This is a genomic window from Mycobacterium syngnathidarum, assembly GCF_001942625.1.
In the GTDB taxonomy this organism is placed as follows: domain Bacteria; phylum Actinomycetota; class Actinomycetes; order Mycobacteriales; family Mycobacteriaceae; genus Mycobacterium; species Mycobacterium syngnathidarum.
Map to the genome: position 1 here is coordinate 1 of NZ_MLCL01000077.1, position 57,671 is coordinate 57,671.

The 57,671-nt window shown below is 65.3% G+C and carries 49 protein-coding genes (1 of these 49 running past the window's edge); 30 read left to right on the forward strand and 19 right to left on the reverse strand.

Going from position 1 to position 57,671, the window contains the following annotated elements; genetic code table 11:
• Positions 1-213: 213 nt before the first annotated feature.
• From BKG60_RS21065 to pks2, 3 genes are all read right to left on the reverse strand, one after another.
• Positions 214-879 (reverse strand): methyltransferase family protein, encoded by a 666-nt coding sequence (locus BKG60_RS21065; protein ID WP_070946183.1) that lies wholly within the window; start codon positions 877-879, stop codon positions 214-216.
• An 80-nt stretch (positions 880-959) separates the two neighbouring features.
• The gene (locus BKG60_RS21070) at positions 960-1,769 is read right to left on the reverse strand and encodes a GAP family protein (RefSeq protein ID WP_070946184.1); all 810 of its coding nucleotides are present in this window, start codon (positions 1,767-1,769) and stop codon (positions 960-962) included.
• Positions 1,770-2,216: 447 nt separating this feature from the next.
• Positions 2,217-8,474: a sulfolipid-1 biosynthesis phthioceranic/hydroxyphthioceranic acid synthase gene (gene pks2, locus BKG60_RS21075; RefSeq protein ID WP_070946231.1), complete on the reverse strand. Its 6,258-nt coding sequence runs from the start codon at positions 8,472-8,474 to the stop codon at positions 2,217-2,219.
• Between the two features lie 475 nt (positions 8,475-8,949).
• Here pks2 and BKG60_RS21080 point away from each other — a divergent pair, with 475 nt between their 5' ends.
• The 6 genes from BKG60_RS21080 to BKG60_RS21105 all read left to right on the forward strand — a co-directional run bounded on the left by BKG60_RS21080 (position 8,950) and on the right by BKG60_RS21105 (position 18,503).
• Complete coding sequence (locus BKG60_RS21080; RefSeq protein ID WP_070946185.1) at positions 8,950-10,686, forward strand: AMP-binding protein; 1,737 nt, start codon at positions 8,950-8,952, stop codon at positions 10,684-10,686.
• Positions 10,687-10,706: 20 nt separating this feature from the next.
• Positions 10,707-11,555 (forward strand): alpha/beta fold hydrolase, encoded by an 849-nt coding sequence (locus BKG60_RS21085; protein WP_083284210.1) that lies wholly within the window; start codon positions 10,707-10,709, stop codon positions 11,553-11,555.
• A 315-nt stretch (positions 11,556-11,870) separates the two neighbouring features.
• On the forward strand, positions 11,871-12,281 hold the full coding sequence (locus BKG60_RS21090; RefSeq protein WP_110765024.1) for an MmpS family transport accessory protein: 411 nt from the start codon (positions 11,871-11,873) through the stop codon (positions 12,279-12,281).
• On the forward strand, positions 12,278-15,160 hold the full coding sequence (locus BKG60_RS21095; protein WP_070946186.1) for an MMPL/RND family transporter: 2,883 nt from the start codon (positions 12,278-12,280) through the stop codon (positions 15,158-15,160). Before BKG60_RS21090 ends, BKG60_RS21095 begins: the two co-directional genes overlap by 4 nt.
• Positions 15,157-18,030: an MMPL/RND family transporter gene (locus tag BKG60_RS21100; RefSeq protein WP_239252274.1), complete on the forward strand. Its 2,874-nt coding sequence runs from the start codon at positions 15,157-15,159 to the stop codon at positions 18,028-18,030. Before BKG60_RS21095 ends, BKG60_RS21100 begins: the two co-directional genes overlap by 4 nt.
• Before the next feature lie 146 nt (positions 18,031-18,176).
• Entirely contained in the window at positions 18,177-18,503 is a 327-nt protein-coding gene (locus BKG60_RS21105) for a hemophore-related protein (protein ID WP_070946187.1), read from the forward strand.
• Between the two features lie 6 nt (positions 18,504-18,509).
• Here BKG60_RS21105 and BKG60_RS21110 read toward each other — a convergent pair whose 3' ends face one another.
• Positions 18,510-19,412: an IclR family transcriptional regulator gene (locus BKG60_RS21110; RefSeq protein ID WP_070946188.1), complete on the reverse strand. Its 903-nt coding sequence runs from the start codon at positions 19,410-19,412 to the stop codon at positions 18,510-18,512.
• Between the two features lie 102 nt (positions 19,413-19,514).
• Here BKG60_RS21110 and BKG60_RS21115 point away from each other — a divergent pair, with 102 nt between their 5' ends.
• The 3 genes from BKG60_RS21115 to BKG60_RS21125 all read left to right on the forward strand — a co-directional run bounded on the left by BKG60_RS21115 (position 19,515) and on the right by BKG60_RS21125 (position 22,649).
• The gene (locus tag BKG60_RS21115; RefSeq protein ID WP_070946189.1) at positions 19,515-20,642 is read left to right on the forward strand and encodes a hypothetical protein; all 1,128 of its coding nucleotides are present in this window, start codon (positions 19,515-19,517) and stop codon (positions 20,640-20,642) included.
• A 2-nt stretch (positions 20,643-20,644) separates the two neighbouring features.
• A complete protein-coding gene (locus tag BKG60_RS21120; RefSeq protein WP_070946190.1) occupies positions 20,645-21,427 on the forward strand; it encodes an SDR family oxidoreductase in 783 nt (260 codons plus the stop codon).
• Positions 21,428-21,497: 70 nt separating this feature from the next.
• Positions 21,498-22,649, forward strand: coding sequence for a sulfotransferase family protein (locus BKG60_RS21125; RefSeq protein ID WP_070946191.1), 1,152 nt, complete (start codon positions 21,498-21,500; stop codon positions 22,647-22,649).
• A 93-nt stretch (positions 22,650-22,742) separates the two neighbouring features.
• Here the strand turns inward: BKG60_RS21125 and BKG60_RS21130 are convergent, their stop codons facing one another.
• The 3 genes from BKG60_RS21130 to BKG60_RS21140 form a co-directional block, all read right to left on the reverse strand.
• Positions 22,743-23,219: a hypothetical protein gene (locus BKG60_RS21130; RefSeq protein ID WP_070946192.1), complete on the reverse strand. Its 477-nt coding sequence runs from the start codon at positions 23,217-23,219 to the stop codon at positions 22,743-22,745.
• Entirely contained in the window at positions 23,219-24,382 is a 1,164-nt protein-coding gene (locus BKG60_RS21135; RefSeq protein ID WP_070946193.1) for a 3-ketosteroid-9-alpha-monooxygenase, oxygenase component, read from the reverse strand. The genes BKG60_RS21130 and BKG60_RS21135 overlap by 1 nt, the downstream gene beginning before the upstream one ends.
• A gap of 107 nt (positions 24,383-24,489) precedes the next feature.
• On the reverse strand, positions 24,490-25,125 hold the full coding sequence (locus BKG60_RS21140) for a hypothetical protein (RefSeq protein WP_070186742.1): 636 nt from the start codon (positions 25,123-25,125) through the stop codon (positions 24,490-24,492).
• Positions 25,126-25,186: 61 nt separating this feature from the next.
• Between BKG60_RS21140 and BKG60_RS21145 the strand changes: the two genes are divergently transcribed.
• Positions 25,187-25,711: a gamma carbonic anhydrase family protein gene (locus tag BKG60_RS21145; protein WP_070186755.1), complete on the forward strand. Its 525-nt coding sequence runs from the start codon at positions 25,187-25,189 to the stop codon at positions 25,709-25,711.
• Here BKG60_RS21145 and BKG60_RS21150 read toward each other — a convergent pair.
• Genes BKG60_RS21150 through BKG60_RS21170 form a run of 5 tightly spaced genes read right to left on the reverse strand, consistent with a single transcriptional unit; the run spans position 25,708 to position 30,257 of the window.
• Positions 25,708-26,127 (reverse strand): nuclear transport factor 2 family protein, encoded by a 420-nt coding sequence (locus BKG60_RS21150; protein WP_070946194.1) that lies wholly within the window; start codon positions 26,125-26,127, stop codon positions 25,708-25,710. The two genes, BKG60_RS21145 and BKG60_RS21150, sit on opposite strands and share 4 nt — an antisense overlap.
• Before the next feature lies 1 nt (position 26,128).
• The gene (locus BKG60_RS21155; protein WP_070946195.1) at positions 26,129-27,007 is read right to left on the reverse strand and encodes a TIGR03619 family F420-dependent LLM class oxidoreductase; all 879 of its coding nucleotides are present in this window, start codon (positions 27,005-27,007) and stop codon (positions 26,129-26,131) included.
• 8 nt (positions 27,008-27,015) lie between these two features.
• Entirely contained in the window at positions 27,016-28,191 is a 1,176-nt protein-coding gene (locus BKG60_RS21160; protein ID WP_070946196.1) for a thiolase domain-containing protein, read from the reverse strand.
• Positions 28,191-29,255 (reverse strand): thiolase domain-containing protein, encoded by a 1,065-nt coding sequence (locus BKG60_RS21165; protein ID WP_070946197.1) that lies wholly within the window; start codon positions 29,253-29,255, stop codon positions 28,191-28,193. Before BKG60_RS21165 ends, BKG60_RS21160 begins: the two co-directional genes overlap by 1 nt.
• 9 nt (positions 29,256-29,264) lie before the next feature.
• Entirely contained in the window at positions 29,265-30,257 is a 993-nt protein-coding gene (locus BKG60_RS21170) for a Zn-ribbon domain-containing OB-fold protein (RefSeq protein ID WP_070946198.1), read from the reverse strand.
• 58 nt (positions 30,258-30,315) lie between these two features.
• Between BKG60_RS21170 and BKG60_RS21175 the strand changes: the two genes are divergently transcribed.
• The 4 genes from BKG60_RS21175 to BKG60_RS21190 all read left to right on the forward strand — a co-directional run bounded on the left by BKG60_RS21175 (position 30,316) and on the right by BKG60_RS21190 (position 33,840).
• A complete protein-coding gene (locus tag BKG60_RS21175) occupies positions 30,316-31,347 on the forward strand; it encodes an LLM class F420-dependent oxidoreductase (protein WP_070946199.1) in 1,032 nt (343 codons plus the stop codon).
• 118 nt (positions 31,348-31,465) lie between these two features.
• A complete protein-coding gene (locus BKG60_RS21180) occupies positions 31,466-32,146 on the forward strand; it encodes an acetoacetate decarboxylase family protein (protein WP_070946233.1) in 681 nt (226 codons plus the stop codon).
• Positions 32,143-33,354 carry a cytochrome P450 gene (locus BKG60_RS21185; RefSeq protein ID WP_070946200.1) on the forward strand — a complete coding sequence of 404 codons (1,212 nt, stop codon included), beginning with the start codon at positions 32,143-32,145 and terminating at the stop codon, positions 33,352-33,354. Before BKG60_RS21180 ends, BKG60_RS21185 begins: the two co-directional genes overlap by 4 nt.
• A gap of 174 nt (positions 33,355-33,528) precedes the next feature.
• Positions 33,529-33,840, forward strand: coding sequence for a hypothetical protein (locus BKG60_RS21190; RefSeq protein WP_239252265.1), 312 nt, complete (start codon positions 33,529-33,531; stop codon positions 33,838-33,840).
• A gap of 66 nt (positions 33,841-33,906) precedes the next feature.
• Here BKG60_RS21190 and BKG60_RS21195 read toward each other — a convergent pair whose 3' ends face one another.
• On the reverse strand, positions 33,907-34,707 hold the full coding sequence (locus BKG60_RS21195; protein ID WP_070184937.1) for a crotonase/enoyl-CoA hydratase family protein: 801 nt from the start codon (positions 34,705-34,707) through the stop codon (positions 33,907-33,909).
• A gap of 33 nt (positions 34,708-34,740) precedes the next feature.
• On the opposite strand from BKG60_RS21195, the gene BKG60_RS21200 reads away from it, so the two are divergent.
• From BKG60_RS21200 to BKG60_RS21210, 3 genes are read left to right on the forward strand one after another with little or no spacing between them, the layout of a single operon-like run.
• On the forward strand, positions 34,741-36,426 hold the full coding sequence (locus BKG60_RS21200) for an acyl-CoA synthetase (protein WP_207549603.1): 1,686 nt from the start codon (positions 34,741-34,743) through the stop codon (positions 36,424-36,426).
• Positions 36,426-37,547 (forward strand): NAD(P)H-dependent flavin oxidoreductase, encoded by a 1,122-nt coding sequence (locus BKG60_RS21205; protein ID WP_070946202.1) that lies wholly within the window; start codon positions 36,426-36,428, stop codon positions 37,545-37,547. The genes BKG60_RS21200 and BKG60_RS21205 overlap by 1 nt, the downstream gene beginning before the upstream one ends.
• Before the next feature lie 47 nt (positions 37,548-37,594).
• A complete protein-coding gene (locus BKG60_RS21210) occupies positions 37,595-38,434 on the forward strand; it encodes a class I SAM-dependent methyltransferase (protein WP_070946234.1) in 840 nt (279 codons plus the stop codon).
• Between the two features lie 10 nt (positions 38,435-38,444).
• On the opposite strand, the gene BKG60_RS21215 is transcribed toward BKG60_RS21210, so the two are convergent.
• Positions 38,445-40,004 (reverse strand): succinic semialdehyde dehydrogenase, encoded by a 1,560-nt coding sequence (locus tag BKG60_RS21215; RefSeq protein WP_070946203.1) that lies wholly within the window; start codon positions 40,002-40,004, stop codon positions 38,445-38,447.
• Between the two features lie 128 nt (positions 40,005-40,132).
• Between BKG60_RS21215 and BKG60_RS21220 the strand changes: the two genes are divergently transcribed.
• Complete coding sequence (locus BKG60_RS21220; RefSeq protein ID WP_070184942.1) at positions 40,133-40,528, forward strand: VOC family protein; 396 nt, start codon at positions 40,133-40,135, stop codon at positions 40,526-40,528.
• Here BKG60_RS21220 and BKG60_RS21225 read toward each other — a convergent pair.
• Positions 40,465-41,199, reverse strand: a complete 735-nt coding sequence (locus BKG60_RS21225; protein WP_083339365.1) for a helix-turn-helix domain-containing protein — start codon at positions 41,197-41,199, stop codon at positions 40,465-40,467. The genes BKG60_RS21220 and BKG60_RS21225 overlap by 64 nt on opposite strands.
• A gap of 42 nt (positions 41,200-41,241) precedes the next feature.
• Here BKG60_RS21225 and BKG60_RS21230 point away from each other — a divergent pair, with 42 nt between their 5' ends.
• Entirely contained in the window at positions 41,242-41,796 is a 555-nt protein-coding gene (locus tag BKG60_RS21230) for a helix-turn-helix domain-containing protein (RefSeq protein WP_070946204.1), read from the forward strand.
• Here BKG60_RS21230 and BKG60_RS21235 read toward each other — a convergent pair.
• From BKG60_RS21235 to BKG60_RS21250, 4 genes are all read right to left on the reverse strand, one after another.
• Positions 41,782-42,756: an NAD-dependent epimerase/dehydratase family protein gene (locus tag BKG60_RS21235; RefSeq protein ID WP_070946205.1), complete on the reverse strand. Its 975-nt coding sequence runs from the start codon at positions 42,754-42,756 to the stop codon at positions 41,782-41,784. The two genes, BKG60_RS21230 and BKG60_RS21235, sit on opposite strands and share 15 nt — an antisense overlap.
• Before the next feature lie 150 nt (positions 42,757-42,906).
• Positions 42,907-44,445, reverse strand: coding sequence for a long-chain-fatty-acid--CoA ligase FadD17 (fadD17, locus tag BKG60_RS21240; RefSeq protein WP_070946206.1), 1,539 nt, complete (start codon positions 44,443-44,445; stop codon positions 42,907-42,909).
• 2 nt (positions 44,446-44,447) lie between these two features.
• Positions 44,448-45,545, reverse strand: a complete 1,098-nt coding sequence (locus tag BKG60_RS21245) for an acyl-CoA dehydrogenase family protein (protein WP_070185295.1) — start codon at positions 45,543-45,545, stop codon at positions 44,448-44,450.
• A 12-nt stretch (positions 45,546-45,557) separates the two neighbouring features.
• Positions 45,558-46,736 carry an acyl-CoA dehydrogenase family protein gene (locus BKG60_RS21250; RefSeq protein ID WP_070946207.1) on the reverse strand — a complete coding sequence of 393 codons (1,179 nt, stop codon included), beginning with the start codon at positions 46,734-46,736 and terminating at the stop codon, positions 45,558-45,560.
• Positions 46,737-46,901: 165 nt separating this feature from the next.
• Here BKG60_RS21250 and BKG60_RS21255 point away from each other — a divergent pair, with 165 nt between their 5' ends.
• The 11 genes from BKG60_RS21255 to BKG60_RS21305 form a co-directional block, all read left to right on the forward strand.
• The gene (locus BKG60_RS21255; RefSeq protein ID WP_070185302.1) at positions 46,902-47,093 is read left to right on the forward strand and encodes a ferredoxin; all 192 of its coding nucleotides are present in this window, start codon (positions 46,902-46,904) and stop codon (positions 47,091-47,093) included.
• 15 nt (positions 47,094-47,108) lie between these two features.
• Positions 47,109-48,026: a 3-oxoacyl-ACP reductase gene (locus BKG60_RS21260; RefSeq protein WP_070946208.1), complete on the forward strand. Its 918-nt coding sequence runs from the start codon at positions 47,109-47,111 to the stop codon at positions 48,024-48,026.
• 271 nt (positions 48,027-48,297) lie between these two features.
• Positions 48,298-49,062, forward strand: coding sequence for an MlaE family ABC transporter permease (locus BKG60_RS21265; protein WP_003879810.1), 765 nt, complete (start codon positions 48,298-48,300; stop codon positions 49,060-49,062).
• Positions 49,059-49,901 (forward strand): ABC transporter permease, encoded by an 843-nt coding sequence (locus BKG60_RS21270; RefSeq protein WP_070946209.1) that lies wholly within the window; start codon positions 49,059-49,061, stop codon positions 49,899-49,901. Before BKG60_RS21265 ends, BKG60_RS21270 begins: the two co-directional genes overlap by 4 nt.
• Before the next feature lie 15 nt (positions 49,902-49,916).
• On the forward strand, positions 49,917-51,122 hold the full coding sequence (locus tag BKG60_RS21275; RefSeq protein WP_070946210.1) for an MCE family protein: 1,206 nt from the start codon (positions 49,917-49,919) through the stop codon (positions 51,120-51,122).
• A complete protein-coding gene (locus BKG60_RS21280; RefSeq protein WP_064848686.1) occupies positions 51,122-52,165 on the forward strand; it encodes an MCE family protein in 1,044 nt (347 codons plus the stop codon). Before BKG60_RS21275 ends, BKG60_RS21280 begins: the two co-directional genes overlap by 1 nt.
• The gene (locus BKG60_RS21285; RefSeq protein ID WP_064848685.1) at positions 52,158-53,216 is read left to right on the forward strand and encodes an MCE family protein; all 1,059 of its coding nucleotides are present in this window, start codon (positions 52,158-52,160) and stop codon (positions 53,214-53,216) included. Before BKG60_RS21280 ends, BKG60_RS21285 begins: the two co-directional genes overlap by 8 nt.
• Positions 53,213-54,598 carry a virulence factor Mce family protein gene (locus tag BKG60_RS21290; protein WP_064848684.1) on the forward strand — a complete coding sequence of 462 codons (1,386 nt, stop codon included), beginning with the start codon at positions 53,213-53,215 and terminating at the stop codon, positions 54,596-54,598. Before BKG60_RS21285 ends, BKG60_RS21290 begins: the two co-directional genes overlap by 4 nt.
• Entirely contained in the window at positions 54,595-55,791 is a 1,197-nt protein-coding gene (locus tag BKG60_RS21295) for an MCE family protein (RefSeq protein WP_278185136.1), read from the forward strand. The genes BKG60_RS21290 and BKG60_RS21295 overlap by 4 nt, the downstream gene beginning before the upstream one ends.
• Complete coding sequence (locus BKG60_RS21300; protein WP_070946212.1) at positions 55,791-57,476, forward strand: MCE family protein; 1,686 nt, start codon at positions 55,791-55,793, stop codon at positions 57,474-57,476. The genes BKG60_RS21295 and BKG60_RS21300 overlap by 1 nt, the downstream gene beginning before the upstream one ends.
• A protein-coding gene (locus BKG60_RS21305; RefSeq protein ID WP_070946213.1) for a mammalian cell entry protein crosses the window boundary here: on the forward strand, positions 57,476-57,671 show its start. It continues 503 nt past the right edge of the window; only the first 196 of its 699 coding nucleotides appear in the window; its start codon is at positions 57,476-57,478; its stop codon lies beyond the right edge, outside the window. Before BKG60_RS21300 ends, BKG60_RS21305 begins: the two co-directional genes overlap by 1 nt.

Consider the following 57,671-nt stretch of genomic DNA (forward strand, 5'->3'; position numbering starts at 1 on the left):
GCCGCGCGCTCACTTCTGCATAGTTGGCGCCCCTACGTTTCCGGTGAGATCACCGTGCTACCGGTGGGCTGCACCCACTTCGAAATGTTCCTACCCCAAGCACTGAACACATACGCACAACAACTCACCTCCGCGTTGAAACCTTGACGCACCATTTGTGGTAGCTGCGTCCCAACGTGTCAGAGTTACGGTGCCACAGCATCTTTCACGTTGTCACCAGATGAGCGGGACCATGCGGTAGCGAACCTTCTGTGTGTATTCGCGGTACCCGGCCAACTCTTCCTGGAGTAGCCGTTCTTCGTCGTGGATGCGGAGGACGAGCACCACCAGGCACGGAATGGCGAAAAGTAACCCCCAGTACGACCCGAGCGCCAGGGGAATCCCGGCCAACAGAAATATGTCGCTGGTGTACATCGGATGCCTGACCCGCCCGTACAGCCCGGTGGAAACAAGTTCTTGCCCATCTTCGACGCGGATCGTCACCGCCGCATGGTTGTTCTGCGCGAGGACCAGCGTGAGGCCGCCGATTCCGACCGCCACGAGAACATCGCCGATCACGGAGACCCACGTTGGAACTGTGGACCAGGCGAAGCGATGGTCGAGTGCGCTGACCCCAATCATCGCCGCCCACAGCAAGAGTAGCGCTGTGGCAAGGATCTTCTGCGGCTTTCGGCTCTCGGCTGCCGGCATGCGGCGTTGGAGGACAGCACGATTCGTACGCAGAAAGTATGCGCCGGCCACCCATCCCGAGATGACGACAACGGCGAGAAACACCCACGCTTGCCAGTAGTTCAACGTGCCCGCCGGAACGAATATCAACAATCCGACGACCACGATGCCCAGTGTGCCGCTGGCCAGGATGCTCACCAAAGATTTCATGGCACCTCGATGCTGCGCATTGATTTACCCAGCTAGCAGCGTACATCCGCGTTAGCCGGACCGTCAGCGTTTGTGATACTTCAGAGGCCGCCGAAACCCCGGAGTACCAAGGAGGCGCCAACCACCGCGCAGATGGCCGCCGCGAACGCCTGCCGATGCGCGCTGGCCCATTCGTGCAATGTGCGCAGCGCTGCTTGGGTTCTCGCTGGTGCGATGACGTTACTGATCAGGATGAACTCCTCCACCGCAAGTACGCCGAAGACGAACACGATCAATGCGACCAACTGGACTTCGAATGATGCACCTGAAGCGATGACGATGGCCAGGGCGAACAGAATTCCGTCGAGCGGTGGGACCACGATGATTCCGATGACGAACGGTATCCAGGGGGATCCGTTCTGCCACGCTTCACGGATCCGTCCGAGCAACCGGCGTGATTTCGGATCGTCGTCGGAATCTGCCGAGGTGGAGTACAGCAGCCTGGTGATGGCCGGCGGAGCCCCGGAATCATCCACGAGTGTCGAGGTGGTGCCGCCGCCGGCAGCCGGCGTCTGACGACTACCAGCGGCGACGGGTTTCCGTAGCACGTTGCGGGCCACCATGAATGCGGCGATCGCCAGCAGCGCGATGCCGATTCCGATCGTGATGCGCTGCGTGAGCGGGTCTGCGGTGGGGTGGGCAAATCGCTTCGCGAACGCGGACGAAGCCGGCGTGGAGTGGAGCACGATCAGCGGAATGACGAGGCTGGCGAGCCCGATCAGCACTGCGCCCGCCCAATAGGCCAACAGATTCTGCACGGGACGTGGGCGCGAGAGCACCAGGAGGATGATTCCGAGTCGCACGGGATTGATCGTCGTCAAGAGTGCCAGTACTACCAACGAGCCCCACATGAGCGGAATACTACCTTGTGTGTTATTTGCTGTAGGGGTTCTTGAAACTTGATCGTGAGTACTTTGGCGCGCACCCGGGCATGCGAATCCACGAACTGGCTCACGTCATGATCGGCGGCGCTGAACAGCGTGCCGCATCGCGGACCAGCCTCGAGATTTGGCGCAAATGTACTGTTGTTCCCCCGCTATGTCGGCATCGGATCGTTCGGATTTGTTGTCGAGTAACTAGTTTCGCGCCAGCTGTGTCGTTTGGCGCTGAGATGCGGTTGAGGAATCCGGGCAGACGCCGGGCCGGCCAGAAGCTGCGAGTACTGGGCTGACCGAGGGAAACGATGGTCCGTCGCGAGGTTCGGGTACCCGCCCGGCCGATCTGCGGAAAACCTGGGGCCAATTCTCCTGATCAATTTGCTGCGGATGGTCCGATCCGACTCCCTGCCGTCGGCCATGTCAGGAAGCTCCTGCGGGCAGTAGCTTCTCGCACAGCAGATCTGCCAAGCCGTGCACCGTCGTGATTCCGGTTGCCGAGATTCGTATTCCGGTCTCGTTCTCGATGCGGGTCCGTAGTTCGAGTGCGCCCAGTGAATCCATGCCGTATTCGGACAGGGGGCGGTCAGGATCGACACTGCGGCGCAGGATCACGCTGATCTGATCCGAGATCACATGCCGCAGCTTGGCCGCCCATTCCTCGGGTGGTAGATCGTCAAGTTCAGCCCGCAGCTTGCTTGTGCCTGTGCTGCATTGGCCGATCGATCGGAATGCCTCAGCGAAGGGGCTGCGCTCGGCGAATACGGACAGCCACGGCGCTCCCGTGATCGGCGCGTATCCGGTGTAGGCCCGGTCGTGACGCAGCAGTGCTTCGAACGCATACGCACCTTCGTCGGGCGCGATGGCGATTCCGGCGCTTTCGGCCAGATCGGTTCCGCGGCCGATCTGCCCCCATGCACCCCAAGCGATGGCAGTACCCGGTAGCCCCTTGGACCTGCGCCACAGGCTGAAGGCATCCAGCCAACTGTTGGCCGCGGCGTAGGCCCCCTGCCCGGGGGAACCGACGAGCGCTGCCGCCGACGAGAACGAACAGAACCAGTCCAGAGGCTGGTCGGCGGTAGCGGTATGCAGATTCCAGGCACCGTAAACCTTTGGTGCCCAGTCCCGCTCGATGAGCTCGTCAGTGATGTTGGTCAGCGCGGCATCCTCGATCACTCCCGCTGCGTGCAGCACCCCCCGCACCGGGAGCCCGCCGGCGGTGGCCACCGCCACCAAGCGTTCGGCGGTGTTCGGATCGGCGATGTCGCCGCACTCGACGACAATGTCGACACCGGTCGCACGGATGCGGTCGACGATCTTCGATACCGTCTCGCTCGGCTGCGAGCGGGAGGACAGTACGATGCGCCCACACCCGTTGGCCGCCATTCTCTCGGCCATGAACAAGCCGAGGCCACCGAGACCACCGGTCACGATGTACGCGCCGTCCGGCCGGTATACCCGGACCTGTGACGGTGGAACCACAAGCCGGCTGGAGCCGGTGTGCGGGATGTCGAGCACGAGCTTGCCGGTGTGCTGGGCACTGCTCATCAGCCGGATGGCGTTTGCCGCGTCGGCAAGCGGGTACCGGGTGAACTCGGGCATCGGCAGGTCGCCTTCGGCGCTCAGCAGGTACACCGTGGACAGCAGCTCCCGGAGTCGGCCCGGATGGCTGACCGACATCAGCGCCAGGTCGACGGCGTAGAACGAGAGATTGCGCCGGAAGGGGAACAGACCCAACCGGGAATCACCGTAGATGTCGCGCTTGCCGATCTCCACGAATCGCCCCCCGAAGGCCAGCAATTCGAGGCCTGCACGCTGGGCAGCGCCGGTGACCGAGTTCAGCACGATGTCCACGCCGTATCCCTGGGTGTCCTGACGTATCCGATCGGCGAACTCCAGGGTCCGGGAATCGTAAACATGCTCTACACCCATGTCCCGCAACAATTGCCGGCGCTGCTCGCTGCCGGCCGTCGCGAAGATCTCCGCGCCGGCAGCGCGGGCGATGGCCATCGCCGCCTGGCCGACGCCGCCGGTCGCCGAGTGGATCAGCACCTTGTCGCCCGCCTTGATACGGGCCATGTCGTTGAGTCCGTAGTACGCGGTTGCGGTCGCGATGGTCAGCGCAGCCGCCTCGGCATCGGACAACCCGGCCGGCAAGGTGGTGGCCAGCCGCGCGTCGCAGGTGACGAACGTCCCCCAGCAGCCCTCGGCGCACAGACCGCCCACATGGTCACCGACCTGGTGGTCGGTGACGTCGGGTCCGACCGCGGTCACCACACCGGCGAAGTCGATGCCGAGCTGGGGAAGCCGGCCGTCGAAGGCAGGGTAGCGGCCGAAGGCGACCAGCACATCGGCGAAGTTGATGCTGGAGGCGGTGACCGCGACCTCGATCTGTCCCGGACCCGGCGGAACATGTTCACAGGCCACGAGTTCCATCGACTCCAGGTCCCCGGGGGTGCGGATCTGCAGCCGCATCCGGTCGCGCTCGTGATGGGCGATGGTGGTCTGCCGCTCCTCGGGACGCAGTGGGGCCAGGCACAGCCGGGCGGTGTACCACCGCCCGTTGCGCCACGCGGTCTCGTCTTCCTCGGATCCGCTGAGCAGCTGTGCGCCCAACTGCTCCACGTCGACCGTCTGGTCCACATCGATCTGCGTGGCGGCCAGATGCGGGTGTTCGGTGCCGATGACCCGGATCAGGCCGCGTAGTTCGGCTTGATCCAGATTGGCCACATCGCCGGCCAGCACAGTCTGCGCATTTCGTGTCACGACGTACAGGCGGGGCAGTTCGCCGCCTATCTCTGGCAATTCGCGGGTCATGTGGACCAGATGACGAACGTATTCACGACCCAGCAACGGCGACTGCTCGGCGTGTTCACCGTCATTCGGCGCGGTGACGATGACCACCCCGGTGAATCGCCCGGCCCGCAGATGACGGCCGAGCTGCTCACACGTGAGTGAGTCGTCGGCCTGGTTCGGCCAACTCATGCTGGTGCACAGCGCACCGCGGTCTTTGAGGATGTCGCACAGCTTGTCGGCAACCACGTCCGGGCCGGCGGCGGCGCTGATCACCAGCCATGAACCGGCATCGGCGTACTCCACCTCTGGCAGTTCCCGCTGACGCCATTCGACGGTGAGCAGTCTCTCGCTGAGAACCTGGTCGTCGTGGGCACCGGCGGATGCGCCGGTGCCCAGGCGCAATCCCTGCACACTCAGCAGCACAGCGCCGTCCTGGTCGAGAACGTCGATGTCGGCCTCGACGCCCGTGACGTCGACGGCAGTCAATCGGGTATAGCAGTAGTGCGCGTTGCGGGCCGGACCGTACGTGCGCAACCGCCGGACCCCCAGCGGCAAGCCGAGCACGTCTCCGCCGAGCGCCTGGACATCGGGATGAGCTTCGACCGATTGGAAACAGGCGTCCAGCAACGCTGGATGCACCCCGTAGGCGTCCTGTTGTGAGCGGATCGAACGGGGGAGTGTCACCTCGGCGAGCACCGTGCGCGCCTCCGCCTCACCGGTATGAACGGTGACGAGGCCGGTGAACGCCGGACCGTACTGAATGCCGTGCTGGCCCACGCGATTACGCACCTCGGCGCCGTCGTCGGGGCAGGGATGGGCGGTCAGGATCGCAGAGATGTCGTAGCTGGGCGGAATCTCGTCTGCCGCGGCCCGCAGGATGGCTGTCGCGTGGCGCACCGGCTGACCGTCCTCGTCGGTTTCCACGGTGAAGTCGGCAACGCCGGGAGCCGACACCGTTGCAGAGGCGCCCACCACCGTCTGTTCGTCCAGCAGCAGTGCCCGCTCGAACCGGATGTCGCGGACTTCGCAGACGTCGCCCAGCACGGTCGCGGCGGCAGCCAGCGCCATCTCGCAGTAGGCAGCGCCCGGAAGCACGGCAACCGAGCGAACTTGGTGATCGGCAAGCCACGGCTGGGCGACGGTGCCGACATCGGACTGCCACACATAGCGTTCCGGTTCCTCGTGCAGTCGGACGTTGGCTCCCAACAGCGGATGAACCGAGATGGTGCAACCGCCATGGGTCGGGGCTTCGTTACCACCGCCACTGAGCCAGAGCCTGCGATGCGTCCAGGTCGGCAGCGGGGCGTCGACCAACTCACCTCGGGGGTTCAATACCGAGAAGTCGACCGCGGCACCGGCGCTGTGAAGGTCGACCAGGAGCCCGCGCAGCCCGTTCGGCATCGATTGTTGACGGCGCATCGCCGCCAGCGCGGCCATCGGCGTCTCGCGGCCGGCGGCTGTTTGTTCGAGAGCCCTGGTCAGCAGTGGATGCGGCGAAAGTTCGGCGAAGACCCGGTGACCGTCTTCCAGCGCGGCTTGCACCGCGCTGGCGAAGCGCACCATCTTGCGCATGTTGGTGACCCAGTACTGGGCATCGCAGACCGGCTGTTCCCGCGGGTCGAACAGGGTCGCCGAATAGAACGGGATCTCCGGAGGCATGGGTTTGAGATCTTTGAGCGCCTCGGCGAGATCGCTGACGATCGGTTCCACCTGTGGTGAATGGAAGGCCACGTCGACGGGGACTTCGCGGGCCATGATCCCACGTTGTTCCCAGTCCGCCACCAGGTCTCGCACCGTCTGCGTGGTGCCGGCGACGACGGTGGACTTCGGCGAAGCCACCACGGCCACCACCACGTCGTTGATGCCGCGGCCCGTCAATTCCGAAAGTACTTGTTTGGCCGGCAGTTCCACGGCCGCGGTGGCGCCCTTGCCGGCGATCCGGGACATCAGCCGGGACCGGCGGCAGATGAGTCGCAGCCCGTCTTCCATCGTGAGTGCTCCGGCGACGACGGCTGCCGCGCCCTCTCCCAGGGAGTGTCCGATGACCGCACCGGGGTGGACCCCGTGTGCTCTCATGGTGGCGGCCATCGCGACCTGCATGGTGAACAAGGTCGGCTGTAGCCGGTCCTGGCCGGTCACGGTTTCCGGTGACGACATGGCCTCGGTCACAGAGAATCCCGACTCTGCCGCGATGATCGGTTCGGCCTCTGCCACGGTGGCGGCGAACACGGGTTCGGTCGCCAACAGATCGGCGCCCATTCCGGCCCATTGCGAGCCCTGACCGGAGAACACCCAGACCGGCCCTCGGTCGTCTCGCCCCACCGCGGCTTGATAGGGGGCGTCACCGTCGGCGACTTCGCGCAAGGCGGCAACAAGTTCCGGTCGGCTGCCGGCACTTACCGCAGTGCGTACCGGGCGGTGTACACGGCGGCAGGCCAACGTATAGGCCAGATCCGTCAGGGCTACATCGTCGTGCGCTTCCACCCAGTCGGCGAGCCGGCCCGCAGTGCGCCGCAACGCGTCGGCCGAGGTGGATGACAACAGGAAGAGAAAGGACGCAGGTGACTCGGCCGTCTCGGTTTCCCGGCCCCCGACCGGCGCCTGCTCCACGATCGCGTGAACATTCGTACCCGACAGGCCGTAGGAGGAGACCGCTGCGCGCCGAGGATGGTGCCCGTTGCTGCACCACGGTGTGGTCTCCTGCGGCACAAAAAGCTTGGTCGGAATCGCGGCGAGCTTGTCGGGCAGACGGGTGAAGTGCAGGTTCTGCGGAACCTCACCATGCTGTACGGCGAGGACCGCTTTCATCAGTCCGACAGCACCCGAGGCTGCCTGGGCATGCCCGAGGTTGGTCTTGACCGACGCCAGTGCACAAGGGCCGTCGACGCCGTAAACCTTGGCCAGACTGGCATATTCGATGGGATCGCCGACCGGCGTTCCGGTGCCGTGTGCCTCGACCATTCCGACGGTGCCGGGATCGACGCCGGCCGCGCTCAACGCTGCCTGATACACCGCGGTCTGCGCCGCATCCGACGGGGTTGCGATGTTCACGGTGTGGCCGTCCTGGTTGGCGGCCGTGCCACGTATCACGGCCAGGATCCGGTCACCGTCCCGCACGGCGTCGGACAACCGCTTGAGCAGGACCACGACGCAGCCCTCACCACTCACGAAGCCGTCGGCCGCGACATCGAACGCGTGGCAGTGTCCGGTCGCCGACAGCATGCCCTCGGCCGAACCCGAAGCGAACTTGCGCGGATCCAAAGCCAGGGTGGCGCCGCCCGCCAGGGCGAAATCGCTCTCGCCCTCGTGCAAGCTGCGACATGCCAGGTGAACTGCCGTCAGGCCGGAGGAGCACGCCGTGTCGACGGTGAGCGCAGGGCCGTGCACCCCGAGTGCGTAAGCGATCCGGCCGGAGGCCAGGCTGAAGTTGTTGCCGCTGAAGCCATATGCCGCCTCCAGCGCCTGAGCGTCGGCCGCCAGCATCTGGTAGTCGGCGTGCGTCATTCCGACGAACACCCCGGTCGACGAGTCGGCCAGCGCATCTCGGGTGAGGCCCGCGTGCTCCATCGCCTCCCAGGCGGTCTCCAGCAACAGCCGTTGCTGCGGATCGAGTGCGGCGCTTTCACGTTCGTTGATGCCGAAGAACTCGGCGTCGAAGCCCGCGACGTCGTCCAGGAAGGCACCCCACTTCGACACCGATCGGCCGGGAACCCCTGGCTCCGGGTCGTAGTATTCGTCGGCGTCCCAACGGTCGGGCGGAACCTCGGTGACCAGGTCGTCACCGCGAATCAAGGCTTCCCACAGGCGCTCGGGGGAGTCGATGCCACCCGGCAGGCGGCAGGACATCCCGATGATGGCGACCGGGGTGACCTGTGCGGCGGGCATGTGTGCCGCGCCGATCCCGGTATCCGATTCCGGAAGCGCTCCGCCCACGATTTCAGATGCATTCAATTGCAACTCCTCCCGGCAAGCCTTTCCGCGGTTCATCCGCGATGAGGCCGAATGCCTGCATTCGTACGCCGAGCCGCAGAATTTGATCGCTGGTAGCGAGGGTCCATTAGCCGCTCAACGCCCGTCGCGGGCGCTCACAAACGTAACAGTATGTTCGCTGCGCAAAGTTGTCTCGCGATCGGATCAATCCACAGCTGAGATGCAGGCGATTTCAACTACTTCGGGGCATATCGCCTGATCAACCCATAACGGTCAAGATCAGAGGCATTTCGCCGCTTTCGGGGCAACATTTAGCCTACTTTGACAGATGAGTGCGGAATGACGTGCATGTGATTCATAAGGCGACTCAAATTTAGTTTGCTGGCTGATCCGGATATGTCGGTGCGCTTACCGCGATACTCTGACTGGCGTGGGCGAGGCATCAATTTTGACGTTGCTGCAGGAGCGTGCGGGTCTGCAGGGCGACGACACGGCGATGACGTTTGTTGACTATGAACGTAATTTGGACGGCTCGGCCGAGAGCCTGACGTACTCGCAGCTGTATCGGCATGCGTGCAACCTGGCGCGGGAGATCGGCCGATCCGGTTCACCCGGTGACCGCGCCCTCATCCTGGCGCCACAGGGACTGGACTACATCGTCGCGTTCTTCGGTGCGCTACAGGCGGGCCGGATCGCGGTTCCGTTGGCGGTTCCCATGGGCGGTGTCAGCGACGAGCGGGTCAGCTCGGTGCTTCAAGATGCGGAGCCGACGGTCATCCTCACTACCTCGGCGGTCGCCGGTGTGGTTGCCGACTACCTCACGGCAAACGACCTGAAGGCCCCGACGATCGTCGAGGTCGACACGCTGGATCTCGATGCTCCTGCCGGGACCGGTTCGCATAGCGAAAATCCCACGGATACCGCGTATTTGCAGTACACATCTGGGTCGACCCGGCAGCCGGCCGGGGTGATGATGTCGCACCGAAACCTGTTGGCCAACTTCGAACAGCTGATGTCCGGCTACTTCGCCGAGTTCGGAAACGTGGTCCCGGAGGGCTCGACCATCGTCTCGTGGCTGCCCTTCTATCACGACATGGGTCTGTATCTGGGCGTCTGTGGGCCGGTGCTCTCGGGTGTCCCAGCTGTGCTGACGAGCCCCGTGGCATTTCTTCAGCGTCCGGCGCGGTGGATGCAGATGCTGGCGACCAATGGCCGTACCTACACGGCTGCACCGAATTTCGCGTTCGAGTTGGCGGTGCGCAAGACGTCCGACGAGGACATGGCCGGGCTCGACCTCTCGGATGTGCTCGTGATCATCACCGGCAGCGAGCGAGTGCACCCGGCAACGCTGGAACGTTTTACCCAGCGGTTTGCCAGGTTCAACCTGGATCCAGCCGTGATACGACCGTCCTACGGGATGGCTGAAGCCACGGTGTACATCGCGACCCGGGAATCGGGTGAACCGCCGGCGATCGTGCGATTCGAATCCGAACCGTTGACTGCCGGTGCCGCCCAGCGCTGTGAGAACGGAACGGGCACGCCGCTGGTCAGTTACGGCATCCCGGTCTCACCCACGATCAGGATCGTCGACTCCGAGACTCACGCCGAGTGCCCGCCGGGAACCATAGGGGAGATCTGGGTGCACGGTGCCAACGTGGCCAGCGGCTATTGGAACAGGGTCCGCGAGACCGAGTCGACGTTCGGTGCGCGCATCGTTTCACCGTCGGCCGGAACGCCGGAGGGGCCGTGGCTGCGCACCGGGGACTCGGGATTCATGTTCGACGGCGAGTTGTATGTCATCGGACGCATCAAAGATTTGCTGATCGTGTACGGGCGCAACCATTCTCCCGACGACATCGAGGCAACGATCCAGGAGATCAGCCGGAGCCGATGTGCGGCCATCGCGGTCCCGGACGGTCATACCGAGAAACTCGTCGTCATCATCGAGTACAGGAAACGGCCCGAGTCTGCCGAGCAGCCCGTGGACCAACTCTCGGCGGTGAAACGTGAAGTGACGTCGGCGATCTTCAACACGCACAGTCTCGGGGTCGCGGATCTGGTTTTGGTGCCGCCCGGTTCGATCCCGATCACCACGAGTGGCAAGGTCCGGCGCGCTGCCTGTGTCGATCAATACCGGCAGGGCGAATTCGCCCGCTTGGACGCATGACCGCATTCGGGGATCGGAAGGTGAACCTGGCTTACGACGACCGCGGCGACGGCGAACCGGTGTTGTTCATCGCCGGTCAGGGAGGTCTCGGGCGGACTTGGGATCTTTTTCAGGTGCCCGCGTTTCGTGCCGCCGGCTATCGTGTGATCACCTTCGACAACAGGGGCGTGGGAGCCACGTCGGACGCCGAAGGGTTCACGTCGGCAACGATGGTGGCCGACACGGTCGAACTGATCGAGCGGCTCGACATATCTCCAGTCCGGGTGGTGGCGGTTTCGATGGGCTCGTACATCGCACAGGAACTGATGCTGTCGCGCCCCGAACTGGTGAGCCAGGCCGCGTTGATGGCCACCCGCGCCCGCCACGACCGTGCCCGAGAGTTCTTCGGTATCGCCGAACGGGACCTGGCCGAGGCAGGTGTGCGACTGCCTGCCACCTATGACGCGAAACTTCGTCTGCTTGAGAACTTTTCGCCGAGGACGTTGAACGACGAGGACACCGTTCGGGACTGGATAGACATGTTCACCAGATGGCCGGCGAAGGTGACACCGGGTATCCGTGCCCAGTACGGCGTCGCGCCGCAGAGTGACCGGAGGCCCTCATACCGGGCCATCACCACCGACGTGCTCGTCATCGGCTTCGCCGACGACCTCGTGATGCCGCCGCACCTCGGAGCGGAGGTGGCAGATGCCTTGCCCCACGGGCGATATCTCGAGATTCCCGATACCGGCCACCTTGGTTTCCTGGAACGGCCGGAAGTGGTGAACTCCGCGATTCTGGACTTCTTCTCGAATGGCGGTGGCCGTGCGGATCAGGTGCGGAATGGTTCCGACGTACAGCGGACGCACAGTTGGCCGTCAGCAATCTGAGACTTGTTAGCTGAGTTAATCCGTTCCCGGGTCGGAGGTGCCCCGAATGCATTACGATCGCGTATCACCTTGGGAGTGGACCGATATGGAGGTGGCCTGAATGATGTACTTGTCAGGTTCGAGCTGTCCCGCCCGAGCTGTCGTGGGTCTGCCGTGACCGTCCAGCGTGGCTGGCTCCGAATGCCGGCTGCGTCAGACCCGTCGGTGCCTGGTCGAGGATTGCGGTCGATACACTTCGCCCAGTCTCGTGGCACGGATGGTCCGGAATAGGCTGCGAATTCAGGGGGTTCGTGAAACGTGGGGGTTCTGAAGCGGATTTGGATTCCGCTGTTGATCTTGGTGGTCCTCGGTGCCGGGGGATTCACCGTCATGCGGCTGCACGGTGTGTTCGGCTCTCAGACCCGCCCTACGTACGCCGACACCGAACTGGAGGAACGCAAGCCTTACGACCCTAAACAGTTGGTGTACGAGGTGTTTGGCCCGCCGGGAACGGTGGCCAACATCAGCTACTTCGACGTCGACGCGGAGCCTCAGTTTGTCGAGGGAGCAAGCTTGCCGTGGTCATTGAAGTTTCCGATGACCGAGGCCACGGCATTGGTCAATGTCATCGCACAAGGCGATAGCAACCGAATCGGCTGCCGCATCATCGTCGATGACGAGGTCAAGGCGGAGCGGGTCGAGAATGGCGTAAGCGCCTTCACCTACTGTCTTTTGAAGGCCGCATGACCAGCCCGGAGACCAGCCGCAAACCGCCGCTCATCGCGCGTGCGATCCGCCTGCTCGCGGTGCCGATCATCCTCGGGTGGTTGGTGATCGCATATCTGCTGAGTGCGGTGGTTCCGCCGCTGGAGCAGGTCGAGAAAGAGCACTCCGTATCGCTGATACCCAACGACGCGCCGTCGTTCGAGGCGATTCAGCGGATGGGCCGGAACTTCGGCGAAGCCACCTCGAACAGCGCGGCGATCATCGTCTTGGAGGGGCAACAGCCGCTCGGCGATGAAGCGCACCGTTACTACGACGATCTGGTTCGCCAGCTCAAGGCCGACACGGCACATGTGCAGCATGTGCAGGATTTCTGGGGCGACCCGCTGATGGCCGGCGCGGCGCAAAGCGCCGATGGCAAGGCCGTTTACGTCCAGATGGGGCTCGCCGGCGATCTCGGCCAGGCGGCGTCGAACGAGTCCCTGGAATCGGTTCGGGAGATCGTCGAGCGGAGTTCACCGCCTCCGGGTGTCCAGGCGTATGTCACCGGCCCGGCGGCGATGGTGGCCGATCTGAGCGCGAGTGGCAACAAGACCGTCCTGCTCGTCACAGGTCTGAGCCTCGCCGTGATCTTGACGATGTTGCTGTTTTTCTTCCGATCGATCTTCACGGCCGTGATCCTGCTGTTCCTGGTGGGCATTCAATTGCAGGTAGCGCGCGGGGTGGTCGCATTTCTCGGGGATCAGGGCCTCATCGGCCTTTCCACGTATGCGGTCAATCTCCTGGTGACACTGGGCATCGCGGCGGGGACCGACTACGGCATCTTCTTCGTCGGGCGCTACCAGGAGGCGCGTCAGGCCGGCGAGGACAAGGAACAGGCTTTCTACACCACGTATCGCAGCGTCGGAAAGGTGGTGCTGGCATCCGGATTGACCATTGCCGGTGCCGTTTTCTGCCTCAGCTTCACCCGCTTGCCGTACTTCCGGACGCTTGGCATTCCGTGCGCCCTGGGCATGGTGGTGGCGGTGGCGGTGGCCCTGACGCTGATCCCCGCGGTCCTCTCGCTGGGCAGTCGAATGAGATTGTTCGAGCCGAAGCGCCAGATCATCGCGCGCCGGTGGCGCCGCATCGGGACTGCGATCGTTCGCTGGCCCGCACCCATTCTGGTCGCCGCCTGTGCGGTCTCATTGATCGGCCTGCTGGCGCTGCCGGCGTATCAGGCCGGCTACAACGACCAGAATTATCTGCCGAAGGACATTCCCGCCAACGCCGGTTACGAAGCTGCCGGCCGGCACTTTCAGCAGTCGTTGATGGCGTCGCCGGACGTACTGCTGGTCGAGGCCGATCATGACATGCGGAACGCGTCCGACTTTCTGGTGTTGAACAGGCTGACCAAGGGCGTTCTGGCGGTGCCCGGCGTGGCCCGGGTACAGGCGGCGACCCGGCCGGAAGGTATTCCGCTCAAGCACACCACGATTCCCTTCATCATCAGCTCGTCGAACGCCGGCCAACTGCAGCTCCTGCCGTTTCAGAAAGCCCGGATGAACGACCTGCTCGTCCAGGCCGAAGAGATTTCGAAAACCATCGCGGTGATGGAACGCATGTACGCACTGATGCAGCAACTCGCCGTGACGACCAACAATCTGGTGGGCAAGACGCACGAACTCGAAGACACCACTCTGGAGTTGCGGGACCACATGGCGGACTTCGACGACTTCTGGCGTCCGGTCCGGAACTATTTGTACTGGGAGCCGCACTGTTTCAACATCCCGCTCTGCTGGTCGATCAAGTCTCTGTTCGAGGCACTCGACGGTGTGGATCAACTCACCGTGTCGATGCATGAGCTGATCGGCAACCTCGATCAGCTCAACCTGCTGATGCCGCAGATGATCGCCCAGTTCCCCGCGATGATCGCGACGATGCGGAGCACGCGGACCATGATGCTGTCGATGCGCAGCACCATGGCGGGGGTGCTGGCGCAGATGGACGAGATGTCCGATGGCGCCACCGCCATGGGCCGGGCATTCGACGATGCCAGGAATGACGACTCCTTCTACATCCCGCCCGAGGTCTTCAAGAACGCGGACTTCAAGCGGGTCATGGACGTGTTCTTGTCGCCGGACGGGAAGACAGCGCGCCTGCTCATCTCACAACGCGGGGATCCCGCGACGCCCGAGGGTATCGCGCGCGTCGATCCGATCAGAACGGCCGCCGAGGAGGCACTCAAGGGGACGCCGTTGGAGAGCGCCAAGCTTTTCTTGACCGGAAGCTCGGCGATGGCAAAAGATCAGGTGGACGGGTCGACCTATGACCTGATGATCGCCGGAATCGCCGCGCTGTGCCTGATCTTCATCATCATGCTGATCATGATTCGAAGCCTCGTCGCGGCCTTGGTGATCGTGGGGACGGTGGCTCTGTCGCTCGGCGCCGCTTTCGGCTTGTCGGTCCTGATCTGGCAGCACATTCTGGGAATCCAGTTGAACTGGATCGTGCTGGCGATCGCACTCATCATCCTGTTGGCAGTCGGGTCTGACTACAACCTGCTGTTGGTGTCCCGGATGAAAGAGGAGATCGCGGCGGGCATCAACACGGGCATCATCCGCGCCATGGCCGGTAGCGGAAAAGTGGTGACGATCGCGGGCCTGGTGTTTGCCGCAACCATGTTGGCGATGTTGGCCAGCGATGTGCTCACCATCGGCCAGGTGGGTTCCACCATCGGGATCGGCTTGCTGTTCGACACCCTGATCGTGCGGGCGTTCATGACACCGTCCATCGCCGCCCTACTGGGCAGATGGTTCTGGTGGCCGTTGCATGTTCGACAGCGACCGGCCAGTGCGATGCTGCGGCCGATCGGGCCGCGGCCGCTGGTTCGTTCCCTGTTGCTCAACCCCGACGAACGCTGATCGTGGTGAGCAACAAGCCACCGCGTATTGCGAGGATCATTCACCGACTGGCGGTGCCGATCATTCTCGGCTGGTTGGTGTTCGTCGCCGTCGTCACCTTCGCCATCCCGTCGCTCGAACAAGTGGGACGGCAGTATTCGGTGTCGCTGGTACCGAAAGATGCCCCTTCGTTTCAGGCGATGCAGCAGATCGGCCGGAATTTCGGTGAATCGGATTCCGACAGTGTGGCGATGATCGTTCTGGAGAGCCAGGAGCCTCTGGGCGACGAGGCGCACCGCTATTACGACGACCTGGTGCGGCAGCTGAAGGCCGACACCCGCCACGTGCAGCACGTGCAGGATTACTGGGGCGATCCGCTCACCGCGCCGGCGGTCCAGAGCGCCGACGACAAGGCGGTCTACGTCCAGCTGAATCTTGCTGGTAACCAAGGCGAATCGCTGGCGACCGAATCCGTAGAGGCGATCCGGGACCTCGTGGCTCGGACGCCGGCACCCTCGGGGCTGAACGCGTACGTCACCGGTCCCGCGCCGCTGGTCGCGGACATGAACCATGCCGGCGACAAATCGATCATCAAGATCACCATCGTCACACTCGTGGTGATCCTCGCGATGCTGCTGCTGGTCTACCGGTCGATCGTCACTGCGGTGCTGCTTCTGGCCATGGTGGGTATCCAGGTTCAGGCGGCGCGGGGAGTGGTGGCATTCCTCGGAATGCACCAGGTCATCGGGCTTTCGACGTTCGCGGTCAACCTGCTGGTGTCGCTCGGCATCGCGGTCGGAACCGACTACGGCATATTTTTCCTCGGCCGGTATCAGGAGGCGCGACAGGCCGGGCAAGAACGGGAAGCCGCTTTCTACACCACATTTCAGAGCGTGGGCAAGGTGGTATTGGGCTCTGGGTTGACCATCGCCGGAGCGATCTTCTGCCTGAGCTTCGCTCGACTGCCCTATTTCCAGACCATGGGTGTTCCGACTGCCACGGCGATGGTTGTCGCGGTCATGGTCGCGCTCACCCTGGTTCCTGCGGTGCTCTTGGTGGGCGGGCGTTTCGGGCTGTTCGAACCCAAGCGAAAAATCATCGTTCGCCGGTGGCGGAGGCTGGCGACGGCGATCGTCCGATGGCCGGCACCCATTCTGGTCACCGCCTGTGTGATCGCACTTACCGGCTTGTTGGCGTTGCCGGCCTACGAGACCAGCTACAACGACCGCCTCTATGTCCCTGGAGACATTCCTGCCAACGTCGGATATGCGGCTGCCGAGAGGCACTTTCCGCAATCCCGGATGACGCCTGACATCTTGATGCTCGAGGCCGACCACGATATGCGTAATCCGGCGGATCTGCTCGTGTTGAACAAGTTGGCCAAGGGAATCTTCGCTGTTCAGGGCATCTCCCGCGTGCAGGGGATAACGCGTCCCGAGGGGAACCCGATCGATCGGACGTCGATCCCGTTTCTGCTCAGCTTGCAGAGCGCCAATCAGCAGCAGGTGTTGCCGTTCCAGCGGAATCGTATGGAGGACCTGTTGAAGCAGGCCGACGACATCACCACGCTGATCAACATCACGCAGCGGCTGTACGGTATCGGTCAGCAAATGGTCAGCACGACGGATCGAATGACAGAGAATACGCGTGAATTGGCCGAGGTCACCGATGAGCTCCGTGACCACGTTGCCGATTTCGACGACTTCTTCCGGCCGATCCGCAACTACTTCTACTGGGAACCGCACTGCTTCGACATTCCTTTCTGTTGGTCGACGCGGTCTCTGTTCGACGCCCTCGACGGGGTCGACGCGGTCTCGGACCAGATGACTGATCTCAGCAAGGAGACCGACAAGCTCAACGTGCTCATGCCTCAGCTGATGGGGCAGTTCCCGAAGATGATCGCGAGCATGAAGACGATGCGGTCCGCGCTGCTGACCATGCACAGCACGATGGCCGGCACCTTCGCTTTGATGGATGAGATGAGCACGAACGCCACCGCCATGGGACAGGCCTTCGACGCCGCCCGAAACGACGACTCCTTCTACCTTCCGCCCGAAGTCCTCCAGAACGAGGATTTCAAACGTGCGATGAACCTGTTCTTCTCGCCCGATGGAAAGTCGGCCCGTTTCATCATTTCCCACCGCGGGGATCCCGCCACGCCCGAAGGCATCTCACGGGTCAACGCAGTGGTCGACGCGGCCGAAGAGGCGCTCAAGCTGACTCCGCTGGAGCACGGCAGGATCTACCTGGCTGGCACGGCCCCGACGTTCAAGGACATGCGCGACGGCTCCACTTACGATCTGCTGATCGCCGGCGTGGCCGCACTGTGTCTGATCTTCGTCATCATGCTGTTGGTGACGCGCAGCCTGATCGCCGCGCTGGTCATCGTCGGCACGGTGGCGTTGTCGCTCGGTGCGGCGTTCGGGCTGTCGGTGCTGATCTGGCAGCACATTCTCGGCATAAACCTGCACTGGCTCGTCCTGGCGATGTCCGTGATCGTGCTGTTGGCCGTCGGCTCCGATTACAACTTGCTGCTGGTGTCCCGGATGAAGGAGGAAATCCATGCGGGCATCAACACCGGGATCATCCGCGCCATGGGCGGCAGTGGAAAGGTCGTGACGGCAGCCGGTCTGGTCTTCGCATTCACCATGATGTCGATGGTGGTCAGTGATCTGCGAATCATCGGTCAGGTGGGTTCGACGATCGGCATCGGCCTGTTGTTGGACACCCTGGTGGTGCGTGCGCTCATGACGCCGTCCATCGCCGCGCTGCTGGGTCCGTGGTTCTGGTGGCCGCAACGGGTGCGCCGGCGGCCGGCCAGCGCGCTGCTGCGGGACACCGCTCCGCGGCCGGTCGTGCGGTCCCTCATGCTTCCGTCAGACGAGCGCTGACTTCCGGGGTCTTCGGTTGGCGCCACGCAAACTATTTCTTGTGGAAATTAATAAAATTCGTCGACAAAGCAGCAAATTGCCAAAACGCGCAAGCACATTCACGATCGACGGGTAGAGTCCGGGCATCGGGGGGAGGAGGTCTACGCATGAATGAACGATTGCAGATAAGGGCGGCAGTTGCCGTCGGCGCCTTGGCAATGTCCCTTTCTGCCGGGGCGGGGGTCGCGTCCGCAGACCCCAGGCTTGATTCGGCTGTGAACACCACCTGTAACTATTCACAGGTGATGGGCGCGCTCAATGCGCAGAGTCCCATGGCCGGTGCATCGCCGGCGGTGCAGTCGGTCCTGGGGCAGTTCCTGGATTCGCCACGGGATCAGCGGCAGCGTATGGCCGAGGGCATCGCCGCTCAACCGGCCAACCAGCCCTATCTGGGGTTGTTGCAGACGGTTTTCGACACCTGCAACAACTTCTGACCGGGTTCAGCGCCGGGGTTTGACGCCGCCCAGTTGGGCGGTGAGCGCGTCGGCCGTTGCCACCAGCGCCTCGGCCCGCTCGGCGATCTCGTTGTCGGTCAAGGCCGTTCCGATGTGCAGCGAGGCCGCCATGACCTGACGTTGGTAGTGGTCGAACACCGGTGCGGAGATGACGCTGATATCCGAGCGTCCGTCGGTTCCGCCCTCATCGCGCAGGTAGACCCGTTCGCCGATGTCGGAGACCAGCTCGCTGAGCAGTGCGCGTAGTTCGTCGGGCAGGTTGGTCGACATTCCCGCCATCAGTGCGTAGAGCCTGCGACCACCGGGAGTCAGTCGTTCCACCAGATACCCGTCGGCGCGGCAGTTTTCGATCACGCGCTGCAGCCGGGCTGACTCGGTGCGCAGCGGGATCGTCGGCGCCTTGGCCAGCCAGGTCCGCAGCGCATTGTCATCCCACAGCACGAACATCAAGCCGACCGGCGGAGCAAACGGATAGCTCTGGCCTACGCGCACGCCGGGATCACGGCCCGGCGGCCCGACCAGCTCGAGCACGGTGATCCGGTCGTCGACCACCGCTGTCAGGCCCACGGAGGTGTCGAAAGCGGCTGACAGTGCGTGTAACTCGGCGCGCGCCGCCGGGTTGACGCGCATCGACTCCTGGGCTGCGTGCCCCAGGGTGATCAAGCTCGGTCCCAGACGGTACGTCTTGTCGCCGTCGTCGCGGATCAGGTAGCCGGCGTCGACAAGTGTGCTCAGGATGCCCAAGCACGTCGGCTTGCTCAGTCCGACTCGGCGGGTGAGCTCGGAGAGCCCGAATCGATCCTGCGGATGGTGGGACAGAAAATCCAGGATGGCCACCACCCGGGCGGTCGGCGGTGAGGCACGGCCGACCGGCTCGTTGTCTGGCATCGGACCCTCCCGGGGCGTTGACTCGCATTGGAACACGTTCTAGTGTCAGGTAGGAAACTCTACCACCACGGTCCAATATTGGACCGAGAGAGCAGATGCTGGATGTACTCACAACCACTGGCTGACGCCATCGCCGAGGCGGAACGCTTGGTGACCGCCGCGCCGTTCATAGAGTCGGAAGCGGATCTCCTCGAGGGCCTGCAGTACCTGGCCGGGTGTATCGCTGCCTGTACCCATGTCGGGTTCAACTACGACCGCGACCACCCGTTCCTGCACAGCGGAACCGGGCCCTTCACCAAGATGGCCCTGGACAACCCCGACACCCTGTACTTCGGTACCCGCGTGCAGCCCGGACACGAGTACGTCGTCACCGGCAAGCGCGGCACCACCACTGATCTGAGCTTCCAGATCCTCGGCGGTGAGTACACCGACGACAACGTGCCGATCAGCCAGGCCGCATTCGACGATCGCGAACTCGACATCGCCGCCGACGGCACCTTCGAGTACCGCTTCACCCCGACAACCCCGTCGCAGCTGCTGATCCGCGAGGTCTACAACGACTGGTCGGCGCAGCGCGGCTCCATCAGTGTCTCGCGCACCGACACGGCAGGTACCGCCCCGGCGCCGCTGACCAAAGAGCTGATCGAGAAGCGTTACGCCGTCGCGGGCAAGCAACTGGTGCAGCGAGTCAAGACGTGGCTGCAGTTCCCCAAGTGGTTCTATGACAACCTGCCGGTCAACACGTTGACCGAACCCCGCCTGACCCCCGGCGGGCTCGCCACCCAGTACTCGTCGGTCGGGCACTACGACATGACGCCTGACCAGGCCATGATCATCACGCTGCCGGTGCCGGATGCGCCCTACCTGGGCTTCCAGCTCGGGAGCCTCTGGTACATCTCGCTCGACTACATCAACCATCAGACCTCGCTGAACGGCGCCCAGGCGCAAGCCGACCCGGACGGCAAGATCCGCATCGTGGTGTCCGAGAACAACCCTGGTGTCACCAACTGGTGCGAGACGCTCGGGCATCTCAAGGGATACGTGCAGTTCCGCTGGCAGCGCGTCTCACGTGAGTTGACTGCCGAGGACGGGCCGACGTGCGAAATCGTCGACCTCGACGCAGTGGCCTCGAAGCTGCCGTACTACGAGAGCAACAAGATTTCCGACGAAGACTGGCGCGCGCGAATTGCGCTGCGGCAAAAGCTCATTGGCGAGAGGATGGTGGGCTGACCGTGACCGGGCTGCTCGATGGCAAGGTAGTGGTGATCAGTGGTGTCGGACCCGGCCTCGGGACGACGCTGGCTCGCCGATGTGCGGAGAACGGGGCGGACATCGTGCTGGCCGCCCGGACGGTGGAGCGGCTGGAGGACGTCGCCAAAGAGGTGACGGCACTGGGGCGTCGTGCGCTCGCGGTGGGCACCGACATCACCGATGACGAGCAGGTCGCCAATCTGGTGGCCCGCACGATGGAGGAGTACGGCAAGGCGGACGTGTTGATCAACAACGCGTTCCGGGTGCCGTCGATGAAGCCGTTCGCGAACACCACGTTCGAGCACATGCGGGACGCCATCGAGCTGACCGTGTTCGGCGCCCTGCGCATGACCCAGGGATTCACTCCGGCCCTGGAAGCCGCCAAAGGCTCGGTGGTGAACGTGAACTCGATGGTCGTGCGGCACTCGCAGGCCAAGTACGGCGCCTACAAGATGGCCAAGTCGGCCCTGCTGTCCATGTCGCAGACTCTCGCAACCGAGTTGGGGGAGAAGGGCATCCGGGTGAACTCGGTACTGCCCGGCTACATCTGGGGTGAGACCCTCGAGGGCTACTTCAACCATCAGGCCCAGAAGTACGGCACTACCGTCGAGCAGATCTACAACGCCTCGGCGGCCGGGTCGGACCTCAAGCGGCTGCCGACCGAGGACGAGGTGGCTTCGGCGATCCTGTTCATGGCCAGCGATCTGTCCAGCGGCATCACCGGCCAGGCCCTCGACGTGAACTGCGGAGAATACAAAGCATGATGCGAAGGCGACGACGAGCGAGGATCGCAGCGAGGAACGAGCGAGGACCGGAGCGAGAAGGAGTCGAGCCATGAGCGGCGCGCCGCGTACCGACGTGGGCACCGTCGAGGACCTACACGCCTCGGCGGTGAAGGCCTGCGGTCTGGAAGATTTCGGCACCGACGACGACAACTACCGCGAAGCGCTCGGCGTGCTGCTCGAGTCCTACCAGCGCGACGCCGATCTGACCGAGCTCGGCAGCAAGATGCAGCGCTTCTTCACCCGAAATGCGCTGGTGGCTCGTCTCGTCTCGGAAGCCGCGTTCAAGCAGCACCCGCAGCACGCCGATGTGCCGATCGAGCGGCCGATCTTCGTCACCGGCCTGCCCCGCACCGGGACCACGGTGATCCACCGGCTGCTGGCCGCAGACCCGATGCATCAGGGTTTGGAGATGTGGCTGGCGGAGTTCCCGCAGCCGCGCCCGCCACGGGAAACCTGGCCGGACAACCCGGTATTCAGCGCGCTCGATGCCAGGTTCAAGCAGGCACACGAGGAGAACCCGGATTACACCGGCCTGCACTTCATGACCGCCGACGAGGTCGAGGAATGCTGGCAGTTGCTTCGCCAGTCGCTGCACTCGGTGTCCTACGAGACCCTGGCTCACGTTCCGACCTATTCTCGGTGGCTGGCCCGGCAAGACTGGACCAAGTCTTATCAGCGGCATCGGAAGAACCTGCAGCTGATCGGTCTGAACGAGCCCGAAAAGCGTTGGGTACTCAAGAATCCCAGCCACTTGTTCGCCTTGGATGCGCTGTTCAAGGTCTACCCGGACGCTCTGGTCGTGCAATGCCATCGACCGGCGGAGACGATCATGGCCTCGATGTGCTCGCTGTCCCAGCACACGACCGCCGGCTGGTCCAACACGTTCACCGGGAACGTGATCGGCGAGGACGCCATGGAAACCTGGTCGCGCGGCTTGGAGTTGTTCAATACCGAACGGGCCAAACACGATCCGGCCCAGTTCTGTGACGTCGACTATTTCGAGTTCGTATCAGACCCGATCGGGGCAGTCGAAGGCATCTACCGCACGTTCGGCCTGGACTTCACCGAGGCTGCCCGGCAGGCGATGATCGACAGCCACAACGCCAGCAAGCAGGGGCCGCGGGCGCCCAAGCACACGTACTCGCTGGCTGATTACGGCTTGACCGACGAGGCGGTCAAGGAGCGTTTCAAGGGACTCTAGTTCCCGTGACCAGACACAAAACTGCCCAATTTCACGCGAAATTGGGCAGTTTTGTCGGCCTCCCGCTTGCGGGGGACCGCTCGGCAATGAGGATCAGCCGTCGCCGGGGGAGGGGGCCGAGGAAACCTCTTCCAGGCATCCTTCGGCGACAGCGTGTTTGATGCTGTCGCTCAGCCGAGGGCATGACCGGGCCCGGGCCGGGTCACCGCCGGAGGAACGGATTTCCTCGAAGGTCGCACAGCGTCGCACCGCCTCGGAACTCCATTGCACCGAAGTGTGTTCCGCGCTGAGCTTTTTCACCTGCACCGCCACATGGCAGAACCGGCAGTCCACCGACACCAGGCCCGAGGTCAGGTAGCGCTCGCGGTCGCGGGCGCTGGACTCACGCACCGCAGCGGCCCGTTGCGGGTCGGATGCGAAACTCGGCGCCTTGGCCCATGATCCGCCGGAGGAGCCCGCGTTGCCGCCACCGTGATGATCGTCGTCATCGTGGCCGCCGTGCAGCAACAGCATCGAGCGGGCCAGGTCCTCGACCTCCGGCGCCTGGCTCCGCTCGTTGCGTTTCGTCATCAGCTGGACTGCGCTGTTTCTTTCTCGGCCGACTCTTCGGCTGCTTTGGACTTCAGGTTCTCCTCGACCTCCACGTGCCACTTCTCGTTGGCCGCGGTGGTGTCGATCTCCATCTCGAAGCGGTCGGTCATGTCGGGTGTGATGTCGGCGACATCGACGTAGAACTGTTGGTACCAGCGGCGCATCTGGTAGACAGCGCCGTCCTCCTCGACCAACAGCGGGTTGTCGATGCGGGTCTTGTGCTTCCAGATCTCCACGTCCTGCAGGAAGCCCTGGCTGACGCCGTCGGTCATCGCGTTGGCCAGCTTCTGGGTGGTCTTCTCGTCCATACCCTTGGGCTTTTCGACGATGACGCCCCACTGCAGCATGAACGAGTCCTGGGTCACCGGGTAGTGGCAGTTGATCAGGATCGACTCGGCCTTGTAGCCGGCGTAGTTGTTGTGCAGCCAGTTGATCATGAACGACGGCCCGAAGTAGGAGGCTTCGGAATCCAGGTGCGACTCGCCGTACTGGGTCCCCATGCCGCCGATGTCCTGGCGGCCGACGTTGTGCAGGTACTGCGAGGCGATGTGGCCCTCGAAGACGTTCTTGAAGTACGTCGGCAGACCGAAGTGGATGTAGAAGAAGTGCGCCATGTCGGTGACGTTGTCGATGATCTCGCGGCAGTTGCTGCCCTCGATCAGCATCGAGTTCCACTGCCACTCGGTCCACTCGTCGCTCGCGGCTTCGGGGATCTCGGGGACGCGTACCTCGGGCTGCGGGTCGTTGCCTTCGTGGTCGTGCCACACGAACAACAGGCCGCCGCGCACGTCGGTGTGCCACGCCCGGGTGCGGGCCAGGCGCGGGGTGCGCTTGGCGTAGGGGACGAGCTTGCACTTGCCGTCGCCGCCCCAGCGCCAGTCGTGGAACGGGCAGGCCACCTCGTCACCCTTGATGGTTCCCTGCGACAGGTCACCGCCCATGTGCCGGCAGTAGCCGTCGAGAATCTTCACCTCGCCCTTGGAGTCGGCGAAAACCACCAGTTTGGTGCCGAACGCCTCCACGGAATGCGGCTGACCGTCAACGAAATTCTTGACCGGTCCCAGGCAGTGCCAACCGCGCGCGTAGCGGTCTGGCAGGGCGCCGGTGTCGATCTCTCTGATGCCGGCATGTTCGGTAGTCACGGTGGGCCTCCCGTATCGGTGCTCTTAACTAGAACACGTTACAGTTTTTTGAGCCCGGATGGCAATAATTCAGGCGTGACCTGCGGCATACCCGCCGTGAACGGGACTTACTCCCGCTCCGGAAGGCCAATTTTCAAGGCGATCTGTTGCATCCGACCAACGGCGGCCACCGTCTGCGGCGAGACCGGGTCGTCCGGATTGCTGTCGAACTCCAGGCGCACCACTGCGCGCCCCTGGGTGTACATCAGCAGCGTCACGGCCTTCCTGCCGTCGGGCGCCATGCCCGATATCACGGTGCCGTTGGTCCCCACCGGAACCGGTTGCGGCTGGCCCCCGGTCACCATGGTGCTGACTGCCGCGGAGGCTTGCTTCAACGTTGCCGATGCGGTCGCCACATCGGGGTAGATCAAGATCGTGTCGGCGATGGCCCGGGTGTCGTCGGCGTTGACGAACAGCGCGCTGGCACCTTCCTGCCCGTCCGGATTGACCTTGCTGGTGCGGGCGGTGAACACCTCCGGCGGAATGCTGACGTCCTCCGCCTGTAGCAACAGGTAGCTGTAGTCGGAGGCCTGCGATTTCGGCGTTTTCGATGCCGTGGCCGATGGCGAGGTGGACGGCGTGGCAACCCACGGCGTACTCGGCGAATCGCCGGTAGGCGAGCACGCGACCACCGTGCTGACGATGGCTGCAGCAAGGCCGGTGGAAATCAAGAACCTGGGGTGGTTTGTTGTCGTGAGCGACATAGTTACTGTTCAGGGTACGCGTCGCCGCGCCGGGACCGGTTTCCTGCGGTATATGTGGACGATGCCGCTGTATTCGTTCGAGGGCCGGGCGCCCGTGATCGACCCGAGCGCCTTCGTCGCCCCGACGGCAACGTTGATCGGCAACGTCACGATCGAGGCCGGTGCCTCGGTGTGGTTCAACGCCGTGTTGCGGGGCGACTTCGCCCCGATCGTCATCCGCGAGGGCGCCAACGTCCAGGACGGTTCGGTGCTGCACGCGCCACCGGGGATCCCGGTCGACATCGGCCCGGGTGCAACGGTTGCCCACATGTGCGTGGTGCACGGTGCACACGTGGGCGAGGACGCGCTGATCGCCAACCACTGCACGGTGCTCGACGGGGCGGTGATCGGCCGGCGCAGCCTGATCGCGGCGCACTCACTGGTGGTCGGGGGCACCAAGATTCCCGACGAGGTACTGGTCACCGGAGCGCCTGCCAAGATCCGAGGACCCATCGCAGGCACCGGTGCGCAGGTGTGGGTGCAGACCAACCCGGCGGCATACCGGGAGCTGGCCCAGCGTTACCTCACGGGTCTCGCCGAACTCTAGCCGTCGAGCTTTTCGGCGCTCGCGCGGTCCACTTCCCAGTAGGCCCGCAGGGCCACGAGTTGTCCCGCGTCGTTCGCCCGGTAGGTGAAGACACCCGGGGTGGTGATGCGGTGCCCGCCCATCGTGGTCACGATGCTGCCGACGTTGGCTTCCTCGCTGCCGCACTGGAACGTGTCGACGAACTTGAACTCGAGGTTGTCGGTCGGGGCGATCGCCTTGTCCCAGAACGCCGCGATGGCTTCTTTGCCCCGGTGGCCCTTGCCCTCGGGATCGAAGAAGGACGGCCCGATGGGATCCTGCACGATCGCGTCGTCGGCGAAATTGGCCAGCCAGGCTTGCTTGTCCCGGGCAGCCACCGCGTCCCGGGACCGCTTGCCCGCCAGGTGAGCTGAGTGTTCAGGATCGGTGATGGTCATCTCAGTCCTGCCATCCGGAGTGGATATAGGTGTCGGCGAACCGTTTCAGTGAATCCTGCTTCTTCTCCAGCGGGGCGTCGAAGCCCAGACCCTCGAGCATCCACGGAATGACGATGTTGTCCGTGATGCCGGCCTGTGCCAGCTCACGGTGCCCGTCGAGATCGAACTTGTCGATGCACACCGCCTGGAACTCGAACGGTTCATCGGCCCGGCCGTATTCGGCCCGCAGCTTGTTGATCGTCGTCACCGTCTCAGCCAGCTGTGTGCACGTCATCATCGCGCTGGTCCAGCCGTCACCGGCCCGAGCCGCCCGCTTGAGTGCGACCGGGGTGTGCCCGCCGACGTAGAACGGGACGGGCTTCGACGGAGCCGGGCTCATCTGCAAGCGCTCGAAATCGTAGAACTCGCCGTGGAATTCGACCATGCCGCCGCCGAGCACGAGCCTGAGCACCTCGATCATCTCGTCGACACGGGCGCCGCGCTTTGCGAACGGCACCCCGCACCACTCGAATTCCTCTGGTGCCCAGCCGATCCCGATGCCGAACCCGAACCGGTTGTCGGTGAGGTTGGCCACCGAACCGACCTGGCGGGCCAGAAGCAGCGGGTTACGCGACCCGAGCTTCATCACGTTGGTGTAGAAGCGCAGCGTCGTGGTGACCGCCCCCATCGAGGCCGCCGCGATCAGCGGGTCAACCCACGGCGTCTCGGCGTTCCACATCCGCGAACCATCCGGGGTGTACGGGTAGTCCGCGGCCTGCTTCTCCATGTAGAACAGCGAGTCCGGCAGCGCGATCGAATCGAATCCGACCTCCTCTGCGGTGCGGGCCAATCCGGTCAGATGCTCCAGTGGCCCCATGGCCACGCTGAGCGTGTACTTCATGCGGGCTGTCATTTGTCAGCCGGCTTGTCAGCCGAGACGACCCACATCGAGTAGTACTGCGCGCCACCGCCGTAGGCATGGCCCAGCGCCTTGCGGGCGCCCTCGACCTGATGATCGCCGGCCTTGCCCATCACCTGGATCGCCGATTCGGCGAACCGGATCATGCCGGACGCGCCGATCGGGTTCGAGCTGAGCACACCGCCGGAGGCGTTGAACGGGATCTTCCCGGCGATCGCGGTCTCGCCGGCTTCGGTGAGTTTCCAGCCCTCGCCTTCGGCGGCAAAACCGAGGTTCTCCAACCACATCGGCTCGAACCAGGAGAACGGTACGTACACCTCGGCCACATCGATCTCGTCGATCGGGCTGGTGATCCCGGCATCGCGCCACAACGCCGCCGCCGCGTCCCGGCCTGCCTGCGGGTTCACCTGGTCGCGCCCGGAGTAGGCCAACGGTTCGGTGCGCAGCGCGGTGGCGTGGATCCAGGCCACCGGGTGACCGTCGGCAACCCGTGCATCGGAGGCCGCCTCGTCGCCGATCACCATGGCTGCGGCACCGTCGGAGGACGGGCAGGTCTCATCGAACCGGATCGGGTCCCACAGCATCTGCGAGGCCATCACCTTTTCCAGTGTGATGTCGGGCTGGTGCAGGTGGGCCAGGGGGTTCTTGGCGCCGTTGATCCGGTCCTTGACCGCGACCATCGCGCCGATGTGGTTCGGAGCGCCGGAGCGGCGGATGTAGGCCCGCACGTGCGGCGCGAAGTAGCCGCCCGCGCCCGCGCCGACCGGCTTGGTGAATGGAACCGGAATACTCAACGCCCACATGGCGTTCGACTCCGACTGCTTCTCCCATGCCATCGTCAGCACCCGGCGGTACTTGCCGGACTTGACCAGGCTCGCGGCGACGATCGCGGTCGAACCACCCACGGAACCAGCGGTGTGGACGCGGATCAGCGGCTTGTTGGTGGCGCCCGTGGCATCGGCCATGAACAGCTCGGGCATCATGACGCCCTCGAAGAAGTCCGGCGCCTTGCCGACCACCACGGCGTCGATGTCGGCCATGGTGCAACCGGAATCGGCGAGCGCCTTGTCGATCGCCTCGCGCACCAGCCCGTTCATCGACACGTCGTGCCGTTTGGCGACGTACTTGGTCTGGCCCGTTCCGAGGACCGCTGCTTTGTTAGCCATTAGTTCTTGCCCTCCAGGACCGCGACCAGATTCTGTTGCAGCGCAGCGCCACTGGTGGCGTGCGCCAGCACGCGCCCGGCCGAGCCGGAGAAGATGTGCTGCGCGGCGAAACCGATGCGCTCCAGACCTGCCGAGAACATCGGGTTGGCGGCCAACGCGCCGCCGGAGGGGTTGATCTCGGTGTTCTCGCCCAGCCCGATGGCCTCGGTGAGGATCAGCTGCTGGTGGGTGAACGGGGCGTAGATCTCGGCTACCTCGATCGAGCTCGCGTCACCGCCGGTGGCGGCCTGAGCCGATGCGGCGGTCGACGTCGAGACGGTCAGGTCGCGCGCGCCGAGCACCGGGGTCTCGATGCGGTGCTCGAATCCGGTGATCCAGGCCGGGTTTTCGCGCAGTTCGCGGGCCCGGTCGCCGGCGGCGAGGACGATCGCCGAGGCACCGTCGGTGATCGGGGCGATGTCGTGGCGGCGCAGCGGATCGGCGAAGTACGGGCGGTCCAGCAATTCGCTGATGCTGCCGGTGACCTCCTCACGGTCGGTGCGGCCACCCGCGGCATACGAGTCCAGGGCCACCTGAGCCATCTGCTCTGCGGTCCATTTACCGGCATCCAGTCCGAACCGGGCCTGAAGTCCGGCCAGCGACACCGCATCCGGCCACAGCGGCGCGACGGTGTAGGGGTCGGTCTGCAGGGCCAGCACCCGGCGCAGCACACCTGCCGAAGACTTGCCGAAGCCGTAGACCAACGCGGTGTCCACCTCGCCGGTCAGGATCTTGATGTAGGCCTCGTACAGCGCCCAGGCCGCATCCATCTCGACGTGCGATTCGTTGATCGGCGGAACCGCACCGATCGAGTCGATCGCCGAGATGAACGAGAAGGCCCGGCCGGCAAGGTAATCGGAGGAACCCGAGCACCAGAAGCCGATATCGGTCTGCTGGAGACCGAGCTCTTCGTAGAGGCTTGCAAAACACGGCATCAGCATCTCGACGCCGTTGGTGGTGCCATCTGTACGGCGCACATGCGGCGCATGCGCGAAGCCGACGACGGCTACTTCACGAGAAGACATGTGGTCCCTTTACAGGTGGTGCTTGTAGCTGTCGTAGTCGGCGTCGGGCTCACCCGTCGGCCGGAAATGCGAGATGTTGTCGATGCCGAGATCCCATTCCTCCTGGGGCTTCCACACCGCTTCGACCCGCATCCCCATCCGCACCTCGGACGCATCGATGTCGGTGACCAGATGCAGGAACGGGATGTCGGCGCCGTCGAGCAGCACGTAGGCCGCGACATATGGCGGCTTGATTCGCTGGCCGGCGAAGGGGATGTTGATGATCGCGAAGGTGGTGACCGTGCCCTTGTCCACCAGCTCGACGAACTGGTCGAGTTCCCGGCCGGTGGCCGGATCGGCTTCCTTGGGCGGGAAGTACACCTTGCCGGTGTCGCCGGAGCGCGCGCCGAGCAGCTTGCCGTCGCGCAGGCCGCGCAGATAGGTGCTCTCCGGACGCGATGCGGTGTGCTGGATCTCGATGGCCGACGGGACCACCAACATGGTGACCGGGTCACGGTCGTCGGCCGCCACGGCGGGGACATCCTCGGCGGTTTCGCCGGGGACGAAGTACGCGATGTCGGTGATCGCACCCACCGGCTCGTCGACCCAGTGCACGTGCACGCGGGCCCCGGTGGTCAGCTCACCTTCGGCGACGTCCACGGCATGCAGCAGCGGTGTGTCGGCGCCATCGAGCTTGATCAACGCCCAGGCGAACGGCCGGTCCAGCGGCTGCCCTTCGAGGGGTTCGGGTTGCCAGGTCCAGGACATCACGGTCCCGGAGCTGCGGACGGGTACGACCTCGGTCAACGCCTCATAGGTGACCGGGTCATACTCAGCGGGTGGCACATGCACGCGTCCGTCAGACCCGCGCACGCCGACGATCCGGCGCTCACGCAGGGCAGTGAAGAACTGGCTGAGCAGCGGACCGACTGAACGGGTGTAGTCAAACGACAGTTTCAGTGGCGCGGAAAGTGGCGGCTCACGGTGATCTGTCGAGGCCGGGCGGCTTTGGCTGGCTGTCACACATCGAGTAGAACAGGTTCTAACAATCGTGGCAAGGACACGTGGGAAGGCAATCTAAATGAAGCTCGGTCTGCAACTCGGATACTGGGGCGCGCAGCCGCCCACCAACCACGCCGAACTCGTGGCCGCGGCCGAGGCGGAGGGCTTCGACACCGTCTTCACCGCAGAGGCCTGGGGCTCGGACGCTTACACCCCGCTCGCTTGGTGGGGGCGGGAAACGACCCGCATGCGCCTGGGCACGTCGGTCATCCAACTCTCGGCCCGTACGCCCACCGCGTGCGCGATGGCCGCGCTGACGCTGGACCACCTCTCCGGTGGCCGCCACATCCTCGGCCTAGGGGTGTCCGGCCCGCAGGTGGTCGAGGGCTGGTACGGCGCGAAGTTTCCCAAGCCGCTGGCCCGCACCCGCGAGTACATCGACATCTTGCGCCAGGTATGGGCGCGCGAGGCTCCGGTCCACAGTGACGGCCCGCACTACCCGCTGCCGTTGACCGCCGAGGGTACGACCGGCCTGGGCAAGAACCTCAAGCCCATCACGCATCCGCTGCGCGCCGACATCCCCGTGATGCTGGGCGCCGAGGGGCCCAAGAACGTCGCGTTGGCGGCCGAGATCGCCGATGGCTGGCTGCCGATCTTCTACTCGCCGCGCATCGCCGGCATGTACAACGAGTGGCTCGACGAGGGATTCGCCCGCCCCGGCGCCCGGCGTACCCGCGAGACCTTCGAGATCTGTGCCACCGCGCAGGTGGTGGTGACCGACGACCGGCCGGCGATCATGGAGTTGATGAAGCCCCATCTGGCGCTGTACATGGGCGGAATGGGTGCCGAGGACACCAACTTCCACGCCGACGTGTACCGCCGGATGGGATATGCCGAGGTCGTCGATGACGTCACGAAGCTGTTCCGCAGTGACCGGAAAGACGAGGCCGCCAAGATCATCCCCGACGAACTGGTCGACGACTCCGCGATCGTGGGGAACCTCGACTACGTCAAGGAGCAGATCAAGGCGTGGGAGGCCGCTGGCGTCACCATGATGGTCGTGGGTGCCCGCTCCGCCGAGCAGATCAAGGACCTCGCGGCTCTCGTCTGAAACCCGACTAGACACTTTCTTGCAACCTGTCTACTCGAGGTTCTAGATTTATGGCGTGAGTCACAGTGCTTCCGCCTCCGGACCCTCGCAACACACCGTCGCCGGCTCCGTGCTGACGATGCCGGTGCAGATCCGTACCGCCGAGCAGCACATGGCGATGTTCTCGGTGGACGCCGATGCCGCGCAGCGCATGATCGATTACAGCGGCATGCGCGTATACCGGCATCGACCACACCGCGCGATCGTGGTGCTGATGCTGATGCGCTATATCGACGGCGATCTGGGCCCGTACCTGGAGTACGGCACCAACGTCATGGTGAACCGGCCGGGAGCCGAAGGTTCGGGGCTGCGCGGCATGGGCTCGGCCGGTGCCCTCGTGCATCACCTCCCGGTCGACGGGGAGTTCACGCTGCAGGCCGGCCGCCAGATTTGGGGTTATCCGAAAGTCCTGGCGGACTTCACCGTTCATGAGGGCAAGCCGTACGGGTTCGAGGTGAAGATCGACGGCCGGCTGGCGGTCGGGATGGAATTCAAGCCCGGCCTGCCGGTGCCGTCGGCATTGACCGCCAAGCCTCAGGTGCAGTCCACCTTCTCCTGTCTCGACGGGGTGCTGCGCGAAACCGAAGGCCAGATGCGGCTTTCCGGCGTGCGCTACCGGCCGGGCGGAGCCCGGATCCGGCTCGGTGACCATCCGTACGCCGCAGAACTCGCGGAGCTGGGCCTGCCCAAGCGGGCGATGCTGTCCAGCTCGGCCCGCAATGTGCAGATGACGTTCGCTGACGCCAAGGAGATTTCGTGACCCAGGTCCTTCCCTCTACCAAGCCTGATGTCGACCTGGCCGACGGGAGGTTCTACTCCGACGGCGGCGCGCGCGAGGCTTACCGCTGGATGCGGGCCAACGAGCCGGTGTTCCGCGACCGCAACGGCCAGGCAGCCGCGACGACGTATCAGGCCGTCCTCGATGCCGAACGCGCGCCGGAACTGTTCTCCAGTGCCGGCGGCATCCGTCCGGACCAGCCCGGCATGCCGTACATGATCGACATGGACGATCCGGCCCACCTGCTGCGGCGCAAGCTGGTCAACTCCGGCTTCACCCGTAAGCGGGTCATGGACAAGGTGCCGTCGATCGTGACCCTGTGCGACACCCTGATCGACGCGGTGTGTGAACGCGGGGAATGCGACTTCGTCCGCGACATCGCCGCGCCACTGCCGATGGCGGTGATCGGCGACATGCTCGGGGTGCTGCCCAGTGAACGCGAAATGCTGCTGAAGTGGTCCGACGACCTGGTGTGCGGGCTTTCGTCGCACGTGGACGAGACCGTGATCCAGAACCTCATGGACACCTTCGCCGCCTATACCGCTTTCACCAAGGAAGAGATCACCAAGCGGCGGGCCAATCCATCCGACGACCTGTTCTCGATCCTGGTCAACGCCGAGGTCGAGGGTCAGCGCATGAGCGACGACGAGATCGTCTTCGAGACGCTGCTGATCCTGATCGGCGGCGACGAGACCACTCGGCACACGTTGTCGGGCGGCACCGAACAACTGCTGCGCCATCGCGATCAGTGGGAAGCGCTCGTCGCGAACGGAGAGGCGCTGCCCGGCGCGATCGAGGAGATGCTGCGCTGGACCTCGCCGGTGAAAAACATGTGCCGCACGCTGACTGCCGACACGACGTTCCACGGAACCGACCTCAAGGCCGGCGAGAAGATCATGCTGATGTTCGAGTCGGCCAACTTCGACGAAGCGGTCTTCGGGGATCCCGACAGTTTCCGTATCGACCGGAACCCGAACAGCCACCTGGCTTTCGGTTTCGGCACGCACTTCTGCCTCGGCAATCAGCTGGCTCGGCTGGAGCTGCGGCTGATGATCGAGCGTCTGCTGGTCCGGCTGCCCGACCTTCGGCTGGCCGAGGCTGCAGAGGTGCCGCTGAGGCCCGCGAACTTCGTCAGCGGACCGGAGTCCATGCCGGTCGTGTTCACCCCCACGGCTCCGGTGGGGGCTTAGCCCTGAGTTCAGGGCTGATGTGTATTCCTGTGTCCTGGTTAAGTTTTCCCTGTGCATGAGCCTCGCAGGTTTCGCATAGCGAATCTAATTAGATAATCTCGCAACATCGGGGGATGCGACGCGACGATTAGAGGAGTGCACGAGATGGCACGACATTTACCTGGGCGAACACTGATGAGCGCACTGGTGTTGGGTGGGGCGCTGGTGGCAGGGGCCATCGGAGTGGCCGGCCAGGCCAATGCGGCGCCGGCAGCGGGGATGGCCGCGTCGCCGGCGAGTGTGATGCCGGTGGTTCCGGTGCCGCAGTTCCCGCCTCCCCCGCCACCACCTCCTCCGTTCTGGGGTCCGCCACCTCCGCCGCCACCCCCGCCGTTCTGGAGACCGCCGCCTCCGCCGCGATTCTGGGGGCCACCGCCCCCACCGCGGCCATGGGGCCCGCCCCCGCCGGGGCACTGGGGGCCGCCACCGCCGGGACATTGGCGCTGAGAGCCTGAGATGCACCGAGGCCCTGCTCGAAATATCGAGCAGGGCCTCGGTTTTGCCGCGAACGGACTACTTCATCTGGAAGACGGGCGCACGCTTCTCCTTGAAAGCCAGCGGGCCCTCCTTGGCGTCCTGGGACAGGAACACCGGGATGCCGTTGGCGGTGTCGGGCTTGAACGCCTCGTTCTCGTGCATGCCCTCGGTCTCGCGGATGGTCTTGAGGATGGCCTGCACGGCCAGCGGGCCGTTGTTGTTGATCACCTCGGCGATCTCCAGGGCCTTCTCCAGTGCGGTGCCGTCCGGCACGACGTGACCGATCAGGCCGTACTCGAGGGCCTGGGCGGCGGTGATGTGCCGCCCGGTCAGCAGCATGTCGCACGCGATGGTGTAGGGAATCTGGCGCACGAGGCGCACGGCCGAGCCGCCCATCGGGTACAGGCTCCACTTGGCTTCGGAGATACCGAACTTGGCGCTCTCGCCCGCGACGCGGATATCGGTGCCCTGCAGGATCTCGGTCCCGCCGGCGATGGCCGGGCCCTCGACCGCGGCGATCAGCGGCTTGGTGAGCCGGCGGCCCTTGAGTAGACCATCGATGCGCGACGGGTCGTAGCTGCCGTCCTTGAACGAGTCGCCCGGCGGCTTCTTGGTTGCCCCCTTGAGGTCCATGCCCGCGCAGAAGTACCCGCCGGCACCGGTGAGGATGCAGGTGCGGATCTCCGGATCGTTGTCGACGCGGTCCCAGGCGGCCACCATGATCGAGAGCATCTCGGTGGAAAGGGCGTTGCGCGCCTCCGGCCGGTTCAGCGTCAGGATCAGAGTGTGTCCGCGCTGCTCAATGAGGGCATCGGGCCCTTTTTCGGTATCGCTCACGAGTGTCAGCTCCTATGCATTTTCAACCCAGACTTGTCTCGAAATGTAACACGTTCTAGTTTAGGCTCTGTGGCTCTGAATATTGCTGATCTTGCCGAGCACGCCATCGACGCTGTGCCGGACCGTGTCGCGCTGATTTGTGGCGACGAGCAGTTGACCTATGGCCAACTGGAGGAGAAGGCCAACCGCCTGGCTCACTACCTGATTTCCCAGGGCGTCAAGAAGGACGACAAAGTCGGCCTGTACTGCCGCAATCGCCTCGAGATCGTGATCGGGATGCTGGGCATCGTGAAGGCCGGCGCAATCCTGGTCAACGTCAACTTCCGTTACGTCGAGGGCGAGTTGAAGTACCTCTTCGACAACTCCGACATGGTCGCGCTGATCCACGAGCGTCGCTATGCCGATCGCGTGGCCAACGTGCTTCCGGAGACGCCGTTGCTGAAGACCGTTCTGGTCGTGGAGGACGGAACCGACGACGACTACCAGCGTTACGGTGGCGTCGCCTTCGAGGATGCGCTGGCCCAGGGCTCGCCCGAGCGTGACTTCGGCCCGCGCAGCGCCGACGACATCTACCTGCTCTACACCGGCGGCACCACCGGATTCCCCAAGGGCGTCATGTGGCGTCACGAGGACATCTACCGGGTGTTGTTCGGCGGCACGGACTTCGCCACCGGCGAGCCCGTGGCCGACGAGTACGACCTGTCCAAGCAGGCGGTCGCCAACCCGCCGATGGTTCGGCTGCCCATCCCGCCGATGATCCACGGCGCGACACAGTCGGCTACCTGGATGGCGTTGTTCACCGGGCACACCGTGGTGCTGATGCCGGAGTTCGATGCCGATGCGGCGTGGCGGATGATCCACGAGCACAAGGTGAATCTGCTGTTCTTCACCGGTGACGCGATGGCCCGTCCACTCCTGGATGCGCTGCTTGCGCACCAGGACGCCGGCAACGAATACGACCTGTCGTCGCTGTTCCTGCTGGCCAGCACGGCAGCGCTGTTCTCCACCAGCCTCAAGGAGAAGTTCCTTGAGCTGCTGCCCAACCGGATCATCACCGACTCGATCGGCTCGTCGGAGACCGGCTTCGGCGGTACCTCCGTGGTGGCCAAGGGGCAGAGCCACACCGGCGGCCCGCGCGTGACCATCGACAAGAACACCAAGGTGCTCGACGAGGACGGCAACGAGGTGGTCCCGGGTTCGGGCGTGCGCGGCATCATCGCCAAGTGCGGCCACATCCCGGTCGGCTACTTCAAGGACGAGAAGAAGACGGCCGAGACCTTCCGGACCTTCAACGGGGTCCGCTACGCGATCCCGGGTGACTATGCCGAGGTCGAGGCCGACGGCAGCGTGACCATGCTCGGCCGCGGCTCGGTGTCGATCAACAGCGGCGGCGAGAAGATCTACCCCGAAGAGGTCGAGGCAGCGCTCAAGGGACACCCGGACGTGTTCGACGCGCTCGTGGTCGGGGTTCCTGACGAGCGCTTCGGTCAGCACGTGGCAGCCGTCGTGCAGCCGCGCGAGGGGGCGCGCCCGACGCTGGCCGAGCTCGATACCTTCGTGCGCAGCGAGATCGCGGGCTACAAGGTGCCGCGCAGCCTGTGGTTGGTCGACGAGGTCAAGCGCTCGCCGGCGGGCAAGCCCGACTACCGGTGGGCCAAGGACACCACCGAGGAGCGGGCCGCCGATGACGTGCACGCGAATCATGTTGGAGCGAAATGATGAAGACCGATCTCTGCGAGAGGTTCGGGATCGAATACCCGATCTTCGTGTTCACCCCGTCGGAGAAGGTGGCCGCCGCGGTCAGCAAGGCCGGCGGTCTGGGCGTGCTGGGTTGCGTGCGATTCAACGACGCCGACGACCTCGAAGAGGTTCTGCAGTGGATGGACGCCAACACCGACGGTAAGCCGTACGGCGTCGACGTGGTGATGCCGGCCAAGATCCCGACCGAGGGCACGGCCGTCGACATCAACAAACTCATCCCGCAGAGCCACCGCGACTTCGTCGCGAAAACCCTTGCCGATCTCGGAGTTCCGCCGCTGCCGGAGGACGAGGAGCGCAACGAGGGTGTGCTGGGCTGGCTGCACTCGGTGGCCCGCAGCCACGTCGACGTCGCCCTCAAGCACCCGATCAAGCTGATCGCCAACGCCCTTGGTTCGCCACCCAACGACGTCATCGAACAGGCGCACGCCGCAGGCGTTCCGGTGGCCGCGCTGGCCGGCAGCGCCAAGCATGCGCTGCGCCACGTCGAGAACGGCGTGGACATCGTCGTCGCCCAGGGCCACGAGGCCGGTGGGCACACCGGCGAGATCGGGTCCATGGTGCTGTGGCCGGAAATCGTTGATGCCCTTGACGGCAAGGCCCCGGTGCTGGCTGCCGGCGGTATCGGCACCGGCAAGCAGGTCGCGGCCGCGCTGGCGCTGGGAGCCTCGGGCGTGTGGATGGGCTCGGCCTTCCTGACCGCGGCCGAGTACGACCTGGGCCACCGGCTGCCTGGCGGCACCTCCACGATCCAGGAGGCGCTGCTCAAGGCGACCACGGCTGACACCGTGCGCCGCAAGATCTACACCGGTAAGCCGGCCCGGTTGCTCAAGACCAAGTGGACCGACGCCTGGGATGCCCCGGACGCACCGGAGCCGCTGCCCATGCCGCTGCAGAACATCCTTGTCAGCGAGGCCCACCAGCGGATGAACGAATCCGACAACCCCGACACCGTATCCATGCCGGTCGGACAGATCGTGGGCCGGATGAACAAGATTCGCCCCGTGGCCGACATCATGGCCGAATTGGTGAGCGGTTTCGAGGCGGCGACCAAGCGCCTGGACGGCATCGCCGGAAGCTGAGTCTTCGCGCAGGCTCGACGACGTCGAGGCTCGGTATGGTTGGACCGGTGAACGAAGCACAGGCGCTGGCAGCGAACCGGGACAACTGGGACGACCGGGCCGATGTGCATGCCCAATCCGAGATGTATGACGTTCCAGGGTTTCTCGCCGACCCCACCGATATCTCCTGGGTGGTGCGCAATGACCTTGAGGTGCTCGCGCCGCACCTGCCGGAGAGCGGGGTGAGCGACCGTTCGCTGCTGCATCTGCAGTGCCACATCGGCACCGACACCATCTCCTGGGCGCGGCTCGGAGCCCGTGATGTGCACGGAGTAGACCTCTCGCCCAACTCGCTGCGGCACGCGGCCCGGATCGCCGAGGCCGACGGCCGCCGTGACATCACCTGGGTCGAGGGCGACGCGCGGTTCGCCTCGACGCTGATCCGGCGACGCTTCGAAATCGTGGTGACCAGTACCGGAACCATCGTGTGGCTGCCGGAACTCGCGAATTGGGCTCGGTCGATCCATGACCTGCTCGAGCCGGGTGGAGTGTTCATGATCCGCGACGACCATCCGCTCCTGAGTGCCATGGACTGCGAGCCGTGGGACGTCACCGACGACTATCTCAGTGGCGGGGGCGTCCGAACCTACGACGACGCAGGGACTTACACCGAGAATTCGGCCGGTCAGATCACCAATGCGCGCAACCACGAGTGGCGCCACGACCTGTCCGAAGTCGTGATGTCCTTGCTGCGCGCCGGGCTCGTCATCGAGGCATTGGCCGAACTGCCCTACATGGACTGGCAGGCATTCCCGGCCCTGTTGCCCTGCGAACAAGGCTGGCAGCTACCGCCCGGCGCGCCGCGGATCCCGCTGAACTTCGCGGTCGTCGCACGGCGCCCCCGGTAGCGGGAGGACTCTAACGCCCGGGCAGCTTCTGTACCGCCTGGATCATCGGCGTCAGCGCCTTCTGCCAGAAAGTTTGCGAAATGCCCAGCGGCGGATCGAGATTGATCACCCGGGCAGTAGAGACCGTCTGCGACTCGGTGTACTTGAGGATACCGTCGGCCCCGTGTCGGCGTCCGACGCCGGAGGCCTTCATGCCGCCCATCGGCGCCGCGGTGCTGCCGAACGCCAGCGCGTAGCCCTCGTCGACATTGACCGTGCCCGAATTGATCTGCGCGGCAATCGCCTCGCCCTGGGCCTTCGATCCGGCCCACACGCTGGCGTTCAGGCCGTACTCGGTGTCGTTGGCCTTCTCGATGGCTTCGGCCACGGAACCGACCGGATAGATCGACACCAGCGGGCCGAAGGTCTCGTTGCGGGCACATTCCATCTCGTCGGTGACACCGGTCAGCACGGTCGGCTCGAAGAAGAGCGGCCCTATGTCGGGGCGGGCGTTGCCACCGGCAATTACCTTGGCACCCTTGACCTTTGCGTCGTCCACGTGGCCGGAGACGGTCTTGACCTGGTCCTCGGAGATCAGGCTGCCCATGTCGGCGGTGAAGTCGTAGGCGCCCGACAACTTCATGTTGCGCACCTGCTCGCCGAACTTGGCGGTGAACTCGTCGGCGACTTCCCGTTCGACGTAGATCCGCTCGATCGAGATGCACAGTTGGCCGGCGTTGGAGAAGCACGCGCGGGTGGCGGCCTTGGCGACCACGTCCAGGTTGGCGTCCTTGGTGACGATCATCGGGTTCTTGCCGCCGAGTTCGGCGGAGAAACCGATCAGCCGGCGGCCGCACTGCTCGGCCAGCGTCCGCCCGGTCGCGGTGGAGCCGGTGAACATCAGGTAGTCACAGTTCTCGACGATCGCGGTACCTACCACCGAACCCGGCCCGGGCACCACCGCGAACAGGTCGCGCGGCAACCCGGCCTGGTAGAGCAGCTCGGCGTTGGCCAGCGTGCAGTAGGGGGTCTGGCTGTCCGGCTTGACCACCACGGCATTGCCGGCCAGCAGGGCCGGGATGGAATCCGAGATGGACAGGGCCATCGGGTAATTCCACGGCGAGATGACGCCGATGACGCCCTTGGGGTGGTGGTTGACCACGGTCTTGACCAGGCCGGGCAGCAGGCCCTGGACCCGCTTGGGGGAGAGCAGTTTGGTGGCCTGCCGTGCGTAGTAGCGCGAGTTCAAGATCATGTCGACGATCTCTTCCTGCGCGGCCGAGCGGGCCTTCCCGGTTTCGGCCTGAGCCACGTCCATCAGGAAGTCGCGATTCTTGGCCACCAGTTGGCCGAAGCGGGCGATGACCGCGGCGCGCTCGGAGACCGGACGCTTGGCCCACTGGGTCTGCGCGGCCCGGGCTTTGGCGAAGGCGGCGCTCACATCGTCGGCGGTGCCGACCGGTATGGTGGTCAGCTCCTTGCCGGTGAAGACCTCGTCGATGGTTTTCGTCGGGCGCGCACTGACTTCAGCGTCATCGATTGCGACGAGTGCGCGCAGGCGAGCGAAATCCGCAGCGGACGGAGCAGGCATCGGAACTCTCCCTACTGGCAAGTAACTAACAGTCAACGCCAACCTACTCGGTACCCACGGTCCGACAAAGGCCCAGGTTGTCCGATTTGTTCACGACTGGACTGAGCGCAGCCCCCTAACCTGCGAATATGGCCCTGAACCTGAACGCGGCGGTCTTCGAGATCGTCGCAAAAGATCTGTCCCGATCCCTGGATTTCTACCGGCACCTCGGCCTGGATGTGCCCCAACCGGACGGACCGCACGCGGAGGTTGCATTGCCGGGCGGAAATCGGCTGGCGTTCGACACCGAAGAGGTGATCGCCTCGATGCATCCCGGCTGGACGCCCCCGGCCGGGCCCGGGCGCGTGGCGCTGGCGTTCGGACTCGACGCCCCCGCTGCTGTCGACGAACTCTATGAGCGGCTCACCGCAGCCGGTCATCCGGGAACGCTCAAACCGTTCGATGCACCCTGGGGGCAGCGCTATGCCACGGTCGAGGACCCCGACGGGACCTCGGTGGACCTGTTCGCGGCCTTGCCGGATTGACCGAGCCCGCGCAATGGCACCCCGGCCAGGGCGCGGAACTCGCGGTGCAGGTGCGATTGATCGGCGTAGCCGGCCTGCGCCGCGGCCGCGCTCGAACTCATGCCCCCGCCGAGCAGGTCGACGGCGCGGCGAAACCGCAGAATGCGCCGCAGCGTGGCGGGCCCGTAGCCGTACACCGTCGCGCACTGCCGCTGCATCGTCCGGTTCGACCAGCCGAGGCGGCGTGCGGTGCTGGACACCGATGCGCCGGCCCCCATTAGACGCGTGACGTCATGAAGCGCGTGTAGAGGCCAGGGAGCGGTCTGGTCGCGAGGTGGCTGCGAGGCCAGGGAGACCGCGAGTTCTCCGAGTGAGCCGGCCCGGCTGATCCTGCGCAGCTCGCGCAGCTCGCGCAGGTCGACGCGGGTGTTGCGGACTTCGGATGCCGGGACGCCGAGCAGGCGCGGCAGGACACCGGGTCGAAATCGCAGCCCCTGCACCGGGTCCGGGCTGCCCACGGTGATGAACGCAGTGGTGTCGGGGCCGGCGACGACGATCCTGTCGTCCATTTCGATCAGGTCCATGCATCCATCGGGAAGGACCCGGCCCGGTTCGGCCGGCCCGGTGCGGACCCAACGACACTCCACGAGCTCGCCCAGACGCGGTGGCGGATCGAATTCGCGGTAGCCCACGTCTGCGACGCTACTCGCGCCGCGATGCGGTTGAATCGGGGAATGGCCGGGCGACCACGCGACACGTCGATCGACGAGCGGGTGCTCGCGGCCACGCGGGAGCTGCTGGTCGAGGTGGGCTGGGACGACCTGAGTGTTCGGCTGGTTGCGGCGCGGTGTGGGGTGGGCCGGTCCAGCCTGAACCGGCGGTGGGCGTCGAAAGCCGAACTGGTGCTACACGCGATACTCGGCGAATCGCCCGACATGTCACCGTTTTCCGGCACCGACCTGGCCGGCTGGGTCGACTGGGTGGTCCGCGGCAGCCATCAGCTGTTCGTCCGGCCCGATGTGAGCGAGGCGGTGCCCGGGCTGTTGCTGGCGCTGCGGGAGAACCCCTCCTTGCGCAAGGCGCTGTGGGACGGGTTCAGCGGCCCGGCGATCGAGATGTTCGCCGCGAGGGGGTATGGCACAGAATCGGATGCGAAGGCTGTGCTGTCCATGGCCGCGGGTGCGGCCCTGTTCGCTACCACGGTCGCGGTTGACGACGATTCTCCCGAGCTGCAGCAGCGACTGGTGCGGCTACTGGGCCGGGCACTGGGTGTGTCACCGGCCGAATGAGGCCAACATGGCTTCCTGCGGCGACCGCCACGCCTCGATGTCCAGATCGGCGAGCGTGCTCGCGTCGTCGGTGGGGGTGGCCGCGGTCAGCAACAGCGCTGCCTCGTGGCTGATCCCGTCACCGAGCGGCAGCACCGCGCCCAGCAGATCCGAGCAACGGCCGATGCCGCGGAAGATGCTCCCCGGCAACGGGATTCGCCGGACCCTGCGCGCCGCCCCCTGTTCGAGCACATCGATCATCTCGTTGAACGAGACCATCGCGCCGCCGCAGACATAGCGCTTGGGTCCTCGCCCCGGGGCCATGAGTCGCTCGTGCACCAGTGCGACGTCGCGCACGTCGATCATCTGCATGCCGCCGGTCATCCGGGGTGCCAGCCCGGCCTTCACGATCGGCGCCCAGCCGCGCTCGGTGACCCCGGCGGCGGTGAAGTAGGCCGGTCCCACCACGCTCGACGGGTAGGTGACCACGACCGGGGCTCCGGCATCCTGCAACCGTCGGGCCACTCGGTCGGCGTATGCCTTGGTCTGGGCGTAGGGGCTGCGTCCCGGCGCCGGTGGGGTGTCGGCGGAGATCACCCCGGTCGGCGGTGGAAACAGTGAGCTGTAGCTGCTGACCGAGACGATGGGGTCGAGCCCGGCCTCGGCGGCACGGTTCAGCACGGCTTCGGTTGCGTGCGCGTTGATCTCCCACATCAGCTGTTCGCGCCGGCGGTCGGTGCCGACGATGCCCGCGGCGTGGATCAGCGCATCGCAGCCCGAGATCAGGTCTCCGATGGTGTCACCGTCGCGGATATCGCCGGCCAGAACAGACATCTCGCCGAGCTCGGCGAGGCGGCCGATCACCTCGTCGTCGCCGCAGCCGGGTGCGACGAGCAGTCGGATGCGATGGCCCGCGGCGAGCAGGCCTCGCACGGTATGGGCCCCGAGATAGCCGGTGCCGCCGGTCACTGCGATGTGCATGCTGCGCCTCCCAAGTTTCGATGCCAATGGTATCGAAATAATTGGAGCGGGTGGTGCGATGCCGGCACTTGTGCCGCGAGTTGCGGTCACTATTGAGCAGCATTCCGCGGCGTCGTGGTCAGCGCGGCACGGTGGCGGGGTGGGTCCGGGTCAGCGCGAGATCGGCCACACCGGGTCGGCGCACGCGGTGCCCTCGGCCGAGAGCTGCCGCTTGATCACCTTGAACGTCTCGGTACGCGGCAGCGTGGTGCCGACCCGCACGTACGACGGCCACTGCTTGGGGCCGAGATCGCGCTGCTCGTGCAGAAACCGCCGGAACTTGTCGATGTCGAACGTCGCGTCCGGCGTCAACACCAATGCGGCCATCACCTGATCGCCCACCGCGGGATCGGGGATGGGATAGACCGCGGCCTCAGCGACATCGGGATGGCGCGACAGGATTCGTTCGATCGGCGCGGTTCCCAGATTCTCGCCGTCGACCCGCATCCAGTCGCCGAGGCGCCCGGCGAAGTGCGCGAAGCCGTCCTCGTCGAGGTAGGCCAGGTCGCCGGTGTGGTAGACGCCGCCGGCCATACGATCGGCCTCGGCGCCGGGATCGTTGTAGTAGCCGCGGAACCACCCGGCACCCGTCGGGTTCACCAACTCGCCGACGGTCCCGGGGGGACACGGTTCACCGGTGTCCACGTCGACGATCGCCACCTGGTCGGTGAGCGGGCCGAGGGCGCCTTCGGGGGTGTCGGGAGTGCGGGCGATCGCCACCCCGCCCTCGGTGGAACCGAACCCGTCGACCACCGTCACCCCGAACCGCTCGGCGAACCGGTTCAGGTCCCGTGGTGCCCCCTCGTTGCCGTAGAGGATCCGCAACGGGTTGTCGGCATCGTCGGGCGCCGGTTGGGTGGCCAGGATGTAGGACAACGGCTTGCCGACGTAGTTGGCGTAGGTGGCGCCGTAGCGGCGGACGTCAGGTATGAAACCGGATGCGGAGAACTTGCGCCGCAGCGCAATTGACGCACCGGCGGCGGCCGCGACGGCCCAGCCGGCCATGATCGCGTTGGAGTGGAACAGCGGCATCGACAGGTACACGGTGTCGGCCGCACCCAGTCCGAACCGCTCGGCCAGCATCCGGCCCGGAAAAGCTACCTTGTCATGGGTGACCCGCACGGCCTTGGGATCCCCACTGGTGCCGGAGGTGAAGATGAGCATGAACAGATCGTCGGCCGCCAGCTCGGCGAACGTCACCGGGGTGTCCCGGTACGACGCGAGTTCGGCTGCCCAGTCGTCAGATTCGACGTCGATGAAATCCACCCCGGGCGGGACCGTGTCGGGATCGTCGGCCAGGACCAGCTGACAGTCCGCCTTGGCGATGTCACGGGCCAGTGCCTCACCGCGGCGGGTCTGGTTGAGACCGACGGGCACCAGTCCGGTCAGGCCCGCCGCCACCAGCAGGCTGGAGAAAAACGTGGTGTTGCCGAGGAGCGCCCCGACATGCGGGGGTTTGGCTCCAGCCCTTTGTCCTCCTCGCGTGCGGGAGTCCAACCGTGCCCGCAACGCCGCGGCCAGTTGTGCACCGGCGGCGATGTGGTCGGCCCAGCTGACGAACGAATCCTCTTGGTAGAGGCCACGGTCGGTGACCCCGGCAAGGGGGAGGAGCAGCTCGGTGACCGTCGGCCCTGCGGTTGGACCCCCCATCCCTAGACCGGGGTGTCCGCGAGCTCACGTCCGATGCGCAGCAGCTGCCCGGTGGCCCCGCCGACCCCGAACTCGGTCTGCTTGGCGGCCAGGAAGTACCGGTGCACCGGATGGTCCATGTCGATGCCGACGCCACCGTGCACGTGTACTGCCGTGTGCGCGACGCGGTGGCCGGCCTCGGCAGCCCAGAACGCCGCACTGGCGACATCGATGTCGGCGGGCAGATCCTCGGACAACCGCCAGGCGGCCTGGGTCAGCGTCAGGCGCAGACCCTTGACGTCGATGTAACCGTCGGCCAGCCGCGAGGATACGGCCTGGAAGCTTCCGATCGGGCGGTCGAACTGCTCACGCTCCCGGGCGTACTCGGATGTCAACTCCAGGGCCCGCTCCAGCACGCCGAGTTGGAAGGCGCTGTGGCCCAGCGCGGCGTGCGTGGTCAGCCAGGCCGCGACCTCGGCCCCACCGACGAGGCGGGAGGCGTCCACCGCCGTGCCTTGCAGCTCCAGGTGGGCGACGCTGCCCTTGCCGGTCGTGCTCAGCAGGCTGACCGTCACGCCGGGGTCGTCGCCGGAGACCAGGAAAACGCTGACCCCGGACTCAGTTTCGGCCGGAACGAGGAAGGCGTCGGCGATCGGACCGTAGTTCACCTGGGTGCGGGTGCCGGTGAGTTTGTAGCCGGAACCGTCCGACTGCGCCTGCACCGGACCCTGACCCATCTCGCCGTCGAGGCCGACCGCGAGGATCTTGTCGCCGGCGACCGCCGGGCGCGCCCACTCGGTGCGCAGCTGTTCGGACCCGAACGCGGCCAGCGCGCCCGCGCCCAGCACCACCGACTCCAGGTACGGGACGGCGGCCAGCTGGCGACCCAGCGCGGTCAGCACGGCGGTCTGCTCGAGCACCCCCAAACCACCGCCGCCCACGGACTCGGGAGCCGCGGCCGAGAGCACGTCGGCCTCGATCAGCTTGGCCCACAGATTGGCATCGAAGCGCTGCTCGAGTCCGTCGAGCTCACGCTGACGCTCTGGTGTGCACACCGATTCGGTGATCGTGCGCACCAGGCCACCCAGGTCGGCGGCCTCTTCGGTCGTCTTGAAATCCATGGTGTGCCGTCCTTACCGGTTCACTCGGGGCAGGCCGAGCGCGACCATGCCGATGATGTCACGCTGAATCTCGTTGGTGCCGCCGCCGAAGGTCAGGATCAGCGCCGAGCGGTGGAACCGCTCGATACGACCACGCAGCAGCGCGCCCTTGCTGTCCGGACGCAGCGTCGCCGCGGTGCCCAGCACTTCCATCAGCAGGCGGTAGGCCTCGGTGGCGAGCTCGGTTCCGTACACCTTGGCCGCTGACGCATCGGCCGGAGACGGAGCGCCGTCGGCGGAGGCCAGCTCCCAGTTGATGAGCTTGAGCACCTCGGCCTTGGCGTGCACCCGAGCCAGGTTGAGCTGGACCCACTCGGAGTCGATGACCCGCTTGCCGTGCACGTCCTTGGTGTTCTGCGCCCACTCGCGGACCCCGTCGAGGGCCACATAGATCGGCTGGGCCGAAACGAGTGCGACGCGCTCGTGGTTGAGCTGATTGGTCACCAGCTTCCAGCCGGCGTTCTCCTCGCCCACCAGGTTGGTCGCCGGGATGCGCACGTCCTGGTAATAGGTGGCGCTGGTGTCCACGCCGGACATGGTGTGCACCGGTGTCCAAGAGAAGCCCTCGGCGGTGGTCGGCATGATCAGCATCGAGATGCCGCGGTGCTTCTTGGCTTCGGGGTTGGTGCGCACGGCCAGCCACACGTAGTCGGCGTAGGCGATCAGTGAGGTCCACATCTTCTGGCCGTTGACCACGTAGTCATCCCCGTCGCGCACCGCGGTGGTGCGCAGCGCGGCCAGATCGGTGCCGGCGCCCGGCTCGGAGTAGCCGATCGAGAAATGCAGCTCGCCCGCGGCGATCTTGGGCAGGAAGAACTTCTTCTGCTCCTCGGTGCCGAAGTGCATGATCGTGGGCGCGACGCTGTTGATCGTCAGGAACGGCACCGGGGCGCCGGCGATCGCGGCCTCGTCGGTGAAGATCAGCCCGTCCATCGGCGGGCGCGCGTGGCCGCCGAACTCCTTCGGCCAGCTCAGCGTGAGCCAGCCGTCCTTGCCCATCTGGGCGACGGTGTCGCGGTAGACGTTGCCTCGTCCCATCTCGCCCTCGGACGAGTTGAGTGCCTCGACACGTTCTGGCGTCATCAACTTGGAGAAATATGCGCGCAACTCGCGGCGCAGCTCCTCCTGCTCAGGGGTGTAACCGATCCGCATTCCGCTGCATCCTCACTGCTTGAAAGACCTGAGTTCTCACCTGGTTGTAACACGTTCTAGTCTTAGGATCCAGGCCGGTGTTGCACTGGTATCGGTCAGGTGGGGTCGTATTCTGTGGCTGCGCGCACGCAGCCCCGTGTGCGTACACGTGTTGAGGAGGTCGCCATGCGAGTTGAAGTGGACCGTGATCGCTGTGAAGGCAATGCGGTGTGCGTGGGTATTGCCCCTGATCTGTTCGATCTTGATGACGACGACTATGCCGTGGTCAAGTCCGATCCGGTGCCTGCCGGCCAGGAGGACCTGGCCGAGCAGTCCATCGCCGAATGCCCCCGCGCAGCCCTGATCCGAAAAGACTAGAGGTATTCATAAACCATGACTGACGACGCTCAGATCGATCTGTCCGGAAAAGTCGCCGTTGTCACTGGCGCGGCGGCGGGCCTGGGCCGCGCCGAGGCCATCGGCCTGGCCAAGGCCGGGGCGACCGTGGTGGTCAACGACATGGCCGGCGCGCTGGACGCATCGGACGTCTTCGACGAGATCGCGGCAGCCGGTTCCAAGGGTGTCGCGGTGGCCGGGGACATCAGCCAGCGATCGACGGCCGACGAGCTGGTTTCCACCGCGGACGGTCTGGGCGGCCTGGACATCGTCGTCAACAACGCCGGCATCACCCGTGACCGCATCCTCTTCAACATGAGCGACGAGGAGTGGGATGCGGTCATCGCCGTGCACCTGCGGGGCCACTTCCTGTTGACCCGCAATGCCGCGACCTACTGGCGTGCGAAGGCCAAGGCGGGCGATGGCACCGTCTACGGCCGGATCATCAACACCTCGTCGGAGGCCGGGCTGTCGGGCCCGGTGGGTCAGCCCAACTACGGGGCGGCCAAGGCCGGCATCACGGCACTCACGGTGTCGGCGGCCCGCGCCCTGGAACGCTTCGGTGTGCGGGCCAACGCGATCGCGCCGCGGGCCCGCACCGCGATGACGGCGGGCGTGTTCGGCGATGCGCCCGAAGGGGCCGAAGGTCCGGTCGACCCGCTGTCGACTGAGCACGTCGTCACTCTCGTCCGATTCCTGGCCTCGCCTGCGTCCGAAGCCGTCAACGCTCAGCTGTTCATCGTCTATGGTCCAACTGTCACGTTGGTCGCGCCCCCTACAGCGGAGAAGCATTTCACTGCGGACTCCGATGCGTGGAACCCGGCAGACCTCAGCGGGACACTGCACGATTACTTTGCTGGTCGTTACTTCGGGCGTGGATTCTCGGCGACCGAGCTGATGGATTCACGAGACTGACGGTCTCGTTGACCGTGCTCGATAGAAGTAGAACGTGTTCCAACTCGAGGGTTCGGTCGGTGCGCCCTGAGCTGCAAAAACGGCGTTCGACATGAGAATTTTCATTTCTTTGACAGTGCGAACGTGTTCTAGTTAATATGATCCGGCTCACTAAGAGCACCGTAAGACCAAGGGGTGGGAGAGCGGCCACGTCATGTGGCCGTCAGAATTTCGCTAAAACGAGTTTCCGCGGAATTTCCCCCACCCGAGTACCCCGAGAACGGAGCCCAGGTTGATCGAACAGCTTGCGGTTCCGGCCCGGGCCGTGGGCGGCTTTGTCGAGATGTCCTTGGACACCTTCGCCAAGATGTTCCGTCGACCGTTCCAGTTCAAAGAGTTCCTGGATCAGACGTGGATGATCGCGCGGGTCTCCTTGGTACCGACGTTGTTGGTCGCCATCCCGTTCACGGTCTTGGTCGCATTTACGCTCAACATCCTCCTTCGTGAGATCGGTGCCGCCGACCTGTCCGGCGCAGGCACCGCGTTCGGCACCATCACCCAGCTCGGCCCGGTGGTGACCGTGCTGGTGGTGGCCGGCGCGGGCGCCACGGCGATCTGCGCCGACCTCGGTGCCCGCACCATCCGCGAAGAGATCGACGCCATGCGGGTGCTGGGCATCGATCCGATCCAACGCCTGGTCGTGCCCCGCGTGCTGGCCTCGACGTTCGTGGCGCTGCTGCTCAACGGCCTGGTCTGCGCGATCGGCCTGGCCGGTGGCTATGTCTTCTCCGTGTTCCTGCAGGGCGTGAACCCGGGTTCCTTCATCAACGGCCTGACAGTGCTGACCGGGCTCGGCGAGCTGGTGCTGGCCGAGATCAAGGCACTGCTGTTCGGCGTGGTAGCCGGCCTGGTCGGGTGCTACCGCGGCTTGACCGTAAAGGGAGGCCCGAAGGGTGTCGGTAACGCTGTGAACGAGACGGTGGTCTACGCCTTCATCTGCCTGTTCGTGATCAACGTGATCATGACGGCCATCGGGGTCCGGGTGCTTGTTCGATGAGCTATGACGCCACACTTCGCTTCCGCCGGCTGTTCCGCGGCGTGCCCAAAGCCGTCGACAACGTCGGCGAGCAGGCCCTGTTCTACGGCGAGACCATGCGGTACCTGCCGAACGCGATCAATCGCTACCGCAAGGAGACCATCCGGCTGGTAGCCGAGATGACGATGGGCGCGGGCGCCCTGGTGATGATCGGCGGCACCGTCGGCGTCGCGGCGTTCCTCACCCTGGCTTCCGGCGGTGTCATTGCGGTGCAGGGTTATTCGTCGCTTGGCAACATCGGCATCGAGGCCCTGACCGGCTTCCTGTCGGCCTTCCTCAACGTGCGCATCGTGGCACCGGTGATCGCCGGTATCGCCCTGGCCGCCACGATCGGCGCCGGCGCTACCGCCCAGCTGGGCGCGATGCGGGTGGCCGAGGAGATCGATGCCGTCGAAGCGATGGCCGTCCATGCGGTGTCGTACCTGGTGTCCACCCGGCTTTTGGCCGGACTCATCGCGATCGTGCCGCTGTACTCGCTGTCGGTGCTGGCCGCGTTCTTCGCCGCGAGGTTCACCACGGTGTTCATCAACGGTCAGTCCGCCGGCCTGTACGACCACTACTTCAACACCTTCCTGATACCCAGCGACCTGCTGTGGTCGTTCCTTCAGGCAATCGTGATGGCGATCGCGGTGATGCTGGTGCACACCTACTACGGCTACAACGCCTCCGGCGGGCCGGTCGGCGTGGGTGTGGCAGTCGGTCAGGCCGTGCGCACCTCGCTGATCGTCGTCGTCACCATCACGCTGTTCATCTCCCTGGCCGTCTACGGCGCGTCCGGCAACTTCAACCTTTCCGGGTAGGTGGCAGGAATCTCTATGGCAGACGAACCGTCCAAGCACCGCCGTCATGTCAGGATCGCCGCCGCGATCCTGGCGGCGATCGTGGCCGCCGCAGTGGTGTTCACCTACCTGTCCTACACAGCCGCCTTCACGCCGACCGACACCGTCAGCCTGACCGCGCCGCGCGCCGGCCTGGTGATGGAAAAAGACGCCAAGGTGAAGTACCGCGGCATTCAGATCGGCAAGGTCACCGACATCGCGTACGCCGGCAACGAGGCGAAGCTGACGCTGTCCATCAAGCGCGGCGAGATGCGCTACATCCCGTCCAACGCCACCGTGCGGATCGCGGGCAACACGATCTTCGGCGCGAAGTCGGTGGAGTTCCTGGCGCCGGACCAGCCGCAGGCGACGTCGTTGCGCCCGGGGAGCACCGTGGCCGCCAAGGATGTACAGCTCGAAGTCAACACGCTGTTCCAGACGCTGTCTGACGTGCTCAACAAGATCGACCCGGTCAGCCTGAACGCCACCCTGACCGCGCTCGGTGAAGGTCTGCGCGGCCACGGGGACGACCTCGGTGCATCCCTTGCCGGACTCAACGGCTACCTGGCTCAGATCAATCCGAAATTGCCGACGCTGCGCGAGGACTTCGCGCAAGCCGCTGTGGTGGCCAACATCTACGGTGACGCCGGGCCGGACCTGGCCCGGGTGGTCGACAACGTGCCTGCCCTGAACAAGACCATCGTCGACGAGAAGGCCAACCTCAACGCCACGCTCCTGGCGGCCACCGGTCTGGCCAACAACGGCACCGCGACCCTGCAGCCGGCCGCCGACGACTACATCGCCGCCATTCAACGGCTGCGGGCCCCGTTGAAGGTGGCCGGCGAGTACTCGCCCGAGTTCGGTTGCATCCTCAAGGGCACCTCGAATGCCGTGGACCGGTTCGCGCCGATCATCGGCGGTATCCGTCCCGGTCTGTTCGTGTCGTCGAACTTCCTGCCCGGCTCCCCGGCCTACACCTATCCGGAGAGCCTGCCGATCGTGAACGCCTCGGGCGGCCCCAATTGCCGTGGCCTGCCGGACATCCCGTCCAAGCAGTTCGGCGGAAGCTGGTTCCACTCGCCGTTCCTGGTGACCGACAACGCCTACGTGCCGTTCCAGCCGAACACCGAGGTGCAGTTCGACGCCCCGGCGACGCTGCAGTTCCTGTTCAATGGCGCGTTCGCGGAAAGGGATCGCTTCTGATGAGCGGTGCGCGTCCAGACCGGACCATGCTCAAGGTCAGCATCTTCACCATCGCGATGCTGTTGGTGGCGGCCATGCTGGTCGTGGTGTTCGGCGAATTCCGGTTCGCCTCCGAGAACAGCTACCACGCCACCTTCAGCCAGGCTTCGCGGCTCAAGGCCGGTCAGGATGTCCGCATCGCGGGTGTTCCGGTCGGCACCGTCAACGCGGTGAAACTCAATCCGGACAACACCGTCGACGTGGCGTTCGACGTCAACAAGCGCTACCAGCTCTACACGTCCAGCCAGGCCAAGGTGCGCTACGAAAACCTGGTCGGTGACCGGTATCTGGAGATCACCTCGGGCACCGGCGAGCTGCGCAGGCTTGCCCCCGGCGGAACGATCCCGCAGCAGAACACCCAGCCGGCACTGGATCTCGACGCGCTGTTGGGCGGATTGCGCCCGGTGATGAAGGGCCTCGACGGCGACAAGGTCAACGAGATCTCGAACGCGGTGATCGAGATGCTGCAGGGCCAGGGCGGCGCGTTGGCGAACATGTTGACCAGCACGAGTGCGTTCACCCAGAATCTGGCCGCGCGCGATCAGCTGATCGGCGACGTGATCACCAACCTCAACACGGTGCTGGGCACGGTCGACGAGAAGGGCGCGCAGTTCGACTCGAGCGTCGACGAGTTGCAGAAGCTGATCTCCGGTCTGGCCGAGGGGCGCGACCCGATCGCCGGCGCAATCGCGCCGCTGGCCTCGGCGGAGAACGACCTGACCGACATGCTGGACAAGTCGCGGCGCCCGCTGCAGGCCGTCATCGAGAACACGCGTCCGCTGGCCCAGCGGCTGGACGAACGCAAGGCCGACGTCAACAAGGTCATCGAACCGCTGGCCGAGAACTACTTGCGGCTCAATGCACTCGGCGCCTACGGCTCGTTCTTCAACATCTACTACTGCTCGATCCGGATGAAGGTCAACGGTCCGGCCGGCAGCGACATTCTGATTCCGTTCGGCGGCCCGCCGGACCCGTCCAAGGGGAGGTGTTCAGAGAATGGCTAGGCTCGACCGCGACACAACACTGCGCACCGGGATCCTCGGCATCTTTGTGGTGGGGTGCCTGGTGCTGGTGTCCTTCGGCTACACCGGGCTGCCGTTCTTCCCGCAGGGCAAGCAGTACGAGGCGTACTTCAGCGACGCCGGCGGAATCGATCCGGGCAATGACGTCAACGTCTCCGGCATCGCGGTCGGCAAGGTCACCGAGGTGTCGCTGGCCGGCGACACCGCCAAGGTCAACTTCACCGTGGACCGCAACATCAAGATCGGCGATCAGTCGCTGGTCGCGATCAAGACCGAGACCGTGCTCGGGCAGAAGTCGCTGTCGGTGACGCCGAAGGGCAGCGGGACTGCGACGGTGATCCCGTTGGGGCGCACCACGACTCCCTACACGCTCAACACAGCGCTGCAGGATCTCGGCCAGAACGTCGCCGAACTGGACAAGCCGAAGTTCGAGCAGGCCCTTCAGACGCTGACCGACACGCTCCGCGATGCGACACCGCAGTTGCGGGGTGCCCTCGACGGTGTGGCCAACCTGTCGCGCAGCATCAACAAGCGCGACGAGGCCCTCGAGGGACTGCTGGCGCACGCCAAGCGGGTGTCGGATCTGCTGGCGGCACGTGCCGGCCAGGTTAATCAGCTGGTCACGGACGGCAACCAGCTGTTCGCCGCGCTCGACGAGCGCAGGCAGGCGCTGAGCAACCTAATCGCCGGTATCGATGATGTGTCCAAACAGCTTTCGGGATTCGTCGCAGACAACCGCAAGGAGTTCAAGCCGGCGCTCGAGAAGCTCAACCTGGTGATGGACAACCTGCTGGAGCGCAAAGAGCACATCGGCGAGGCGCTGCGCCGCCTGCCGCCGTACGCGACCACGCTCGCCGAGGTGGTCGGCAACGGTCCGGGCTTCAACATCAACCTCTACGGCCTGCCGCCGGCATCGATGTCCGAGGTGCTGCTCGATACCTACTTCCAGCCGGGGAAGCTGCCTGACAGCCTCGCCGACATGCTGCGTGGCTACATCTCCGAACGCACGATCGTTAGGCCGAAATCGCCATGACACAAGAGAGTTCAGTGTCCGGTCGCAACCGGTGGCTGCGGATCGGGCTGGCGGCATTACTGCTGGCGGTCCTGGCCGTCGGCGTGTACCAGGTGTGGCCGTCGCGGACCGGCCCCAAGCTCACGGCGTACTTCACCAACGCGGTCGGGCTGTACCCCGGCGACGAGGTGCGGATCGTCGGTGTGCCGGTGGGCACGATCGACTCGATCGAGCCCAGGCCCTCGGACGTCAAGATCGAGATGACGCTGGACCGCGGCATCAAGGTGCCTGCCAACGCCAAGGCGTTGATCCTCTCGCCGAATCTGGTGTCGGCCAGGTTCATTCAGTTGACCCCGGCCTACACCGAAGGCGATGTGATGGCTGACGGCGCGTCGATCGGCCTGGACCGCACCGGCGTCCCCGTCGAGTGGGACGAGGTCAAAGAGCAACTGACCCAGCTCAGTTCGCAGCTCGGGCCGCAGGCCGGCTCGGTCCAGGGCCCGATCGCGGCCTTCGTCGACCAGGCTGCCACCACGTTCGACGGCAACGGCGACTCGTTCCGCAACGCGCTGCGTGAGTTGTCCCAGACCGCGGGCCGGTTGGGCGATTCGCGCACTGATCTGTTCGGCACTGTGAAGAACCTGCAGGTCCTCGTCAACGCGCTGGCCAACAGCAACGAGCAGATCGTGCAGTTCACCAATCACGTGTCGTCCGTCTCGCAGGTGCTGGCTGACAGTTCCAGCGGGCTCGATCAGACCCTGGCCACGTTGAACCAGGCCCTGGGCGACGTGCGCGGATTCTTGAACGAGAACAATGACGCGTTGATCGCCCAGGTCGGCAAGCTCGCGGACTTCACTCAGATCCTCACCGATCACAGCGACGACATCGAGCAGATCCTGCACGTCACGCCCAACGGCCTGGCGAACTTCTACAACATCTACAACCCGGCCCAGGGCACCGTCGGTGGTCTGCTGTCGCTGCCCAACTTCGCCAACCCGACGCAGTTCATCTGCGGTGGCACGTTCGACATCGGCGCCAACCCGGACAACTACAAGCGCGCCGAGATCTGCCGGCAGCGCATGGGTCCGGTGCTGCGCCGGATCACGATGAACTACCCCCCCGTGCTGTTCCACCCGATCAACAGCATCACGGCCTACAAGGGGCAGATCATCTATGACACCCCGGAAACCGAAGCCAAGTCGGAGACCCCGGTGCCGTACCTGCAGTGGCAGAACAACCCTGGTGTGACGCCGCCGCAGATCCCGCACGACGCGACGCTGAGCTCGCTGATCCTGCCGCCGGATGCACCCGCACCGGCACCTGGAACAGGAGCCGGTCCCGCGCCCGGGCCTGTGGCCGCACCTGCCGCGCCCGCTCCTGCTGAGGCTGGTGCCGGCGGATGATGAGGGGTAAAGCATTGAGGGGTAAGGCATCCCGGATCGGCGGACGCACGTTGGCGATCGGCAGTGGCGCGATGCTGCTGGCCGGCTGCCAGTTCGGCGGACTCAACTCGCTCAACATGCCGGGCACCGCCGGGCATGGCAAGGGGTCCTACACGGTGACGGTTGAGTTGCCCGATGTGGCGACCCTGCCGCAGAACTCGCCGGTGATGGTCGACGACGTCACGGTGGGCAGTGTGTCCGGTCTGGACGCCATGCAGCGCCCGGACGGAACCTTCTACGCGGCGGTGCAGCTGTCGCTGGACGGTGACGTCAAGCTCCCGGCGAATGCCGTTGCGCGCGTTGCCCAGACGTCTCTTCTCGGCTCGCAGCACGTCCAGTTATCCGAGCCGGTCGACGAGTCGCCACAGGGGCAGTTGCGCGAGGGGGCCAGCCTCAGGCTGTCGAAGATCAGCCGCTACCCGACCACCGAGGAAGTGTTGTCCTCGTTGGGCATGGTGGTGAACAAGGGCAATCTCGGTGCGCTGCAGGACATCACCGATGAGGCGTACGGGGCGGTGGCCGGACGGGCCGGCAGCTTTGCCGAGCTGATACCGCGCCTGGCCGAGCTGACCGCGTCGTTGGACCAGCAGACCAACGACATCATCGCCGCGGCCGACGGCCTGAACCGCTTCGCGTCGATCCTGGCCCGCAGCAAGGACAACCTGGGCCGCACGCTCGTCACTCTGCCCGGGGCGCTGAAGGTGCTCAACGAGAACCGATCGAACATTGTCGAGGCGTTCACCGCGCTGCGTGGCTTCGCCGAGGTGGGTTCGCGGATCCTGTCCGAGACGAAGGACGATTTCGCGGCCGACCTCAAGGATCTGTACCCGTCGATCAAGGAGCTCAACGACAACGCCGACGACTTCATCAAGGTTCTGGAGTTCCTGCCCACGTTCCCGTTCCACTACAAGTACCTGCGCAACGCGGTTCGTGGTGACTACCTGAATGTGTTCGTCACCTTCGACCTGACGTTGCGCCGGTTCGGTGAGTCGATCTTCACCACGGGCGGGTTCGACCCGAACATGAAGCACCTCAGTGAGGTCATCAATCCGCCGGACTGGCTGACCGGGTCGATGGCGAACCTGTCCGGCCAGGCCGCCGACCCGTTCCAGATTCCTGCCGGAACCGCCACCCAGCATGAGGAGAAGCCGTAATGATCGACCGGCTTACCCGTATGCAGTTGATGATCTTCGGGATCGTCACCGTTCTGACCGTCGGTGCGATTTCGCTGTTCTATCTACATCTGCCTGCTGCCGTGGGCATCGGCACGTACCACGTCAACGCCAACTTCGTGACCGGCGGCGGGATCTACCAGAACGCCAACGTCACCTACCGCGGTGTGACGGTCGGCCGGGTGGATTCGGTAGGTCTGGCGCCCGACGGGGTGGTCGCCAGAATGCAGCTGAACAGCAGCACGGCGATTCCGCAGAACGTCACCGCGACGGTCAAGAGTGTCTCGGCCGTCGGTGAGCAGTACATCGACCTGATTCCGCCGGAGTCCCCTTCTACCGACAAGTTGCGCAACGGCGCGACCATCGATCAGCAGAACACCCGCGTCGGCCAGGACATCGCCGGCATGCTGCACGAGGCCGACACCCTGGTCAGCAGCATCGGGAACAGCCGGCTGCAGGATCTGCTCCGTGAGACGTTCAAGGCGTTCAACGGATCCGGGCCGGAATTGGCCCGGCTCATCGAGTCGTCGCGCCTGCTGATCGACGAGGCCGATGCCAACGCGGGGGAGACCACCCAGCTGATCGACCAGGCCGGGCCGTTCCTGGAGGCGCAGATGCGCAGCGGCGACAGCATTCGCTCGCTGGCCGACGGCCTGGCCCGGTTCACCGGCGAGGTGAACAAGGCCGACCCACAACTGCGGACCACGCTCAAGACCGTTCCCGGCACCACCGAGGCGGCCAACACGGCGTTCAGCGGTATCCGGCCGACGTTCCCGGTGCTGGCCGCCAACCTGGCCAACTTCGGCCGCATCGGCGTGATCTACAGCAAGTCGCTCGAGCAGGCGCTGGTGATCTTCCCCGCTCTCATAGCCGCGCTGAACACGGTGGCCGGCGGCGTGCCCGCGGACGAGGGCGGCAAGCTCGACTTCAAGGTCGACCTGGGTGACCCGCCGCCCTGCATGACCGGCTTCCTGCCGCCGACCCAGATCCGGTCCCCGGCCGATCTGACCCTGCGGGATCTGCCGACCGATCTGTACTGCAAGACCGCGCAGAACGATCCGTCGGTGGTGCGCGGCGCGCGCAACTACCCGTGCCAGGAATTCCCGGGCAAGCGGGCCCCCACGATCCAGCTGTGCCGGGACCCCAACGGTTACATCCCGGTGGGCTCCAACCCGTGGCGCGGTCCGCCGGTGCCGTACGGCACTCCGATCGAGGACGGCCGTAACATCCTGCCGCCCAACAAGTTCCCGAACATCCCCCCGCAGGTCGATCCGGATCCGGGCCCGCCGGTGGTGCAACTGCCGCCCGGGGTCGAGCCGGGCCCCGGCCCCGCGCCGCATGCGCCGTTCCCGCTGCCGGTTCCGCCGAACAAGCCGGGCCCCCAACCCCCGCCGTGGCCGTACTTCGCGCCGCCGGACCAGATCGTGCCGCCCTACGGTCGGACACCCCCGGGTGCACCCGAACCGGCACCGGCTCCGGCTCCGGAGGCGCCGTTGCCTGCGGAGGCACCACCTGTGGCCAGCGCACCCATGACGGGCACCTACGATCAGCACAGTGGGGTCTTCGCTGACGCCGACGGAGGCACCGGTGTCTATGCGGCCGGTGCTGAGAATCTGCGACCCGCGGAGACCTGGGTAGATCTGATGTTGGATCCAAGGCAGGCTTGATGACGGAAGAAACGGCCTCGAACCAGAGGCCGGCGCGTAGGCGCGCGTCCAGGGCGGCCGGCCCTACCGGTGCCGGCGTCGTCGCAGAGGTGACCACCACCAGTGTTGTGGCTGACGCTGCGGCCACCACGGAGGCCAGGGCGCCGAAGCTGACGCCGCTCAAGCCGCCGCCGCGGCGTCGTGCCCACAGCCGGC

Coding starts and splice junctions, on each gene's coding strand:
- BKG60_RS21145 (WP_070186755.1), top strand. CDS start 25,187: ATGCCGCTGTATTCGTTCGAGGGCCGGGCGCCCGTGATCGACCCGAGC.
- BKG60_RS21300 (WP_070946212.1), top strand. CDS start 55,791: ATGATCGACCGGCTTACCCGTATGCAGTTGATGATCTTCGGGATCGTC.
- BKG60_RS21245 (WP_070185295.1), bottom strand. CDS start 45,545: ATGGATTTCAAGACGACCGAAGAGGCCGCCGACCTGGGTGGCCTGGTG.
- BKG60_RS21220 (WP_070184942.1), top strand. CDS start 40,133: ATGGCCCTGAACCTGAACGCGGCGGTCTTCGAGATCGTCGCAAAAGAT.
- fadD17 (WP_070946206.1), bottom strand. CDS start 44,445: ATGGGGGGTCCAACCGCAGGGCCGACGGTCACCGAGCTGCTCCTCCCC.
- BKG60_RS21180 (WP_070946233.1), top strand. CDS start 31,466: ATGCCGGTGCAGATCCGTACCGCCGAGCAGCACATGGCGATGTTCTCG.
- BKG60_RS21165 (WP_070946197.1), bottom strand. CDS start 29,255: ATGTCTTCTCGTGAAGTAGCCGTCGTCGGCTTCGCGCATGCGCCGCAT.
- BKG60_RS21140 (WP_070186742.1), bottom strand. CDS start 25,125: ATGTCGCTCACGACAACAAACCACCCCAGGTTCTTGATTTCCACCGGC.
- BKG60_RS21290 (WP_064848684.1), top strand. CDS start 53,213: ATGACACAAGAGAGTTCAGTGTCCGGTCGCAACCGGTGGCTGCGGATC.
- BKG60_RS21190 (WP_239252265.1), top strand. CDS start 33,529: ATGAGCGCACTGGTGTTGGGTGGGGCGCTGGTGGCAGGGGCCATCGGA.
- BKG60_RS21285 (WP_064848685.1), top strand. CDS start 52,158: ATGGCTAGGCTCGACCGCGACACAACACTGCGCACCGGGATCCTCGGC.
- BKG60_RS21160 (WP_070946196.1), bottom strand. CDS start 28,191: ATGGCTAACAAAGCAGCGGTCCTCGGAACGGGCCAGACCAAGTACGTC.
- BKG60_RS21205 (WP_070946202.1), top strand. CDS start 36,426: ATGAAGACCGATCTCTGCGAGAGGTTCGGGATCGAATACCCGATCTTC.
- BKG60_RS21215 (WP_070946203.1), bottom strand. CDS start 40,004: ATGCCTGCTCCGTCCGCTGCGGATTTCGCTCGCCTGCGCGCACTCGTC.
- BKG60_RS21105 (WP_070946187.1), top strand. CDS start 18,177: ATGAATGAACGATTGCAGATAAGGGCGGCAGTTGCCGTCGGCGCCTTG.
- BKG60_RS21270 (WP_070946209.1), top strand. CDS start 49,059: ATGAGCTATGACGCCACACTTCGCTTCCGCCGGCTGTTCCGCGGCGTG.
- BKG60_RS21130 (WP_070946192.1), bottom strand. CDS start 23,219: ATGACGAAACGCAACGAGCGGAGCCAGGCGCCGGAGGTCGAGGACCTG.
- BKG60_RS21065 (WP_070946183.1), bottom strand. CDS start 879: ATGAAATCTTTGGTGAGCATCCTGGCCAGCGGCACACTGGGCATCGTG.
- BKG60_RS21280 (WP_064848686.1), top strand. CDS start 51,122: ATGAGCGGTGCGCGTCCAGACCGGACCATGCTCAAGGTCAGCATCTTC.
- BKG60_RS21125 (WP_070946191.1), top strand. CDS start 21,498: ATGAGCGGCGCGCCGCGTACCGACGTGGGCACCGTCGAGGACCTACAC.
- BKG60_RS21250 (WP_070946207.1), bottom strand. CDS start 46,736: ATGCGGATCGGTTACACCCCTGAGCAGGAGGAGCTGCGCCGCGAGTTG.
- BKG60_RS21295 (WP_278185136.1), top strand. CDS start 54,595: ATGATGAGGGGTAAAGCATTGAGGGGTAAGGCATCCCGGATCGGCGGA.
- BKG60_RS21110 (WP_070946188.1), bottom strand. CDS start 19,412: ATGCCAGACAACGAGCCGGTCGGCCGTGCCTCACCGCCGACCGCCCGG.
- BKG60_RS21150 (WP_070946194.1), bottom strand. CDS start 26,127: ATGACCATCACCGATCCTGAACACTCAGCTCACCTGGCGGGCAAGCGG.
- BKG60_RS21275 (WP_070946210.1), top strand. CDS start 49,917: ATGGCAGACGAACCGTCCAAGCACCGCCGTCATGTCAGGATCGCCGCC.
- BKG60_RS21260 (WP_070946208.1), top strand. CDS start 47,109: ATGACTGACGACGCTCAGATCGATCTGTCCGGAAAAGTCGCCGTTGTC.
- BKG60_RS21230 (WP_070946204.1), top strand. CDS start 41,242: ATGGCCGGGCGACCACGCGACACGTCGATCGACGAGCGGGTGCTCGCG.
- BKG60_RS21255 (WP_070185302.1), top strand. CDS start 46,902: ATGCGAGTTGAAGTGGACCGTGATCGCTGTGAAGGCAATGCGGTGTGC.
- pks2 (WP_070946231.1), bottom strand. CDS start 8,474: ATGCCCGCCGCACAGGTCACCCCGGTCGCCATCATCGGGATGTCCTGC.
- BKG60_RS21155 (WP_070946195.1), bottom strand. CDS start 27,007: ATGAAGTACACGCTCAGCGTGGCCATGGGGCCACTGGAGCATCTGACC.
- BKG60_RS21115 (WP_070946189.1), top strand. CDS start 19,515: ATGTACTCACAACCACTGGCTGACGCCATCGCCGAGGCGGAACGCTTG.
- BKG60_RS21095 (WP_070946186.1), top strand. CDS start 12,278: ATGACCAGCCCGGAGACCAGCCGCAAACCGCCGCTCATCGCGCGTGCG.
- BKG60_RS21235 (WP_070946205.1), bottom strand. CDS start 42,756: ATGCACATCGCAGTGACCGGCGGCACCGGCTATCTCGGGGCCCATACC.
- BKG60_RS21175 (WP_070946199.1), top strand. CDS start 30,316: ATGAAGCTCGGTCTGCAACTCGGATACTGGGGCGCGCAGCCGCCCACC.
- BKG60_RS21070 (WP_070946184.1), bottom strand. CDS start 1,769: ATGTGGGGCTCGTTGGTAGTACTGGCACTCTTGACGACGATCAATCCC.